Source organism: Bacteroides sp. D20, assembly GCF_003436255.1.
Taxonomy (GTDB): domain Bacteria; phylum Bacteroidota; class Bacteroidia; order Bacteroidales; family Bacteroidaceae; genus Bacteroides; species Bacteroides uniformis.
In genome coordinates, this window is the sequence record NZ_QSOO01000012.1 from 57,672 (window position 1) to 115,342 (window position 57,671).

Genomic DNA, 57,671 nt, shown 5'->3' on the forward strand with positions numbered 1-57,671 from the left:
AGTTCTGCGGTACACCGTTAGGCAACTCTCCCAACAATGCTGTGGGGTGTGCACCTATCGGGTTGAAGTAACGCAACAAGATGGCGTTTATCGGAGCACCGGAAGCAACCGTATCACGTACAATCTCTTCATTGATTTGCTTCGTGTTTCCATACGGAGACTCAGCTTTCTTAATAGGTGCCTTTTCCGTTACCGGAAGTTCGTCCGGCTGGCCGTAAACTGTGCAGGAAGAAGAGAATACGATACCTTCCACTCCATGCTTCGGCATCAATTCCAGCAGGTTTATCAGTGAAACCAGGTTATTACGATAGTAAAGCAATGGTTTCTGGACAGATTCACCCACAGCCTTGCTGGCCGCAAAGTGAATGATGGCTTTAATGCCTTTATATTTGGTAAACACAGCGTCAAGACCGGCATAATCCAAGCAATCCAATTCCTCGAATGCAGGGCGGATGCCCGATACCTTCTCTATGTTATCTACAACATCTGCGCTGGAGTTTGACAAATTATCAATAATAACAACTTCATAACCTGCGTTTTGAAGTTCCACCACCGTGTGAGAACCAATATAACCGGTTCCACCCGTAACTAAGATTTTCCCTTTCATATTAAATATAGATAATTTAGCTTTTAGGTTATCAATACGCCACAAATGTAAGGAAATAAATTAATAAAAACAGAAAAAGGGGGATAAATTTTAGTTTATCCCCCTTCCACTTTATTTCCGTTTTTTCTTCTTTAAATCTTCACAACCCCCGAAAAGCCCATGAATGCCATTGCCAGCAGTCCGGCAGTAATCAAAGCTATCGGAGTACCCTGCATACCTTTCGGTACACTAACCAGGCTCATTTGCTCGCGCAGGCCTGCAAACAGTGTCAGTGCCAAGCCGAAACCAAGTGCCGTGGAGAATGCATAAACCACTCCCGTCAGCAAATCATAATCTTTTTGGATAACAAGGATAGCCACACCGAGAATACAGCAGTTGGTAGTAATCAACGGCAGGAACACGCCCAAGGCCTGATACAGAGAAGGAGAAACTTTCTTCAGGATAATCTCTACCATCTGCACCAATGCGGCAATCACCAGGATAAAGGTAATAGTCTGCAAATAGCCCAAATCAAAAGCGTCGAGCACATACTTCTGAATAAGGAATGTCACGATAGTGGCGATGGTGAGCACGAATGCCACCGCTGCCGACATGCCCAATGCAGTCTCCACTTTCTTGGAAACTCCCAAGAACGGGCAAATTCCCAAGAATTGTGACAATACGATGTTGTTTACAAAGATTGCCGAGATAAATATCAATATATATTCCATAATCATTAAATTAAGAATTAAAAACTAAAAATTAAAAGCCCGGCAGCTTACCGCCGATACGTTCTCAATTTTTTCATTTTTAATTTTTCATTATTAATTCTTCTTCATACTGTTGATTAAAGCAATGAGATAGCCCAATGCAATGAATGCACCCGGAGCAAGGACAAATACCAACATGCCGTATTCTTCGGGAAGGATACTCAAGTTGAATATCTTGCCGGTTCCCAGGAACTCACGCACGGCACCCAGTAATGTCAGTGCAATGGTAAAGCCCAAGCCCATGCCCAGACCGTCGAACAAGGAAGCCACCGGATTGTTTTTGGCAGCAAATGCCTCGGCACGTCCCAATACGATACAGTTTACAACAATCAGCGGAATGAACAGGCCCAGTGTGGCGTACAATGCAGGAACGTAAGCTTGCATTATCATCTGCAACAGTGTCACAAATGATGCTATGACTACAATGAATGAAGGGATACGCACCATATCGGGAATCAGATTCTTGATGGCAGAAATCACCACATTGGAACATATCAGCACGAACATTGTAGCCAGTCCCATACCCATACCGTTAATGGCAGAGGAAGTGGTACCCAGTGTAGGACACATACCCAGCAGGAGTACAAACGTAGGATTCTCTTTGATAATCCCGTTCATCATAACTTTAAAATTATTCATATCTTCTACTCCTTTCTTATTTAGCGCTGAGTGTATCCACAGCTTCGGGAGCTGCGGAATCAGCAGGTTGTTCAACATTCTTTTGAGTAGCGCCGGTAGTGCCGTCGGCAGTTTCCTGACCGGCATAGGCAGCATAAGCCGCATTCACTGCATTCAAAAAAGCACGTGAGGTGATGGTAGACGCTGTAATGGCATCTACTTTACCACCGTCCTTGCTCACTGTCAATGCAGCTTCACCCGGATTCATGCCGGTGATGTCACCTTTATTGCCTTTCTTGAACCAGTCGGCAGCCTTGGAACCCAACCCCGGAGTTTCCACATGCGACAACAAGGAGTAGTCGATGATTTTGCCTTCAGCATCGAAACCGACCAACACTTTCAGCTCACCGCCAAAACCCATGGCAACAGCTTCCACAGCAGCTCCGATATATTCTCCACCTTTGGTGGCAGGATATACAGAATACTGTACTCCGTTTACTTCCTGCATCTTCTTCTCGGCAATGGGGTCATTGTCGAAGCCCGGAACCACCGCACTTACGGCATCGCTCAAGGTCTTTGCATTGGCCTGCGCAATGGGCTCCTTCGTCAATTCGTTTACATAAGCCAGCAACGCTACGGAGATTGCGGTAACGCCCGTAAGTACCAGCAACATATTCTTCAAGGATGATTCTAACTTTTTCATTTCTTCTTCGCTACCTCCCCAAAGCGTTTAGGTTTAACATAGGTGTTGATGAGCGGAGTGAACGCATTCATAATCAGAATGGCAAACGACATACCCTCCGGATATGCACCGAACAGACGGATGATGACAGTCAGTAGGCCGATGCAAACACCATAAATCAGCATACCTTTGTGGCTCATCGGAGAAGTCACGTAGTCCGTAGCCATAAAGACAGCACCCAGCATCAGACCACCGGACAACAACTGTACGACCGGGGATACATAAAGTTCCGGATTGACCAGATACATGATACCGGAGAACACGAATACCGTCACCAGAATAGATACCGGAATGTGCCAGGTGATGATTTTCTTCCACAACATGTAGAACAAACCAAGCAGCAGCGCCAAGGCACTCACCTCACCGAGACATCCTCCATTATTACCTATCAGAAGGTCGAAAGCTCCCGGAAGGTCGCTCAGGGACATGCCCGGAGCACCATTGATGACACCTTTCATAATAGCCAGCGGCGTAGCAGCCGTCGTGGCATCCGTATAGGCTGTCAACTGGCCTACAGCCGGCCATGTCGTCATCTGCACGGGGAATGAAAGCAACAGGAATACACGTCCTGCCAGTGCAGGGTTAAAGGGATTGCAACCCAAACCTCCGAAGGACATCTTGCCTACCCCGATGGCAAACAAGGCACCAAGGATGATAATCCAGATGGGCAGGTTGGAAGGCAGGTTAAAGGCCAGCAACACACCGGTAATGATGGCAGAGCCGTCGGTGATGGTTGTGGTCTCTTTTTTCATGAGGAATTTGCCGATGGCCCATTCAAAGAACAAGCAGGCTGCTACGGAAGTGGCCGTAACAATCAGCGCACCCAGTCCGAAAAAGTAAAGCGAAACGAGGAATGCCGGAATCAATGCGATAAGCACACCGTACATATTCTTCTTCACGCTGTCACCGCCGTGAACGTGGGGCGAAAGGGATACGATTAATTTATTCATACTTCGTTATTTTTTAGCTTGACGTGCACGGATCATCGCTCCTACCTTACCCTTACCCAAGCGGATATAATCCAGCATCGGACGGTTGGAAGGACAAGTGAACTGGCATGAACCGCATTCTATACACGACATAATGTCTTCTTTCTCTACTCTTTCAAAATCTCCGTGGGCCGAAACGGTAGCCAGCAGATACGGCTCCAACCCCATCGGGCAGGCTCCCACGCACTTGGCACAACGGATACAAGGCTGTACTTCGCCGCGCTTGGCTTCCTTCTCGTTCATAATCAGAATACCGGAGCTTCCTTTGGCTGTCGGTACATCCGTATTTACCAGAGCTTTACCCATCATCGGGCCACCGCCGATAATCTTACCCGTATCTTCGGGCAGACCGCCGCAAGCTTCAATCAGCTGCTTCATCGGCGTACCGATACGTGCCAGGAAATTGGACGGCTTTGCCAACGACTTACCAGTCACGGTAATGACACGCTCAAACAGAGGTTTGTTCTTCTGTACGGCCTGGTAAACGGCAAATGCGGTACCCACATTCTGCACCACAGCTCCCGTGGAGATAGGCAGCGCACCGGCTGCAACCTGGCGACTGATGACAGCATCAATCAACTGTTTTTCACCACCCTGCGGATATTGCACCTTCAAGGGTACCACCTCGATACCTGCATAGCTGGAAGCGACTTTCGTCATCAGCTGGATGGCATCGGGCTTGTTGTTCTCAATGCCGATGAACGCCTTGTTCACCTTTACCGCTTTCATCAGAATGGATACACCTACCATAATTTCTTCCGCATGTTCCAGCATCAGCTGATGGTCGGCAGTCAGATACGGTTCGCACTCTACGGCGTTGATGATGACACACTCTGCCTTGAATGCAGGAGGAGGACACAACTTGACCTGCGTAGGGAAGCATGCACCGCCCAGACCTACGATACCGGCATCGGCAATTTTCTTCACGATTTCCTCGGAAGTCAGACTGCATTCCTTCACCAACGTTTCGGAACGGTCAATGGATTCTTCCCATTCATCCCCTTCTACGTCAATGAATATAGCAGGCTTGGCGTAACCGCTGGCATCGACAATCGTGTCAATCTTAGCGACTTTCCCGCTGACAGACGAATGAATGGCTGCTGATACAAAACCGCCGGGCTCGGCAATCTTTGTACCCACTTTCACAACATCACCTTTGGCAACGATAGGCTTGGCAGGAGCACCGATGTGCTGTCCCAGCAAGATAGCGGCCTTGGCCGGAATCTCTGCCTTGATGATAGGCTGATGTGCTGAAAGTTTATTTTCGTGTGGATGGACTCCACCAATTGAAAATGTCTTCAACATACAATTCTGTATTTTTAGTCGTTTATTTACTTTATTAATTCATACCTCAACTTGGGAAGTCTAAACCTCTGCTTTGGGAGTCTCAACCTCAGCATTAGGAGCTGCAACCTTTACTTGGGGAGCTACATCGTCAGCCTTCGGTTTGCGCGGCGGGAAGTTGAGGGCAATGATTGTGTTTTGCGGACAAGCTTCCTCGCACTTGCGACAGGATTTACACTTATTGGGGTCAATGTAAGCCAGATTGTTTTCCAGCGTGATAGCCTCGAACGGACAAACCTTCACACACTTGCCGCAACCGATACATGCCACGGTACAAGCCTTGCGTGCTACGGCCCCCTTGTCCTTGTTTACACACTGTACGTAAATACGACGTGATTTCTTGCCTTGAGGACGGATTTCAATAATAGATTTCGGACAAGCCTTGGCACAAGCTCCACAAGCCGTACACTTTTCCTCATCCACTTCGGGAAGTCCGGTCTCCGGATTCATGTGGATAGCATCGAACTGGCAGGCAGCCACACAGTCGCCGCATCCCAGACAGCCATAACTACAACCCGTTTCACCACCATAGAGAGAAGCCGCAATGGCACAACTCTTGGCGCCATCGTATTGGTTCACACGAGGACGGTTGGCACAAGTTCCATTACATCTCACCACCGCAACCATAGGTTCGGCAGCAGCGGCATCCAAGCCCAGAATCTCGGCAATCTTTGTCATGACGGGCTGTCCACCCACCGGACAAAGTTTACCATCCAGCGAACCTGCCTTTACGCAAGCATCTGCAAATCCGCTACAACCGGGGTAACCACATCCACCGCAATTTGCCTGGGGAAGCACCTCTGCTACCTGGGCAATCCGCGGATCTTCATACACGGCGAATTTCTTGGAAGCCACGTAAAGAATAGCGGCCGATACCAGCGCTATAACTCCCAATGAAATCACTGCAATCAGAATTACATTCATAAATTAGTTGTTTATTAATTATTTGTTTTATTATTAGTTAGTTCATCGGTCGTACGGAGAATGAGAACTTCTTACCCATCCGCGACTTGTTCAGCCACAATATATAATAATAAGGTATAAGAAGTGCCAGCGAACAAAGTGCAGAACGCAGCTCGTCATTCCAGATAGCCATAAAGACAAACAGTGAAATTATCAGAATAAGGAAAGGAAATATAAAGGCAAACAGAACTGCCATCACTCCCATTGAAAGTTCGCCCGTCACCCATACACGGTCACCGGGCTGGTAGGATGCGGCATTGGCATCGGCCACATCGACAAGTTTCTCTTTCGTATCCGCAGAGGTACAATGCCCCTTGACACTACACGAAGCGCACGCTGAAGTCTGGATGATTCTCACTTGGAGATGAGAACCGTTTATGTTTTCCACAATACCTTGATGTTTTATAGTATTCGCCATTTTGCAAAGTGTGCATTACAAATCGCGGCAAATTTACGCATTATTTGTGAACTGCAAACCTTTCCTATGCATTTTCTGTGTTCGTAAACGTGCTTTTTCTATGTTTTTATGTTTTTTCACCTGCCACAGACTACAAAAAGACAAAAAACAGACGGTCTGTCAAGGAAAAACAGACCGTCTGACTAACCAAAACAGATAATCTGTTCACTCCGAACAGACCATTTGTTTATTTACCATTTATAATTGATACCGAAACTGAGCAATTCTTTTACCTGAAAATAGCTGTCCCCTTCCGTCGGCTTGGCACTGTCGTCATAGCGGGCGTGCACATAGAGCTTGGTGGAAAGATAGCGGTTCAGCACAAAGTTCACCGTGTTTTCCCATTCAATACGTGTCCACTCATAACTGGTCTGGAAGTCCAAGCGGGAATCCAGCGTGATGGAAGGAATGATGGTCCATGAAAGTGTAGGCTGTATCTGCGAACCGAAGTTATGCTTCACGCATTTGCCCTCATCAAGACCGAAACTCACTTCATTCACCCCCTTATTTCCTACATAGCGCAGCATGTACGTCAGCGGAGCCATGAAAACGGACAAGCTGAATTTCTGCTTCTTCAACTTGTAGTCCATACCGATACTGCTCGACCAGTCCGCCGGAGCAAAGAAAGCCGAAACCAGCTCTTCACTGTTGGCCTTGTAGCCATTGCAGAACTGGGTCTTAAACTCAGTCGTGATGGTATAATACCACTTGGACGCAGCCTGAATACCCAGTTTACTGTACAGCCGGAGTTGGTCGGTACTTACCAGATAGTTATGAAACTCGTCGGAAGGTGCGGAGCTGAAGCCCAGCTTGGCATCGAGCAGATTTTCCCACTGCACCTTTTCACGGTCATTATAGTTGGCAAACAGTTGCAGGTTGGCAAGCACGGCGTTAGTGCTCTCACCTCCCTTGTACCAGTTGTCGGAGATATAGTTCTGGGTAATCTGCAATGAACCGTTTCCACCCGTCACCCACCAGTTGGGCTTGTGGATAATCACGTCGGCTTCCTCCTTCACTCCCACCATATTCTCTTGTGCAAACAGTTTCACGACGGACGGCTTGGAAGAAGCCTCCTTCTCTATATTATCCTTGAATATCTTCCCTTTCATCACCTCCTTCTCGGTCATTACAACCAGATTGGGACAATTCACATACGTGTTCAGCAACGTACGGTCCACCAGTTTGTTGGCTCGGTCCTTTGAGGTGAAACTCAGTGTGTCGAACGGCAACATCTCGCGCGTCAGGGCAGGCACCGTATCAGGCACCTGGAAATGCCAGTCCACCTTGGAAAGGCGTCTCATGGGGGCATAATAATAGGTAAGGGGAAGGAACAACCTATAGTAGTTCGGATTGGAAGGTATATAACGCTCCGGAGTCGTGGGGTCATTCAAATAATCCAGCACTCCGATATACCTTTCATATAATATGGAAACAGTATCCAGCCTGTACCCCATACCTTCCGGTTTCAATTTCAGAATCATGTATTCTTTCATTATATCCGGCAAGGTGTCGGCTTTGGCAGTTGTTTCCTGTCCACTGTTCTTCGAGGCGGTATCCAGCGTATTCTGTGCCATCACCGACGAAGAAATCATCGTAGCAATTAACCAAAATGCAATGTGTCTATTCTTCATAATGCCCTAAAGTCTATGTTTCGAGCGCAAATTTAGCTTAAAATGTTTAGAAAACATAGAAAAGCCATAAGAAAAAGGCAAGAAGGACTTTCTTCGATGAAATCGTATTTTTTAATAATTGTTTCATCGAAACTTTCTCTACTTCCTCTTTTTTTTATAATTTTGCGCTTTTTAAGTTCTACGTGTACTGACGGGAGCAGTGCGCACCCTGAACGACAAGCCGTATAGGCTCTTGGCATTAGATTAAACAATTAATAAAATAATATAGTTGTGGGAGAAACAAAGTATATTTTCGTCACCGGTGGTGTTGCCTCTTCATTAGGTAAAGGTATCATCTCATCCTCCATCGGTAAATTGCTGCAAGCAAGAGGTTACAAGGTAACCATCCAGAAGTTTGACCCGTATATCAACATCGACCCGGGTACACTGAACCCTTATGAACACGGCGAATGCTACGTTACCGTGGATGGCCACGAAGCCGACCTCGATTTGGGCCATTACGAACGCTTCCTGGGCATCCAGACCACCAAGGCCAACAATATCACGACCGGACGCATCTACAAAAGCGTCATCGACAAAGAGCGCCGGGGTGACTATCTGGGAAAGACCATCCAGGTTATTCCCCATATTACAGACGAAATCAAGCGTAATGTAAAACTGCTGGGAAACAAATACAAATTCGACTTTGTTATTACCGAGATTGGCGGTACAGTGGGTGACATCGAGTCTCTGCCCTATCTGGAAAGCATCCGTCAGCTGAAGTGGGAACTGGGAAAAGACGCCTTGTGCGTACACCTTACTTATGTCCCCTACCTGGCAGCTGCCGGTGAGCTGAAGACCAAGCCCACCCAGCACTCCGTAAAGGAACTGCAAAGTGCCGGTATCCAACCCGATGTCCTCGTACTGCGTACGGAACATGAGTTGAGTACCACCCTGCGCAAGAAAGTGGCTCTGTTCTGCAATGTGGACGAAAATGCCGTGGTGCAGAGCATCGACGCGCCTACCATCTACGAGGTGCCCATCTTGATGCAGCGCCAGGGACTGGACGTTACCATTTTGAAGAAAATGGGACTTCCCGTCGGCGACACTCCGGGACTGGGACCGTGGCGCGCTTTCCTCGAACGCCGTCACAAAGCCGAAGAGACTGCCCCGCTGCACATCGCATTGGTGGGCAAATATGACTTGCAGGATGCCTACAAGTCCATCCGCGAGGCCCTTTCACAAGCAGGAACCTACAATGACCGCAAGGTATCGGTAGACTTCGTGAACAGTGAAAAGCTGACTGACGAGAATGTGGCAGAAGCCCTGAAAGGCATGGCAGGCGTACTTATCGGTCCGGGATTCGGCGAACGCGGCGTTGCCGGCAAGTTCGTAGCCATCAAATATGCGCGTACGCACGACATCCCCACCTTCGGTATCTGTCTGGGTATGCAGTGTATCGCCATCGAATTTGCCCGTAACGTACTGGGTTATGCCGATGCCAACTCACGCGAGATGGACGAAAAGACACCACACAATGTCATCGACATCATGGAAGAGCAGAAGTCCATCACCAATATGGGTGGAACCATGCGTCTGGGTGCCTACGAATGTGTTCTGCAGAAAGGCAGCAAGGCATACGAGGCATATGGTACCGAGCATATCCAGGAACGTCACCGTCACCGCTACGAGTTCAACAACAGCTTCAAGGATGCCTACGAAGCAGCAGGCATGAAGTGTGTGGGTATAAACCCCGAATCGGACCTGGTGGAAATTGTTGAGATTCCCGCATTGAAGTGGTTTGTCGGTACCCAGTTCCATCCCGAATACAGCAGTACGGTATTGCATCCGCACCCACTGTTCGTAGCATTCGTGAAGGCCGCCATCGAAAATGAAAACGAAAAGAAATAATTTGTAATAAGTAATTTGTAATCAACAAAGAATGGATAAAAATACCATCACAGGTCTTGTTCTGATAGCGATATTGTTAGTAGGTTTCAGCTTTCTGAGCCGTCCCAGCCAGGAGCAGTTGGAAGCACAGCAACGTTACTACGACTCCATAGCCCAGGTGCAACAGCGCGAAGCCGACTTGAAAGCCAAGGCGGAAGCAGCCCTGGCCAACGAAAGCGGAGCGGAAGCAAGCGTTGACTCCACTGCCCTCTTCTTCGACGCCCGTCAAGGAACCAACTCGCAGGTAACCATCCAGAACAACCTGGCAGAAATAACCGTAGATACAAAAGGCGGGCGCATAGCTTCGGCCACGCTGAAGGAATACATGGGACAAGACAAGACGACCCCCGTCACACTGTTCAGCGGCAATGACGCTTCCATGAATTTCCTCTTTTACAACAAGAAAGAGACTATCCAGACGGAAGACTATTATTTCACCGCAGTAAACCGTACGGACAGTACCGTCACCATGCGTTTGTCGGCAGACAGCAACAGCTATATCGACTTTACCTACAGCATGCACAATGACACATACCTGATAGACTTTACTATCCAGGCTGTCAATATGGAAGGCAAGCTGGCCGCCACCAACAATTATGTGGACATCGAGTGGTCTCAGCGTGCCCGTCAGATAGAGAAGGGTTACACCTACGAGAACCGTCTGGCTGAGCTGACTTACAAAATCGCCGGAGAGGGTACCGATTATCTGTCTGCCAACAAGAACGATGAAAAGGAAGTTCCGGAACGCCTGGACTGGATTGCCTTCAAGAACCAGTTCTTCTCTTCAGTATTCCTGGCAGATGCCGACTTTGAAAAGACCAAGCTGAGTTCCAAGATGGAGACTCAAGGCAGCGGCTACATTAAGGACTATTCTGCGGAGATGAGCACGAAGTTCGACCCTGCTGGCAAGGAACCTACCCAGCTGTTCTTCTACTTCGGCCCCAATCACTACAAGACCCTGACCGCACTCGACAAGGGGCGTGACGAGAAGTGGGAGCTGAACCGTCTGGTCTATCTGGGCTGGCCGCTCATCCGCTGGATAAACAAATGGTTCACCATCAACATCTTCGACTGGTTGTCCAGTTGGGGGTTGAGCATGGGTATCGTACTGTTGTTCATGACGTTAATCGTAAAAGCTGTAGTATTCCCCGCAACGTGGAAAACCTACATGTCCTCTGCCAAGATGCGCGTACTGAAACCGAAAATCGACGAGATAAACAAGAAGTACCCCAAGCAGGAAGATGCCATGAAGAAGCAGCAGGAAGTGATGGGCCTCTACAGCCAGTACGGAGTCAGTCCGATGGGCGGATGTCTGCCGATGCTGATACAGTTCCCTATCTTGATGGCCTTGTTCATGTTCGTGCCGAGTGCCATTGAACTCCGCCAGCAGAGCTTCTTGTGGGCAGACGACCTTTCCACTTACGATGCGTTCATCAACTTCCCGTTCCATATCCCGTTCCTGGGAAGCCACCTCAGCTTGTTCTGCCTGCTGATGACGGTTACCAACATATTGAACACGAAGTACATGATGCAGCAACAGGATACGGGTGCCAATCCGCAGATGGCTGCCATGAAGTGGATGTCATACCTGATGCCTATCATGTTCCTCTTCATATTGAACGACTATCCTTCGGGATTGAACTATTACTACTTCATCTCTACGTTAGTCAGTGTGGTAACAACGCTCATCATGCGCAAGACAACCAATGAGGAAGCCCTTCTTGCTCAGTTGGAAGCCAACAAGAAAGACCCGAAGAAGATGAAGAAAACCGGTTTCGCCGCTCGTCTGGAAGCCATGCAGAAACAGCAGGAACAGATGATGAAAGAAAAACAGAACAAAAAGTAGTAAGACTACCGTTCAAGATATTCTTTTGCAGAAAGCCGGACAATGACATTTGCCCGGCTTTCTTATCCTTACACCAACGAAAAAATTCACAGACTCTAAATTATGCAGACTAAATACACCTACAAACAAATCTGGCTCATAGCCTACCCTATCCTAATCAGCCTCCTTATGGAGCAGATGATAGGTATGACGGACACCGCCTTCCTCGGACGTGTAGGCGAAGTCGAGTTGGGAGCATCTGCCATCGCCGGTGTCTTCTATATGGTCATCTTCATGGTTGCCTTCGGTTTCAGCATCGGGGCACAGATACTCATTGCCCGGCGCAACGGCGAACGGCAGTATAAGGAAATCGGTGACTTGTTCTATCAGGGCATCTATTTCCAAGTCGGGATGGCGACAGTCATGTTCCTGCTGTCCTATTGCTTTTCGCCGATTATCCTGAAACGCATCGTAGCCTCGGAACATATCTACGAAGCAGCCACCAGCTACCTGCACTGGCGTGTATTCGGTGCCTTCTTCTCGTTCAGCGCAGTCATGTTCCGTGCCTTTTTCTTGGGAACCACCCAGACCAAGACACTGACACTGAACTCTATCGTCATGGTGTTGAGCAATGTTGTATTCAACTATATCCTGATTTTCGGTAAATTCGGTTTTCCTGCACTCGGCATTGCCGGAGCCGCCATCGGCTCCTCATTGGCCGAGCTGGTTTCGCTGTTATTCTTCATCCTCTATACCCGTAGCCGTATTGACTGCCGCAAGTACGGGCTGGACCGTATTCCGAAGTTCCGGCTGGACGTATTGAAACGGATGCTGAACGTCTCTTTCTGGACCATGATACAGAATTTCTTCTCCCTCTCCACCTGGTTCTTGTTCTTCCTTTATGTGGAGCATCTGGGAGAGCGCTCGCTGGCAGTGACCAACATTGTCCGCAATGTGTCCGGCATACTGTTCATGGTACTCATGGCATTTGCCTCTACCTGCGGTTCATTGGTCAGCAACCTCATCGGTGCAGGCCACTCCGATTGCGTGGCAGGCACTATCCGGCAACATGTACGCATAGCCTACGTTTTCGTACTTCCGCTGGCATTGCTTTTCGCGCTGTTCCCCAAGCTGATTCTGGGAATTTATACCGACATACCCGACCTGCAGGATGCTGCCGTGCATTCGCTTTGGGTGATGTGCTCCACCTATCTGTTCCTGGTTCCTGCCAATGTCTATTTCCAGGCAGTTTCCGGAACCGGCAATACGCGTACTGCATTGGGCATGGAGCTGGCAACGCTGGTCATCTACACAGCCTATATCACCTACATTATTCTGATTCTGCAACTCGACGTGGCCATCTGCTGGACCTCGGAAATGGTTTATTCCAGCTTTATTCTCATTTTCTGCTGGCTATATATCAAACGTGGGAATTGGCAAGGAAGGAAAATTTAGTATCTTTGCATTGAAATAACCGAAACAAAAAACATATATGAAACAAGTAAATCTACTACTTATGTCAGCAGCCATGACATTGGCCTCTTGCGGAGGCACAAAAGATGCCGGACAGCAGCAGGACGCAGCAACGCTCATCCAGCGGTCGGACATCAAGATTGAAGGAAAGCGTATGACACCCGAGGCACTCTGGGCGATGGGACGCATCGGCAGTGTGGCCGTATCCCCCGACGAAAAGCAGATTGCCTACACGGTATCTTATTACAGCGTGCCCCAGAACAAGAGTAACAGCGAAGTCTTCGTCATGAATGCCGACGGTAGTGACAATACCCAGATAACGCATGACGCCTGGCAAGAAGGACAGCCCACGTGGTTTAAGGACGGCAAGAAGCTTGCCTTCCTTTGCAACGAAAGCGGCAGCAGCCAGGTATGGGAAATGAATCCCGACGGCAGCGGACGCAAGCAGCTGACCCAATACGAGGGAGACATCGAAGGGTTCTCTTTCTCGCCCGACGGCAAGAAACTCCTTTTCATTGCCCAGGTAAAGACCGTAAAGAGTACGGCAGACAAACATCCGGACCTTCCTAAAGCCACCGGCATTATCGTTACCGACCTGATGTACAAGCATTGGGACGAATGGGTGACTACTGCTCCCCATCCGTTTGTTGCTGATTTCGACGGCAATGCCATCAGCAATGTCACCGATATTCTTGAGGGAGAGCCATACGAAAGCCCGATGAAGCCCTGGGGCGGTATCGAGCAGCTGGCATGGAGCCCGTCTTCTGATAAAGTGGCCTATACATGCCGTAAGAAAACCGGACTGGCGTATGCCATTTCCACCAACTCCGACATTTATATCTACGACCTTGCCTCCAAGGAAACCAAAAACATCACGGAAGAAAACAAGGGATATGATACGAATCCCCAATACTCTCCCGACGGCAAATACATCGCCTGGCAGAGCATGGAGCGTGACGGCTACGAAGCCGACTTGAACCGCTTGTTTATCATGAACCTCGAGACCGGTGAGAAACGTTTTGTAAGCAAAGCTTTCGAATCGAACGTGGACGCCTTCTTGTGGAACAAAGATTCCCAGAGCATCTACTTCATCGGTGTATGGCATGGCGAGACACAGATTTACAACATCGACCTTGCCGGAAACGACAAGCTTACCCAGCTCACCGACGGCATGTACGACTATGCTTCGCTTGCCCTTTGCGGAGACAAGATTATCGCCAAACGCCACTCCATGAGCATGGGCGACGAAATCTATGCCGTAAACAGTGCACGCAACGGCGACGCTTTTGCAGAAGCAGTGCAACTGACCACAGAAAACAAGCAGATTTACGACCAGCTGGAGATGGGTAAGGTGGAAGCCCGCTGGATGAAGACCACCGACGGCAAGCAGATGCTGACCTGGGTGATTTATCCTCCACAGTTCGACCCTAACAAGAAGTACCCCACCCTCCTCTTCTGTGAAGGTGGTCCTCAGAGTCCCGTCAGCCAGTTCTGGAGCTACCGTTGGAATTTCCAGATTATGGCGGCAAACGACTATATCATCGTAGCTCCCAACCGTCGTGGTCTTCCGGGCTTCGGTGTAGAGTGGAACGAAGCCATCAGCGGTGATTATGGCGGCCAGTGCATGAAGGACTACTTCACTGCCATTGACGAAATGGCGAAAGAACCTTTCGTCGACAAAGACCGCCTGGGTTGCGTAGGTGCCAGCTTCGGAGGTTTCTCCGTATATTGGCTTGCCGGACACCATGACAAACGCTTCAAGGCATTCATCGCACACGACGGTATCTTCAACATGGAAATGCAATATCTGGAAACGGAAGAGAAATGGTTTGCCAACTGGGATATGGGCGGCGCTTATTGGGAAAAGAACAACGCTACGGCACAACGCACTTTTGCCAACTCCCCGCATCTCTTCGTCGACAAATGGGACACCCCTATCCTCTGCATCCACGGAGAGAAGGACTTCCGCATTCTTGCCAACCAGGCAATGGCCGCCTTCGATGCAGCCGTGATGCGTGGCGTTCCTGCCGAACTGCTTATCTATCCGGACGAAAACCACTGGGTACTGAAACCTCAGAATGGCGTGCTGTGGCAACGTACCTTCTTTGAATGGCTGGACAAATGGTTGAAGCCGGCTAAGTAAAGCCCCTCAAAAACGATAAAAACAAATAGTCCCGGATTCTTGACAAAGAATCCGGGACTATTTGTTTTTATTGTACACCGCCCGATTCATTTTTTATGACTATAATTTGAAAGTATTAGGTGTAATACGTACCTTGATAGAAGTCCAAGAAAAAATCAAATCTCATCCCGATTTAAAGAAACGTTACTTTCTTAAGCCTGATGAAGTTATTTTATTGGCAGACGGAACAAAAATTGTTGTCAACAACCAGTGGGGAACATTATTTCCAAGATTTCTTGAAGCAGCAAAGAAACTGTACCAAGTAACCAATGATTCGGAAAGCAATACTCCAATATCCCGATTAAAGATTACTTTTGGTAATGGGAAAGTAATTCAAGAGATATGTCTTGAAAAATACTTTTTCATGAAGAGTACGTATATTACGCTCAATAGTAAGATACACCCTATCAAGAAGATATAGCCATACTGTTGGTAATAAATATATCCTACTATTATAAAAGTCTGTATTGTCATATAGGCCAGAGAGACTATGACATGAGGAATCTTCAGCTCATTCGCCATAATCTGATACAGATGTTTGCGATGCGGCAGCCCGATATTCTCATGAAGCATCAGGCGGTGAATGATAGTCAGTACACTATCCACACCATAAACGGATAAAAGGACTATCCAACTGAAATCTTCCGTTTCAATGATGAGCCTGCCTATCAGGAAAAGAAGGATAAAGGCAATGCTCACCGACCCCACATCACCGGCAAAGCATTTAGCACGCTTGCGGAAATTGAAGAAACAGAAGACTAGAACGGAACAGATAACGGTATAGATGAAATCCGCTTCCACAAAAGTAACCACCTCCTTATTGATATAGGCCAACGCAGCAAGAATAACCAGAGAATAACCACCGGTTATGCCGTTAATGCCATCCATAAAGTTGTAGGCATTGATGATGCCCGTACAGACTATCAAGGCTATGACTATCCACCACCAGGACAAGGAGAAAAGTCCCCACTGATAAAACATCATAGCCATAGCAGAGAAATGAAAAAGCAGCCTTGTCATCTGTCCGGTGGATTTTATATCGTCCACGAAGCTGATGAACGTCACCAGTGTCAAGGCAAGCAGGAACCAGGGATATTCAAAGCCACTCGTCAGGAAATAGGCAAACGCCCCGAAATAGAAAATAATCCCACCACCGCGTAAAGTCACTTTCGTATGGGAACTCCGCTCATTGGGCTTGTCGATGATATTGTACCTATCAGCCACTCTAAAATAAAAAAGTTCTGCCAAAAACAGCAGAACCAAAACCATTAAATAATACATCATCCGTTTTTGATTATCCAGTAAAACCAGAGCTGAATACATGTAAATCCTAAAGATACAATACCCAGCCCTATCAATAAGACACCTAAATATACATTCATTCTATATTGAAGTTTTCCAACACATTGGTCGGCTTCCATCCCAATTCACGTATCGCCTTTTCATTACTGAAAGTCAAGGATTTCGTAATCTTATCTAACTTCAAGGAATTGATTGGAGCTTTCCTTCCCAAGCAATCACCTGCCAAAGCCATGCATTTAGCCACCCAGTACGGTATTGATAAAGGCAATTTCTTATCCAGTTGCCTGCAAATAGTAGTCTCAAGTTCTCTGAAAGTCGGGTGATGACTGTCACATACATTGTAGATGCCTCCCTTTTCTGCCAACAGAGGAACTAATTTTGCAATATCCTGCACCATCAATACACTCTTTCGTGCCTGACTGCCAGCAATACTGAGGTATTTCCCACTGCGGATACCATAAATCATAGCCCCCAGATTTCCCGGAGGGTTGGGACCGGCAATCAAGGAAGGACGGATTATGCCTAAAATGACATTATGTTCGTAACACCACTTTTGCAGATATTCCTCCGCAAGACGCTTACTCATGGCGTATGGTGTGTCTCCATTCAAAGGATGGTCTTCCGTAATATTCTCGCCATAAGCACAACCGTAAACTGCCACCGTGGAAATAAAAATAAATACTCTCGGTACTCCAACTTTTTCCAATGCAGCACAGAGATTCTTTGTACCCTGTAAATTCACATCAAAAAACATCTGTTTCTCGGCTTCACTTCTGGGCACAGAATGGGCTTTTCCTGCAGCATGGAGTATAATATCATACCGTTCATGTAATTCAGGAATCTCATTGGCTATATTTACAGTATAGTCATTCTGCGATAGCAGTCCTACAGTTGCAACAGTATACATTCTATCCAAAAGGGAACGTATGCCATTACCCAAAAAACCTGAGGCTCCGGTAAATAAAAGCTTCATAAAATGAATAGGTTATCTTAGCTCAACAGTCTATAATACTTTTCCAGTATCCGTTCTTTTGCAAAAACAGTATCCGCCACCGTTTTCGCATTGTTTTGCATTGCGGACAGACATGTCCTATTAGAATAGATATGCTCTATCATACGGGCCAGCATTTTAGGATTATCCGGCTCTACAACCCAGCCCAACGAATATTCTTCAATGCATAAAGCAATCTCCGACTGTCTGTCACCGATAAATAGCATAGGCTTGCCGCTTGCCATTATATTATATGATTTGGAAGGAACCCCCAAACCGTACATCCCATCAGATAAAGTCACAATGCCAATATCACAAGCATTCAAGAAATCATTCTGATTCGCACGATCCTGGAAACCCAACAAGGATACATTCTTATGTGTCCCTTTTTTCATATATGACACTATGTCACCAGCCTTGGCACCATCACCTATGAATAGGAAATGAATGTTATCATTTTTAATGAGTCCTATAGCTTCCAGCAGATTATCTATACCTTGGGCATAGCCCAAATTCCCTGCAAACTGAAATACAAATCTGTCCTGCAACCTCAAGGATGAACAAATCCGGGTACCTGCTTTATCCATAGGAAAGACCACTCCATTCTCAGCCCAAATAGGTATAAAACAGATTTTGGAAGCATCCCCTATTTTTTTTTTCAACACCTCACTCATATCCCTGCCTATCGAAATACAAAGTACAGCTTTAGAATAAGCGGCATCAAATACCCTTTTCAGACTTTTGTAAATGAAGGAGGAAGAAGACAGACGCTTTATGGCCACCAAATTTTCAGGAAATATATCATGTACGAGAATCTTATATGAAACGCCTTTTATCCATGCAACAAGTGGCATCATCAGTATTAGAAAAGCAGGATTGGTTACCACCAGGACCTCATCTCCATTCCTTACCAGCTTTAGTATTTTGCCGAACAGCAACAAACTGGACAACGACAACCTAAGAGTTCTTTTTACGAAGTTGTTCTTATCAATATTGGGTACATATACCCTATGAACCTTTACTCCATTGCGTGATTCCTCATTCAAGCGTGACCGCTTTTCGCCATTATTATATACAGACCCAGTACATAACACATGCACGTCCATAGCTCTAGCTGCCAGATATTCGGCTATTTCAGTCATGTAATATCCCGTAGAAGTTTTTACTGGATAATATATTTCAGAAACAACCCACACTCTTTTAGAAGACATTGCGTTTTCAGAATTTTCTCCAAACCATCTTGTTCACCACCCCCGTATAGCTCTGAATTATCTTCACGACCTTGGCCGATACATTCTCATCCGTATAATTGGGCACCGGCAGACCGTGATCCCCATTCCTATTCATCTCCACGGCAGTATCTACAGCCTGAAGCAAGGATTTGCCATCAATGCCGGCAAGGACAAAGATACCCTTGTCAAGAGCCTCGGGACGCTCCGTACTGGTACGGATGCATACAGCAGGGAAAGGATGCCCCACAGAAGTGAAGAAACTGCTCTCCTCAGGCAGGGTACCGCTGTCACTCACAACGGCATAGGCGTTCATCTGCAGGCAGTTGTAGTCGTGGAAACCGAGAGGTTCATGCTGAATCACACGTCTGTCAAGTGCAAAGCCGCTTGATTCCAGACGTTTCCTGCTACGAGGATGACAACTGTAAAGTATGGGCATGTCATATTTCTCGGCCATAGCGTTAACCGCGCTGAAAAGAGACAGGAAGTTCTTCTCCGTGTCAATGTTCTCTTCCCGATGCGCGGAAAGCAGGATGTATTTACCTTTCTGGAGATGCAATCTCTGATGAATATCGCTGGACTCTATTTCGGATAAATTCTCATGCAGGACTTCCGCCATGGGCGAACCGGTTACGTATGTACGTTCTTTCGCCACGCCCGAAGCGTTCAGGTATCTGCGGGCATGCTCCGAATAGCAGAGGTTCACATCGGAAATGACGTCCACAATACGGCGGTTGGTCTCCTCAGGCAGGCACTCGTCAAAGCAGCGGTTGCCTGCCTCCATATGGAAGATGGGGATATGCAGACGTTTCGCACCTATCACGCTCAGGCAGGAGTTCGTGTCTCCCAACACCAGCACGGCATCAGGTTTCACCTGCACCATCAGCTTGTAGCCGGCGTTGATAATATTCCCCATCGTGGCACCGAGGTCATCGCCGACGGCATCCATATACACATCGGGGTCTTTCAGCTTCAGGTCACGGAAGAAGACACCGTTCAGGTTATAGTCGTAATTCTGGCCGGTGTGGGCCAGAAGACAGTCAAAATAACTGCGGCATTTGTTGATGACAGCCGCCAGGCGGATGATTTCCGGACGGGTGCCCACTATAATCAGAAGTTTCAGTCTGCCGTTCTCCTGAAACCTGACTTGCGAATAATCCAATTTTATATCCATCTGTTCCTATATTCTTTAACTCGTTTCAGACTTTTTCAAAATAAGTGTCCGGACGTGCCGGGTCGAAACACTCGTTGCACCACATGAAGGTCACCAGGTCTTCCGTTTCCGAAAGGTTGACAATGTTGTGCGTATAGCCGGGAATCATCTCCACGACCTCCATCCTCCCGCCGTTTACCTCGAAGCTGACAATTTCCTCCGTACCTATCTTGCGGAGCTGTATCAGACCATGTCCGCTCACCACCACAAACTTCTCGTTCTTGGTATGGTGCCAGTGCTGGCCTTTCGTAACGCCCGGCTTGGAGATGTTCACCGAGAACTGCCCGCGGTCGGAAGTACGGATAATCTCTGTAAAACTGCCGCGGTCGTCCACATTCATCTTCAGGGGATAGCTGAACCGTTCTTCAGGCAGGTATGAGAGGTATGTGGAATAGAGTTTCTTTGTAAAGGCATCGCTCAAATCCGGGACGGACAAGGTACCGGGCATTTGCCTGAAAGACCTTATCAGTTCCACAATGCCGCCCAAGGTAATGGTATGCACCACGGGCACTTCGCAATAATCACCGTTGCGGTGTTCCCTGCCGCTCAGGGCAGAGATAAGCTCGTCCACCACATCGTCTATGTAAACCAGATGCATCACCACCGAAGGGTCGTTTACCCGGATGGGCAAGTCATGGGCGATGTTATTGCAGAAAGTGGCCACCGCGCTGTTATAGTTGGGGCGACACCATTTGCCGAAAACATTCGGGAAGCGGTACACCAGTACCTTTGCACCCGTTTCCCTGGAGTACTCGAACAACAGTTGCTCCCCTGCCCGCTTCGATTCACCGTAAGGGTTGTCGAGTGCGGCCTGCGTGGAAGAGGAAATCATTACCGGACAGGTATTGCCGTGCTTCTTCAATGTATCAAGCAGCGTGGAGGCGAAGCCGAAGTTCCCTTTCATAAACTCAGACGCATCCTGGGGACGGTTCACGCCCGCCAGATTGAAGACAAAGTCAGCCTGTCTGCAATAGACATCCAGTTCGGCAGAGTCACTGTCCATGTCATATTCGTAGATGGTAAGTTCCTCACCCGCAATGCCGTAATTACGGGCTTTCCCGTCACGGATGTTGTGCAGCTGGGATACAAGGTTCCGGCCGACAAACCCTCGGGCGCCGGTTACTAAGATTTTCATAAACTAATGGGATTGGATAGGATGGAAAAGTTAACAATGGCTATACTATTCACTCTTGATTTCCGCGCTCTTCGCCTTTTCCTCCATCCCGAGGTCTTCGCGGATGAAACGGAGTTTCAAAAGAAGCTTTTTCATGCCCTCCACATCCAGGCGGGCGGTGTTATGGCTGTGATAGTCCTCTATACGGGCAATATCCTCATTGCCTTCCGTGAAGAACTTGTCATAGTTCAGGTCACGGGTGTCGCAGGGAATGCGGTAGTAGTCGCCCATGTCGACAGCCTTTGCCATCTCTTCGCGGGTTACCAGTGTCTCATACAGTTTCTCGCCGTGGCGCGTGCCGATGGTCTTCACCTCCGTCTCACCGTATTTCGGATCAACCTGCGCGTATGTTTCCTTCAAGGCCTGCGCCAGTATATCCAAGGTGGCGGCAGGAGCCTTCTGCACGAACAGGTCACCGTTATGCCCGTGCTCAAACGCATAGATTACCAGATCCACGGCATCGTCCAGCGTCATCATGAAGCGGGTCATGTTGGGGTCCGTTACCGTAATGGGCCTGCCGTTCTTTATCTGCTCCACCCACAACGGTATTACAGAACCGCGGCTTGCCATCACATTGCCGTAACGGGTACAGCAGATGGTCGTACCGGCTTCCTCACCCAACGCACGGCCCTTGGCTATGGCAACCTTCTCCATCATGGCCTTGCTGATGCCCATGGCATTGATGGGATAGGCGGCCTTGTCGGTAGAAAGCACCACCACATTCTTTACACCATGCGCTATGGCGGATTCCAGTACATTGTCCGTACCGATCACATTGGTCTGCACAGCCTGCAACGGGAAGAACTCGCAGCTGGGAACCTGCTTCAAGGCGGCGGCGGAAAACACATAATCCACTCCCATCATGGCACCGTCCACAGACTGGCGGTCACGGACATTACCAATGTAAAATTTTACTTTGGAATTTTGCAGGTGATGACGCATGTCATCCTGCTTTTTCTCGTCACGGCTAAAAATACGGATCTCTTTGATGTCACTATCAAGAAAACGACGCAATACGGCATTACCAAAAGATCCGGTGCCTCCGGTGATAAGGAGGACTTTATCTTTGAAGATGGACATATAAAAATACTATTATTTATTCAATAATTGAGAATATAATTGCACGACCTGATTATTAAATGATTGCCTATATGAATCTATCCTTTCTTTTTTAATAGAAGTTTCCTTATGTAACTCTTTATAAAAAGAACACATTTTTTCAAATAAAGAGTTACTATTGCCACATTCAAAATAAGATTCTTTGCCAATCAATGGATTATTTTTAAACATAGGAATATCAGATACTATCAAGTCAGACCCTAATGAATATACAGATGAAGGTATTCCGCTATTAGTTCCTCTTAAATACGGAAGTATTACACATTTCGCCGATGCTATATATTGTGCATAAACAGCATCATCTACATAATGAAGAACAAACTTTATATTATACTTCTTATACTTAGTAACATCAATACCTGAATTTGGTGGATTATTCCCTACAACATATAAATTAGCTTCAGGATATAAACTGCTAAATTTTTCCCACGATTCCAATAATATATTTATCCCTTTTTCACATCTTAAATGGCCAATAAAAAGGAAATCTATTGTTTTTGTTATATCTGCCTTTATCCACGGATTTAAATCCATAATAGGAAAAGGATGGCAAATTATTTTTGAAGGCTTTATCTGATAATATTGCATCAAATCTACTATTGAATTTTCATTATGTACCAACAAGAAATCAGCCATATTCAACAAATAAGCACGCCGACTATTTTCCTTTGAAATATTTAAATATGAGTTTGCAAAAGGCACCACATCGTGACAAGTTATTATGAGTTTTATTTTCAACATTTTTTTTATTAAAACCAAAAAAGCATATTCTGGAAGGTATGAAGAATTAAGAGAGTAATTTATATATCGAGGACGTTTAAATAGAGCTTCAAAAAAAATGATAAGTAAGCCACAAATTAATTCTACATATCTAATATACGGCCTATACTTAGTTTTCTTCTTTCCTGCTGCTAAATCCGTAAAACGATAAAAAATTTTTTTTCCATTTTTAAACGGATAATAATAGCTGACAAATGCATTTTGCTTTATATTAGCTAAATCAAGAGCTTTAATTATCTCATTAATATATAGACCTGCAGAACCTTGTGTACCAGCATAAATATGAAAAAGGCTATTACTCATCTGTTTAAAAATAAATTAAGAATTACTCTTATATATTCTTTGAATAATACTTTTGAACGTGAAATGCGCCCATTAATTAAGCGTAATAAGATAGTAAACGCACACATCGGCAATACAGATATCAAACACAAAGGATAAAATCTTTTCGTAAAAAGAATACGATTTTTTAACTGACAGATATCTGCAAATTCACTAATCATTATCCCTTTTTCTTTTGTACTCCCCCCTTCTTTATGGAAAACTATGGCTTCTGGAATATATCCTATATTCCAACCACAAGCTTTACCTCGAAGAATCCAATCCAATTCTTCAAAATATAAAAAATAGTCTTCTGACATATATCCAACCTCCTCAATAAATGTTTTTCTAACAAACATGGACGCTCCTACCACATAGTCCATTACTGGTATTGGATTATCGTATTGACCTCTATCCGTTTCATAAGCCCCAATATGTTTACAACGTGCAAACCATTTATTATATACACCTCCAATTGCTTGAATTTTTGTAGGATCATCTAAAAACAATAGTTTATTTCCTAAAATACCTAATTGAACATCTGCATTACTCATGTAATTAACTAAACAATATAATGTATTCGGTTTAACAGTTGTATCATTATTTAATAACCAAATGTATTTTAATTGTTTCAGAGTATCGACAGCATATTTGACACCTATATTATTTCCGCCCGCAAAACCACAATTTCTACTAGAAAGAATAAGAGTAACAAATCCATTAAAATAAACTATTTTTCCATTTTTTGATTCAAAACTCCCATACTTTTCTAATCCCATTCTAAGAATATTCAATGAATCAGGAGTTGAAGCATTATCAACGACTATTATGCGATAATCTGTATAACTCGATTTTAGCAAGGACTCAATACAAGTTAATGTATCAACACTGCCATTATAATTCACTATAACAATTGCTACCATCTAATCTTTCGTAAAAAATAACTAATAGGTCCCCAAATTATAGGAAATGAAATCGCAGAAAAAGTCCACATATTAGCAAATGCATTTAATATTACGACCGAACAAGATAAACTTACAGTCGTTGTATAATATGGATTTTTTTTAGCACTAAAAGCCAAGAGTACAGTATACAATACAAATGTTTGCATAACAAATAATATCCCCATACCCAAGTATCCAAGTTGTGCATAAGCATCAGTATACATAGTAGACACATTAAAAACTGGGGAAATCAAAGGAGGTGATTCTAATTCAGACTTATAAAAATGTTTTGAAATAAAATCAGGACATATACACTTCCAAAAAAAAGTAGAAAATGATCCCGTAGGCTGATATATATCAATACAATTTTGAAGATTACCAATAGGAGAAGCTATATACATGTATGGCCAAAGAAACATATTAGATATGCCTAATGATTCGAAATCATCAGTTGGCTGTGTAAAAGCGACAAATACTGTACTATTCTCATCGTCATTAATACGTACACTACCTATGATACTGAAAAGGTATAATGCCAAGGATATACTAATAATACAATAAATCAATATTTTTCGTTTAAATGCTTTTAATGAAAAAAGATACACAAATAAACATGCAAAAAAAATCGTGAAAAGCATACCTCTATTTACCATCAGTAAAGGAGGGAAAAAAGCTATTATAAGGAAATTATACAAAAGTTTTCGACTAAAATTGCAAATTAGTCTATGAAATATAAAAGTACTGAAGAACACTGTATAAGTAACAAGAAGTACATGAATTGTCGGAATTCCTCCAAAATGAACAAATCCTTCCGTGCCCAATAAAATCTCTAATAAAGGTAACCGTTTAGCATATAAAAACTCTAATACATATAATATTCCCAATAACACAACTCTCCTGTTAACATTTATCGAAACATCAAATGGATTTGAAAAAAAAGACTTCCTACATTTTTGAATATGCAGACCATAAATTAGAGATAGAATAAATGTTATCAACAAAAAGACTATTAACTCTATTGACAAATCAGGTAAAAGAATAGACCAATGCAATGAATATAACATCAAAATAATTACAAAAACATAAATATATAAATAAAAAGGATTAATTATTTTTTTCATTACACATCTTGTCTATCAATGTTCTACAACTCTTATACTGATATCTATACCATTTAATATAGACGAGACGAAATCTAAGCTCATAGATAGGGCACAATAGCATAAGAGAAAGATTTATAAATAGCTTATTTGAAATATTCATTTTATTTTTTATCCATGCTATTAAAACCAACTTAAATCGAACAAAAGGATGTTTTAAGTAGAACGAACAAGAAAGAAGTTTTTTAATATTACTATAATTCATATTAAAAGAGAATATTTTAAACAGTAAATCTGAAAATACTAAAAAATCATTTTCATATAGATTACCATTATGTAACCGATTAAATTGCTTCTCAAAAAAATAAATATGCGAATCAACATGAACTGAAGTAATAATTTTTTTAGATATAGAGTGCTCATTACCAGAAATCCTATAATAATAATCAGGCTTTAAGTTTGAATAACAATATTTGCCTCCAACAGCAATAACTGATAAATTAAAATCAGAATCTTGGAACGATTTTAACTTTATATCCCACTCAATGCTATTTTCTCTTATAAAATCTAATCTATATATATTCGTAACAACAACAAAAGGTAATGTGCGTCTAACCAAATTAGAAATGTCATTACCATTTTCTCTATAACCATACAAAATAGTATCTACATCCATCAATTGTTTTTTAAATCCTATCATAGGAAATACTGCAAAATCTAATTCGGGATGATTTTCAAGGTAATCAACACGTTGTTCAAAGCAATAAGAAGCTATCAAATCATCAGCATCTAAATAAATAAGATATGTACCATTCACAAAATTTATAGCATAATTTCTACAAGACTGAGCACCTTTTATTAATAAATTTGGACGAACAAACAAATGGAAACGAGAATCATAAGAAACCATTTTTTTTACCACCTCTACACTATTATCTGTTGATTGATCATCCACTATTATGACTTCAAAATTCGTATAACTTTGATTTTGTATTGCTTTTATCATACTAGCAATAAACTTTTCAGCATTATACATAGGTATGATTACTGATAACAACCTTCTTTCCATTAATCCCAATTTTTTTAATCCTCTAAAAAAGCATTACAATAGTCTATATCAACTAAAACATTTCCTTTTTATAATCTTCCATCAATCATCTCCCTATCCAAAATACCTTTCACATCATACACAACACCATTTTCATTCTTCAAGAATGAACGTATATCAAGAGAAACAAACTCTTTATGTGCAACAGCAAGTATTACCGCATTGAATTTGCCTTTCAGGCTTTCTAATGAAGATGAAGTGAGTTGCACACCATATTCATGCTCAACTTTATCTGCATTTGCCCAAGGATCATAAACCGTTATGTTCTTGGTATATTCCTCCAATGTGTGATATATGTCAACAATCTTAGTATTTCTTACATCCGGACAATTTTCTTTAAACGTAAAACCAAGGATCAATACATTACTATCTTTCACCAAGACACCCTTTTTATTCATCAGTTTTATCACCTGGTTGCCCACATAATCACCCATACCGTCATTCAGGCGACGGGCAGAAAACATCACACGAGGCAACACACCATATACTTGCGCTTTTTGAATCAGATAATAAGGGTCCACACTGATACAATGACCACCAACCAAACCCGGCTTCAACTTAATGAAATTCCACTTTGATGAAGCAGCCTCTATCACATCGTTGGTATCAATCCCCATCGCATTGAAAATTTTCGCCAACTCATTCATAAAAGCAATATTCACATCACGCTGGGAGTTTTCTATAATCTTTGATGCCTCTGCTACTTTTATGGAAGGGGCTTTATGAGTACCGTTTACCAATACCGAATTATAAACATTATCCACAATATCAGCAATTTCAGGCGTAGAACCGGAAGTCACTTTCTTAATCTTCTCAACCGTATGTTCTTTATCGCCCGGATTAATACGTTCAGGCGAATAACCAGCAAAAAAATCCTTATTAAATTTCAGACCTGACACACGTTCTACTACAGGCAAACATTCCTCCTCAGTAACACCTGGATAAACCGTTGACTCATAGACCACGATATCTCCTTTTGATATGACTTTACCAACTGTTTCACTTGCTCTCCATAAAGGTGTCAAATCCGGACGATTATTCGCATCTACCGGAGTGGGCACTGCAACCACATAAAAATTACATCCACGAATTCTATTGATGTCTGAAGTACACACAAAATCATAATTGCTAATAGCATCTTGCAATAATTCATCAGAGACTTCAAAAGTTGAATCGTGCCCAGCCATCAATTCATCCACACGCTTTCGATTCATATCAAACCCAACAGTGAAATATTTTGTTGAAAAAAGACGAGCTAAAGGAAGCCCTACATAACCGAGACCGATTACGCAAATCTTAATTGAATTCATATACTCTATTTTATTGATTTATAATAACATACAATCATACAGACTCATTAAAACTCATCACTCCAAATCGGTATATTTACATATTCTTTTATTACCGAATCTGCTATAGGATAATTATTGTCAGAGTCAATAAGATATGGCCAATTATATAGAGCAACTTCTACATTCTCTTTATTTATAGTTGGCCCATCATGAAGAATTCCACGTTTTGCTAAGGAGCATTCTATCAAAGAATTGCACATATATAAAGGTAAATGCAAATGATTTTTTCTGCAATAAGCAATCAAATTTTTATTGTTATTATTGAATCTGTCAATCATATGTAATACATATTGCTTTTGCAAATCAGACATGCGCTTTATTTTATATTCATGTTTAACAACCAAATGGAGTTTACAAAAAACTCTTCCCACAATAGAATAAAGCAATGCCCTTAATAAAAGAAGGGGGCATGATAAAGGATAATATCCTAATAATACTTCATTCCACAAAGAATTATTACGAAAATCATATTTATAATACTGAGGTTCCAACAAGTAACTCATCCAAAATAATTTCCGTAATAACAACTTTCCACGACTATCAGATTCTTTCTCTAAAGCATTATAAACATCAAAAGCTTTTGTATATAAATCATCTGACAACTTTAACATCCCCCCAGAAGTAGCTGAAATTGGCTTGTCATAAAAGAAACTATAAAAATAATTATCTGACAAATCCTCTAAAAAATATCCACCTATTTTAGCATGAAAAGTCTGACATAAATCATCTATCAAGACTACTCCTCTTAATTGACAGAGTTGTTTTATACGCAAATAATCCGGGTTGGGAATGCCAAAAAGATGAGAAAGAATAAGAATATCTATCGAATCAATATGTTTCTCTACAATGTCATAAGTTGTAGTAAAATAGTCTTTATCAATATCCATTAATACAACCCTATCCTCGGCCATTTGTATTACATCAAGAACAGTAGAACATGTAAAAACTTGCAACCCTACACGCTTTTTAGTTCCAAATAAATTCAAAAAGAAAAGCAAGGAAGAAGCTCCACTATTAAAAAAAAAACTATTAGATATAGTATTATCAATTTGTTGTCCTTTTCCACAAATACACTCCCACAAAAAATTATAATCTACATTGGGTTTAGAACGTGCTATCATATTCTTCCAAGCATTTTATTTATCAAATTTTTCGCATATTGCCAAGTAGTATCATAACCATATTGTAATTTAAAATATTGACGAGGCTTAGAACTGAAATTTCTAAAGTTTCGTTCTACATGCTCTATCATTGAACCTCCAAAATTAAAAAAGTGTACTTTTGACGAAAAATAACGTATTGCATACCATGTAAGATAAGTATGTCCCCCACTATCACGTAGTTTTTCATCGCTGGCTCCCAGCCAATAATATACTTCTTTTTGGTTATGAAGATAAAATGTTATTGCATGTATCTGATTTTGAGAATCCACTATTTTCAATATCGTCCCCATACCTCTTTTCATAACTTCCTTATATAATTTCCGGACTGTATCATTAAAATAAGGTTTCTTTAGTCCCTGACGCAAATAAGTTTTATCAGACTCTACAAGATACTCTTCCACATCATCAGTCTTTACAACCTGCAAATCAGACTTCTTCTCGACTTTATTCAAGATCCATTTATGTCCTTTACTAAACCGTTTAAATTCCTCTTCAAGCACATAGTTAGAATAGTCTATCACATAAGTATACAAAGTAGTTTGAGTAAATTTTTTCCAATACAAAGGCAACCAATAATCATAATTGTAGTTGAAATGCATAGAAAATCGTTTTATATCCTTCATAACGAATTCTATGATTTGATTAGAATATTCTTTTTGATTAGTAAGCTGCTTTTGTAAACGCATATTATTACGTTTACTCATATCTTCATACAACATACCTAATGATTGCGTCAATGGGGGCTGATGAATATTCCCCGATGAAAAATACGGAAGAGCTAAACCTGCAACAATAAGATTATCTTCATCAAAAAGCGCACAAATTTTAAAATCCGAATCTGTTATTGCATCAAGCCACCAAGAATAATCCCACAAAAAACCTTGAGGCGATTGGTCGACAAAATGGTTCCATACTTCATAATCATCCTCGGATAAATAACGTACAATCATATATACTTATTCTTATTTAATATTTGATTTTTGAATAAACGCAAACTATGCCTATAAATATAAGAGACACACCCTAACACACTTAGCATGAAAGCAATTTTCAGTATCAATCTATACCACAAATCATCTACTAACTGAAAGAAAAAAATTGAAATACACAATAGAAAAAAAATGAAACAAAAAAAATACATTTTTTTCCAATAATATCTAAGATAAGGAACTAACTTCATTGACAAAAGCAATGAGATAACTGAACTTACAAATTGAGATAGCAAAAATGCAACACCTGCCCCTAGATAGCCATAATTAGGAATAAGAATCATATTAAATACAAAATTCAATAAGACTGTGGAGAGGCTTATAATCATTACATATTTAGTATAGGAGAAAAATAGAGATTTGGAAAAAAAGAAATATAGTCCATTTAAAACATACCCAAATGTAATAAATACAATCGGTTGCCAAGATGAATAAAATTCGTCTGTGGTCATGAGCCGTATGAATTCAGGCGAAAAGAAAGTGATAACCAAAGCAACAAAACAACACAGTACATTGGAAATTTCGGCAAATTTATATATTGATTTATAATTTGATGATTCATTTTCTTTCTCCAACTTTTGGTAAAGCCAAGGAGTAAAAGCTTGATTAATACTCGAAGTAAATAAGTTAAGAATATTGCCAAATTGATTAGCTACGCCATACAAGCCCACTTGCTGAATACCAATAAGCTTATTCAATAATATGCGATCTAACATGACAGATAAATATCCTGAAACAGAATGGGGAATCAATGGCAGCGAGTATTTAAAAGCAGCAACTGATATTTCTTTATTAATACACAATGTAATATGAGGTAAAAAACTAATCATAGAATATATAAAGAAAATCATTGATACTATGAATGAGGATATAATTATACCTAATACACCTTGATGAAATACCATCAACATGAGTAAATTTAAAAAGACTTGCAATAGAAAATTACACATCAAATTTAATGTATATCTTAAGCCATCTTGTGTACATTGAAGCCATTGCTGATAAAACAAATACAAAGGACTAAGCATTGTCCCTAATATGGCAAGAAGCAACAAAGGATAAAAAGGTATTCCTTCTGCCAAAGGAACCAGAAGGGCATCATGGAAAATGATACAAATCAATCCCCAGAATGCGGAATTAAAAAGTACCATTAGCAAAATAGTTCCCCACACTATAGCTTGACCTTTAGATGTAACATATTTAAAATGAAAACGGGCAGCAGCAGCATGAAGAGAAACAAGAAATAAAATAGAAAGGAAACCCGTTATAGATGTTATCAAATTCATTATACCATAATCTTCCGGCTTTAAATAAGTTGTGTAAATTGGCAATAGCAAAAAACCAGTGCCTTTTTGCAATAGTGCACAAAAAGTATATAAAGATGAATTTTTCAGTATTTTATTTACAGTCATGTTATTTGGTATACCCCTTTAACCTTTGCTTCACTTTCTCTTCAAATCCATCAGCCCATAATTGACTTGAATCTATGGTATTCCAATTATCTCTATCCAACATCTCTAATTCTATCGCAGACTTCACCCAAACACCTACATCTGCAGGAAAATATTTGCGCACGATGGGAATGTCTATAATGATAATCTTTTTATGAAAAGCCATAGCTTCAAATAAACACGTAGAATAGCCACCCACAATGTAATGCGACTGCGAAATATCCTTATAAAGATTTATTTCTGAAAATGATAACGAAAGATTGGAATATTCATCTATAATCTCTTGATAGAACTGGATGACATCACGAGGATGTAATCTAAGCACAATCTTCTTTTCCGGATAAAAAGACGCCAAATCTTTTGCGAAAGACAACACATGTTCTCGAATGGAAGGTTGTGAAATTATTAAAAAATCATTAATCACTTCCTCACTGGCATATTGCTTAATATACCGATTCAGATGAGGACTGCCAACCGAAATAATCTCATACTTCCAATCTATATATTGTTTCCAATAGTCACCAAAGCTATATAAAATATCAGGAAGATAAGTTGCATATTCATCATGATTTACAATAAAATCATCTGCATGATAGCCTAAATGAGATTGCAAAATAGCACCATGTTGCATTTCTATTACTTTAATACCTAAATCGTGAGCAGCCTTGATTAGAGGAGCATAAGTTTCACCGTACGAACCACAGTTTACAGCAATCAAATTGCATTGTGTCTTTTTTAAGACCCATTTTATCAAAGAATAATATATGCGATGAAAATAATCCAAACGCCCTAACTCTTCAATTGTATAAAGTTCAGGATAATTTTTAATTATATAATCAAAGTCTATTCTCCTTATAGGTTTAATCTTATTAAAAACACGACTAAGTGTAAAAGACAAAAACAGCAAATAAGTTCTTATAAATGACATTGACTTATAAGAATTTTTGGCACGCCATTTAAATTCTTCATCAGCATCTTCAATCAATAGACTATCCTCAGGAAATAGATCATAATAGTAACCATCCATTGAATTATAATAAATCCCTTTTTCGCCTTCTACTTCTACATTAAAAAGAGTAGAAGAGAAAAATACAAGTTTTTTCTTCTTTACTCTTATTCGGATTAGATTACTAAATAATCTAAAAAAAATAGTAGGTTTAGACACTGGATTTCTACTAGAGGATGAAGTATTATCTTGATTCTTACTGCATAACAATTTATATCGCACAAATGGTAAGATCATCATTCCATTACTAAAACGTAACTCTAGCAGTTTTTTATCTTCCAAATAATCCATTCGAAAATGAAATTAAAAATTCACTCCTTTTTAAGAAAATCAATTATCTTTTCTGCAAATTCTCTCACACACCCTTCGCCTCCCTTTTTATTCATTAAAAGAATATCATCAATTTGCTTTACCTTTTCACAAGCATCAGCAGGACAAGCCTTTATACCTACAGCATTAAGTAATTTGCAACAATTTATATCATCGCCTATATAAGCCACTTCATCAAGCGATATACCTTCTTGTTCACAAATACCCATAGCAGCCTCTAACTTACCCTCCCCATGTTTACCTTGAATTAAATAATCTATTTTCAACTTGTTAGCTCTATCTTCTACCATCCGAGTATTTTCACTAGTTATGATACCAGTTTTAATACCTGCCTCACGCAAAAGCTGAAAGCCCATTCCATCACGAGTATTGAATTTTTTGAGTTCATATCCTGGTTCAGCATAATACATCCCTCCATCTGTCAACGTACCATCTACATCACTAATGAACAATTTGATTTTTCTTGGCCTTTCGATTCGTGAAAGTATATGCTTTTGCATCAATTTTTCTAAAATAATCCAATCGTCAGGTTCATCAACTTCAAAAGCTGTATATTCTGGCATTTCATATATACCAATATTTCCACTCAAACGATTACCTTTTTCTAAAATATTCTTTATGGTATTAATATAAAATGCACCATTTTCCATCAACATACCCGAGAAATTTTGACGGCGGGGACGTTTATGGTAATCATAATTTAAAGGGGTACCATCCTCATTCCAAAAAAAACGATAATTACGGACACAAGTCAACATAGAATCATATTTACCTTGCTTATATATAGAAAGAGCTTCTGTAAAATGGAGAGTTCCAGTTAAAGGTGAGGTCGCTTGAACTAGCATAAAAACGTCAAGTTCATTGAGCTTAGCCAATTTAATGTATTCAAGCATTACACTCTCTGTAGTAGCTGTATCAGAAGCATTTTCAGCTAAACGACGATAAATTACTGTTTTTTTATATGATTGTGCCACTACTGCGCATTCTATTTCATCACTATCAGTAGCTATTACTATTTCATCTACCAGAGAACAGTTCTCCAAGGCCTCAATATTCCAACAGACCAGAGGTTTACCACAAAAAAGTTTTATGTTTTTAAGAGGGATAGATTTACTCCCTCCTCTTACCGGTATAAATGCTATCGTTTTCATTTTTTATTCTAGAATTACCATTTTACTTGGTGCTTTTTCAATTTATCACGCTGAATCTTTTCAATATCCAAAATTTCCTCTTTTTTATAAGTCAGAGATTTAGCAACTGCCTTACAATCACGTACAAGTTTTCTTACGCCATCAGGTTCTAATGAAGCTGCATGGTCTGTTCCTTTCCAAGTACGGTCAAGCGTATAATGCCGTTCAATCCATTCTGCACCTAATGCAACAGCAGCCGAATCCACAGCAATTCCTAAATGATGTCCCGAAAATCCGATAGCTTTTATCCGGTCAGCATACAATTCACGTAAACGAGTTAATTCAAGTAAACATATATCTTCAAAAGGCACAGGATAACCAGATGTACAATCATAAATTACAAGATCTTTATTTCGTCCTTTCGATTCAAAAAAACGTATAATCTTTTCTTCTTCATCATGAGTAGTCATTCCAAAAGAAAGATGAATTTCTCCTTCAAAATGCTCACATAGATATTCAAGTAAATCTCTATTTAGATTACAAGCGGATGGAACTTTTATTAAATTAGGCTTTAAAGAACAGATTTCCTTCGCTGATGTAACATCCCATACTGAGGTAGAGTATTCAATACCATATTCATTACACCACTCTTGCAATTGGCGGTGTTGGTCAATCGTAAATTCAAGAAATTCACGATGTTTACCATAAGTATCGCCATAAGAATTCTCAGGATGAGGATGAGGGGAATTATATTCTTCAAAAGTGAGAAGTTCTCGATTACATCGCTTCTGAAATTTCACGACATCAGCGTTACAATAAGTTGCAGCTGTTTTGATTAACTCTTTTGCGATTAACATATCACCTTTGTGATTACAACCAATTTCTGCAATAATTTTAGGATTTTTCATTGGAATATCTATTTTATATGGAATAAATAACACCATTTATCAATATTCCATTTTTGACATTATAAGTCAACAATGCCCATTACTTCATGTCAAAAACAGATAAAATATATAAGCGTCCAATTTTGACGTATTGTATAGAAGAAAACACCATTTAATAATTTCCCTTTAAATAAAAAAATAACACTTGATTTTAATATATTAGTACTGATTCCTATCATTATGGACAGAAGATTCAAGTAGTCGAATATTGATATCCTGTTTATCCTTCAGTGATATCAATGTGTGGTGTACAATGACCACATTAATCGCTCCTCTTCGGGAGCGATTTTTTTTCTATACAAGAGGTCGGATTTTACTCATGCAGACATCTATTATGATTCTTACCGAAATTATTGCTATTAGAAGCAAAAATACATTATATGGGAATATTTACATATTGCAAAACATGATGCTAGAAAACAGTTTACGTAAACGAATTACATCTATTTATTTTAAGTAGAGCTTCGCTTTCCTTTACATATTGTCGAAATTTCTATCTAAAAAAACAAAAATAAGGATCCCAATACGAGCTATAACAAGTATTATCTTTATTCTTAACAAAAAATCATTACTCCAATGGATATTATTCTTCAACAAAAAAAAGAAAAAACTCAAAAACACAATCTGTTTTCCCTTCTACCCTTCTCCTATCTCCTCCACCAGCGACGCATGCACAAACGTCGTCGCCACCGCCATCACCCCCTCGATGTTCACCACCACCCTCCTGTCATGGCGCACACGCACAAACACCCCTTCCACTCCTTCGAAGATGCCGCCGGTGATACGTACCCGGGTTCCTTGGGAGAGGTTCAGTTCGGTGGGTTCAAGATAGAGCACAGCCTGGTCGTAGGTGCCAGACACGGCGATGAAGCTGCGCATCTGCGAGTCCGGGATGACGATGGGCTGGCGGGTTTCGCGGTCCATGATATAGCGGATGGGGATGTTCATGCCCGGTTCGTTCTTTATTTCATCCATACGCTCGCGGGTGGAGCGGACGAAGACCAGGTTATGGACCGCAGGAACAAGCTTGCGCAGGCGGCGCTCTTTCCTCACGACATACTCATAGCGCATGGGTATATAGTTTTCAATGCCCGCTGCATCCAGGTATTCCTTGAAAAAAAGCTCTCGGCTATAGGTGACACGCACTGCATACCAGTGCATTTCTGCATTCTCGTTCACGAAAAAATATGATTGGGGGACACCGGAGTAGCGAAGTACCTCCCGGTCAAGTAATGTAATGCGGTTACTTTAAATAGGCTATATGCATTCATTTTATTTCAAAACCCTCCACCATCTCGGAAGGAAGGCGACGAAATAGTTATATTCAAGCTATCTTGCGATAAGCCGTTATCAACGAAACGTTTATGATGAAAGAAATGTTTTATAACACGTTCCGTTTAATGAACGCAAAGGTAACGTCAAGAAATGAAAGTACAAAATATTCTGATTGATAAAATGATAATCTTTTTTAATGCAGACATCATCACACTATATATCAAAGAATTACGCCTATTAGGTAAGATACACGCGCACGCGCGTCATTTCTTATCTTTTTAAAGAAAGGGTGTGTTACATATATAACCATAGGTTCCGGTACCTCACCCTATACATACAGACTACACACACGCTTCACTTGTTCACGGAGAGGGGCACCACAGATTACACAGATTGGCACAGAGGAGCACAGAGAAGAATTCTTCGCTACGTTCTGAGTGACGGATACTCACGGAAACAAAAGGATGATACGCACGGACATACACAAAAGTGATACGCACAGAAACTACAAAAATCCGTGCCAATCCGTGTAATACATAGTGCACAGACTTCTCTTTTTTATTAATTTTGCACCCGATTCGTTAACTTAATATAAAATTAGATTTTCAAATTGTAATTATGAGAACAAAAAAACGCCAATTAGCGTGATGCAAATCAAAGGGAGAGATTACCAAGTGCTGTACACCAAAGAGAGCAAAGAGGTGCAAGTGGCCATCGACCTGCTTTCTATGGTAGAACACAAGTCGTTAACCGTGGAATACAAGGAGCGGAAGGCTTTCCTGACACCCTTCATACCACTGCTGATAAATCCCCAAAAGGAACACGGACTGAAGGGCGTAAGCCCCTTCGCCAAGCTGCTGCATCTACTTGTAAACTTTATGGACGCGGACGGAAGCGGCAATACGCTGAACCCCGATTGCATTGAGGATGAGATATATAAGCTCTTCAATGAGCTATATCCCAAGGAGTAAAACGGACCAAGGAATTCAAATTGTAAAAAAACGGCTGTCCCACTGCGGATGGCCGTTTTTGCTTCCTAAGGAAATAAACGGCATCTTTGCGCCGCCAATAAGGCAAACTTAATACAAGTAGAATGGAAAACATTCCAGTGACCACCTACCGTGGTTTCAGCGCCGTCAGCGGGGAGACAACCTTCACGCAGGACATGGCTGACATAAAAAACGGCAAGCATGCCAAGTTAATCATCAAAATCGCCAGCCTCGTGGCGCAGGGAAAGGTGGAGGAAGCCAACCACGTCAAGAAGCAGCTTCCCTTCAGGACCCTCACGGCCAACTACCGGGAAAGAAGGCTCGCACCGAGCATCACCCGCTACAACCCCGTCATCACGCTCGACATCGACGACCTGGAAGAAGGACAGTTGGAGCAGACCCGGACCCTCATCAACGAAGACCCGCACACCCTGGGCAGTTTCCTCTCCCCCAAAAGGCACGGCTACAAGCTGTTCGTCTTCATGCAGACGGAATACACCCGGCGTCTGTATGACCGTCTCCGGCAGGGCGAGGTGACCTACGCCACGCTCGAGGAGATACACCTGAAGCTGTACAGCGCCGCCAAAGAGCACTACGAGGCCCTTCTCGGAGTAGAGGTGGACGGAAGCGGAAAGGACATCTCGCGAGGATACTTCATGTCCTTCGACCCGCATGCCTATATCAATGCCGCACTGCTGGAACAGATTTCCCCGTTGCCGGCACGCATCATCCCGCCTGCGAAGAAGGAGAACAGCCCAAAGAAGACGCCCGTCGAAACGGTACACCCCCTCCCCGCCTCCTCTGCCGCCACGCCGCAGGACGCAAAGCCTTGGGAGAAGCTGATATTCTCCCAAGCCGTGACCGCCGTGAAGCGCACCACCAGGTTCCGGGCAGGCAACCGCGACAACTTCCTCTTCGCCCTGGGCAACAAATGCTACAGCAAGGGCCTGGACGAGCAGACAGCCATCAGACTGGCGAAAAACGAGTTCGGACAAGAGTATCCCGACGTGGAATCTCCCCTGCACAATGCCTACATCTATACCGACAAGACCAGCGAAGCCGCTACAAAGAAGGAAGAGAAAAAGCCCGTCATCAACCAAGTGATGAGCTTTCTGGAAGAGCACTACGGCATCCGCAGGAACCTCATCCTGGACCGCCTCGAATTCATGCCCTATGCCCTGTCGGCAGATGCCGGAAAAGGTTACCGCCCCATGCGCGGAAAGGACTACAACACCATATTCGTAGACCTGCAGATGGCCGGCATCTCCTGCTACCAGAATTTCCTCAGAGCCGTGATAGACTCCAACTACGCCAAGGAGTTCAACCCCTACACCGACTATCTGTACGCGCTTCCCCCCTGGGACGGGACGGACTACATCGCCCAACTTGCCGACACCCTGACGACCGAGAACCGGGAACTGTGGCAGGAGGGCTTCAAACGGTGGATAGTGGGCCTGGTGGACTGCGCGCTGAGCGACGAGGACATGAACCAGCTCGTCATCATCCTCTACAGCGAGCAGGGAAAGGGAAAGAGCAGCTGGATTCGGCGCCTGCTGCCGCCCGAGTGGAAAGAGTACTTCTACAACGGCATAATAGACCCGAGCAACAAGGACGATGCCCGCCTGCTCGCCACGCGAATCATCATCAACATGGAGGAGTTCGAAGGCGTGAAGCCCGGCGAGCTGGCAGCATTGAAGCGAATCATCGCGCAGGACAACGTGACGCAGCGCAAGGCCTACGACATCGAAGCCTTCACCCTGCCCCGCCACTGCTCCTTCATCGCGAGCACCAACAACCGGCAGTGCCTGCAGGACATCGGCGGAAACCGGCGTTTCCTCCCCATCACCGTCACCGGCATAGACTACCACACCCCGGTGAACCATCCCGGCATCTACGCCCAGGCGCTCGCCTTGCTGAAAGACGGTTTCAGATACTGGTACGAGGGCGAGGAGATAGAACAGCTGAACAAGCACAACGAACGGCACCGCATGAAAGACCCCGTGGAGGAGAACCTCTTCGTCTTCTTCCGCAAACCGCTGCCCGAGGACCTGCAGGTAAAATGGCTCCCTGCCAGCGTCATACTGACCAAGCTCAGCATATTCGGGAAGGTGCAGGTGAACCCGCACACCCAGCTGGTACTGGTGCAGGCACTGGAAAAGTACGGATTCGGCACACGGACCAACGAGCAGGAGACGACCGAATATGAGGTAGTGGACATCCAGCTATATCAGTAACCGGTATTCGAGGAGAAGAGAGAAGCCCCGTAACATATATTGTTGTGCATGACAACATATATTGTTACGGGGCTTTACATATATTGGCGTTTTCTTTACACGGCTTCCCTATTTCCGGCCGGCATCCTGTCAGGGTTCTCCCAGATACTTCACCAGCACTTTCACTTCCAGCGGAGTGAAGGTGCGCCGGTATTTGTTGTAGCCCACCTTCTCCAGCTCACCCTTCAGCGCCTTGTTGTGGCGTATCCATGCCGCCAGGGTATAGATGGCATTGCTGATGCAGTAAGTCGGGTTGTAGAGCATGGCAAGCTCCTCCTTCGAATAGGCGTGGATGCGGAACGGACGAAGGTCTTCCTCCTCCTCTTCCCTCTTTTCTTTTTCTGTTTTCATTCCTTATGTTATTGGTTGATTATTACACCATAAAGATACTGAATATCAGCGGTATGACCAAGCGTATACAGACATAAACGGGCATCGGACGAAGAACTTTTCCTGAACAGAAAGGAAACGGGAAAGAGACGGCGTAACCCGAAGAAAGCCATGAGCAGAAAAAGCCGGAGAAGTACTTTTGCAGCACCCCTCTTCCCCCCCTAAAGGAGAAAGAGAAGAGTATTGCAATACGGGACTTTAATTTCTAATTGTTAATTTTTAATTATTTAATTGTTTATGGGAGTACCATTCAAGAAGATTGCGAGGAAAGATCCTCGAAAGGCAGATGCGGTGGCAAAGTTCTACCCGCAGCTGGTGACACTGGGCGACAATGCGACGCTGGACGACATTGCGTATGTGATGAAAGAGAAGAGTTCGCTGACACTGGGAGACATCCAGAGTGTATTGACCAATTTTGTGGAGGCCATGATAACAACCCTCTACAGCGGCCAGTCAGTGAATATCAAGAACTTCGGCGTATTCAGCCTGTCGGCGCGTACGGCAGGCGTACTGGATGTAAAGGAGTGCACCGCCAAGAACATCAAAGCGGTGAAAATCAATTTCCGGCCTTCCAGCACCGTAAGACCGGACATCGCCGCCACGCGTGCCGGGCAGAAGATTGACTTCTACGACCTGGAGGCATTGGTGAACAAGGGAGACGGTGAAGGAGGAAGCTCCGGCGGCGGTTCCGGCTCGGGAGACGGAGGCGGTTCGGACGGAGACCAGGGCGAAAATCCGTTGGGATAAGTATGACTGATTTTACTACCGATTCGTATGTTCAACTTTTAAAACGTATATAGCATGAAAAAAAGTATCTGGGATAAAATTCTGAAAGTCGTAATTGCAGTAGCCTCTGCCATCTTAGGGGCATTGGGAGCCAATGCGATGAACGTGAACATTTAAGTCGCCGGAAAGAAAGGACGGCAGGAAGAGGAAACCCCGAAAAAGGTTTCCTCTTTCTCTTCCCTCTCTATACAGCGCAGGATACGCCAGTCGCAGCTACGCACCCAATAGCGGAAAGCCATGTTCGGGTGGAAATGCTCCGAGAAGTCCAGCAGACGTTCCAAATCAAACTCCTCGGAGATGACACCGGCACCGCTACGGAATGCATCGTAGGCGTTACAGTCCTGCTCGATATGCGCCGGAACCATCAGCAAAGGCTTGCCCAGATACATCGCCTCGCAGACCGACTCGAAGCCGGCAGTGGTGGCATAGGCCTTGCAGCCTGCCATGTAGCGCAGGAACTTGACGTCATCGAGCTGATGGAAACTCAAGGTGTCGTCCACACGGCACACCTCGGCTTCGTCCTGCTTGTCCCAGAAGAAGTGGAGGGGTATTTCCGGATGGGCACTGTGCCAGTGGAGGATATTCTCGCCAAAACCGGAGTTTACCATGTATCCGTGGAGATAATCCCCTTCCGTACCTTCGCACGACAGCACCTCCCTCCGCAGCAATGGCGGAACCACGCGGACATACGCTTCTTCGTCATCCTCCATCTCGCGGAAGGAAAGGGCGAGCTTTTCGCGGGCACCTATGCACGTGAGGCGGGTGAAAAGGCGGAGCAGCCACAGATGGAAGCCGTTCTTACCGGGAAACTCGAAATCGCGGTGCAGGAACAGGTACTGGTGCCCGACGCTTATTTGAGGAACGGAAGGACGGAAGAAGAGATAGGTCATCCCCGTGAGCAGTTCGTAGAAGTTGATGACCAGTTCGGCACCACTCTCCTCGATGCGGCGGTGTATATAGTGCATGCTTTTCAGATAGACGGGCAGACGGGTGAGATTATAGGCCACACTACGCGCAAGACTTGCCCGCTTGTTGGCAGGCGTAGGCAGGAAATTGGGACTGAGAAAACGTTTCACCGGAGCTTGGATGCTGCGGTTGAAGAAACCGGGCAGACAGCGCGAATTGCTTTTGCCCACCAACACTTCCACTACCTCGTGACCGTTGCGGCGCAGCAGCTCTTCCATTGTTATGGCTTGGGTCAGATGCCCGCGGCCTTCTCCTTGAACGATAAAAAGGACTTTCATTGGGACGACTTGATGATTTACAAATTAATGTTGAAACACATGCAGCACATGACGTTGCATTTAGTTGATGCAAATATCGCACCTCCGTGTTACGGCAGAATGTGAAGAATGTGACAATTCGGTTATAAATGACAAAAGTCACACCGGCATCGCGCAGACATGACTTCAAGAGAATTTATGGAATAAATACGTAAAAAGGATAATTCGGTCGGCATATGATGCCGGAATATCAGACAAATTCCTCGACCATATACATATCACTGACAAAGTCGTCAACAATCTGTTCCAGGTTTTCGCAGGCTTCGTCAGGCGTTTCACCGTAGGCGCTGCACAACACATTATTCATAAAATAAGCGTAAAAACCACCGCCGGCTGCCGCCTCTACGGTATAGTCATTTCTGTTCAGTTTCATATTCGGGCCTCCTTCTTTTTTTACGCTGCAAAAATGAGGGAAAGTTGTTACGAGGAGATGTGAAGGAGGTTACAATAGTATGTAGATTGGTTGGCTTTGATGCAGTAGAAAATAAATGGATTGAATATTAGGAGTTTTCATTTATTCAGTTTACCTTTGATTAAAAATAAAAGCAATGGGTAAAATTAAACCATATAAAGAGCAGGACTCTCCCAAACAAACGGCACAAGAACCGATGATGGCAACTTATCATCAATCAGCCATACCGATGGACGACTTTATCAACAGTATTCCCCGAGATGCTTTGGCTGAAGCCCTTCTATTTGCCTTAGAAGAGAATAAAGCAGGACACTGTATATCAAACTCCCAAATAGAGAGTATGATAAATGAACGCATGGGATGGAAATAGTCTGGTCTAAGTTGGCTTATGAGCACTTTTTAGAGATACTTATTTATGTAGAGAATAATTTTGGCATGTTGACGGCACAGAAAACACGTCAAAAGATACAAGACAAAGTAAATCTTTAAGCAAAACATCCGTATATAGGAATTATAGACAGTGATTTTTCTACTCTATTTAACAACATTACTGTCCGTCATTTAAAACTTTCCCCTAACGTGATATATTATTGATTGATGAGAATAGGATTGTCATTGCAGCAATGCTTCATTCAAAACAATCTCCGGAAACTGTACGTAAAACAATCTCAGAATTTCTGAAGCAATATAAATAGCTGTTCATCAATTCATGATGAGAGATAACTCTATAAATTTAAAACCGAGAGGACGTATCAAGATATACAATCACCCCGGATTACGCGGATTGACACAGATAAAAGTTTCTGATTATCAGAACTCCTAAAATCATCTGTGTTAATCCGCGTAATCCGGGGTGGGTATTATTAATAGGAACGTGCAAAAATCACGCGGCAGGCAGAAGGCTTGCCGGTAACCATACACTTGCCCGGTTCCTTGTCACCCGGAACAAATGAATCGAAAGGAATGCAACGGATGGTTGCTTTGGTCTCTTCCTTGATTTTCTCTTCGGTTTCGGTAGTCCCGTCCCAATGAGCCAGAATGAAGCCGCCTTCTTCAATTTTTTCTTTGAATTCCTCGTAGCTGTCCACGCTGGTGATGCGGCTGTTGCGGTAATCGAGCGCTTTCTTGTAGACATTTGCCTGAATGTCCTCGAGCAAATCCTTCACGTACTCTTCGATACCCTCGCAGGAACGCGTCTCCTTCTCCAGTGTATCGCGACGCATGATTTCCATTGTATTGTTCTCCAAGTCGCGGCCACCCATCACCAGACGAACGGGAACACCCTTCACCTCATAGTCGGCAAACTTGAAGCCCGGACGTTTGTTGTCGGCATTGTCGTACTTCACGGAAATACCCATTGACTTCAGCTTGGCAACAATGCCTGCCACTTTCTCGTCAATCTTAGCCAGCATCTCCGCATTCTTGTAGATAGGTACGATGACTACTTGTATCGGAGCCAGGTGCGGAGGAAGTACCAGACCGTTGTCATCGGAATGCGTCATGATAAGCGCTCCCATCAGACGGGTGGAAACACCCCAGGAAGTAGCCCAAACATACTCCAGCTTGTTCTCCTTATTGACGAACTGTACATCGAACGCCTTGGCGAAGTTCTGTCCCAAGAAGTGGGAAGTACCGCTCTGCAAAGCCTTTCCGTCCTGCATCATCGCTTCGATGGTGTAGGTGTTGAGGGCACCGGCAAAACGCTCGTTGGCAGACTTCACGCCCTTTACCACGGGCACCGCCATGTATTTTTCGGCAAACTCGGCATATACATTCAGCATCTTTACCGCTTCTTCTTCGGCTTCCTCGCGGGTGGCATGTGCCGTGTGTCCTTCCTGCCAGAGGAATTCGGCGGTACGGAGGAACAGACGGGTACGCATTTCCCAACGGAACACGTTTGCCCACTGGTTGCACAAGATAGGCAGGTCGCGGTATGAATTGATCCAGTTCTTGTAGGTGTTCCAGATGATGGTTTCGGAAGTGGGGCGGATAATCAGCTCTTCTTCCAGTTTTGCAGCAGGGTCCACCACCACACCGCCGCCATTCGGATCGTTCTTCAAACGATAGTGCGTCACGACGGCACACTCTTTGGCAAAGCCTTCCACATGTTCCGCTTCACGGCTGAGGAATGATTTCGGAATAAGCAAGGGGAAATAAGCGTTGACGTGTCCCGTTTCCTTGAACATATCGTCCAACTGACGTTGCATCTTCTCCCAGATAGCGTATCCGTAGGGCTTGATCACCATACAGCCGCGTACAGCCGATTGTTCTGCCAAATCGGCTTTTACCACCAACTCGTTGTACCACTGAGAATAGTTCTCACTACGTTTGGTAAGGTCTTTCAATTCTACTGCCATTCTATTTCGTTTTTTAAAGTTTTCGTTGATTTCTCTAAACAGTCGGCAAAAGTACAAATTTTAAAGGAAATTTATTTGAAAAACAAATAGTATTTTTAATAGAACCGAAAACACACTAATCTACATATTCTATTTTAATCACAATCTTCCTGCTTTTAACAAGTTCCCCCTTTCCCCGAACAGAAGGCTGGTGAATGTCCGAAGGGAAAAACAAGAAGAAACTGCCGGCATCGGCAGAGTAGTGTTTTATCCGGGAAGAGGTATAAAAAGCAACATCCTTTTTTGAATTATACGCCTGACGTACTTCGACGTCACTTGCCAGCCCCATCTTTTCATTTCCCCAGAGTACATACTGAAGGTCGACAAAACGGAGGTGACTTTCAATATTCCCTTTCTCCACCTCTTTGGGAATGTATTCACTGACCGTAGCCCAGCATTTCCCCTCCAGAATGACATGGTTGCCAATGGACAGCGCTTCCAAATCATGTTCGGCAAGAAAGCGGAATGCAGCATCCCAGACATCCTTGTTCTTATGATATTGGCAGGCAAATTCAACAGCATTGACTGATTTATGGGGAGAGACAGTCCAGCCATTGGACCAAACGGCACTTTTCATCCATTTCTTCGCATTTCCGGAAGTCCACTCCGGACTTGTCTGTGCTGATAAATACATACAAAAGAGTATTAATGAATAAATAATTGATATACGCTTCATATTTTTTATTTTATCGTGAATTGAAACTGGTCATAAGATTCCGTACGCCATGCCTTGTCCTTGGTTTGAGGAGAAAAGCCGAAAAGCGGAGAATAGGTCCTGACCTGCACCGTATGTCCGTCGGGCAGGAATTCGAGCAGACGCAGCCAGCCGTCTCCCCCGTTTCCACTCATGCCGCCACCCAACGCCTGGCAGTTGAACATCATCTGGTGCACATCGTGTCCGGCTGCATTCTTGTCGGTACGGAATCCCGTGGTATAGTCCAACCGTTCATTCGGAGTGGCATAGTGTCCGCACAGCACAAGACGGATGTTGGCGGAAGGTTGCACCAGCTTCTGCCAGATGCCTTCGCCCGTATTGGACGGGGTTATCTTATAGCCTTCTTTGGTGATGCGCTTGCTGTCGAAGCCGGTAAGATAGGAATGGGTGATGAGAATCACTGTGTGGTCTTTGAAGCGTGGGGTAGCCACCAGCTCCCTTGCCCATGACAAGACCTCATCACGTGGGGCAAATTCAACGGCAATAATCAAAATCCTCCCCCAATGCTCGTCCGTTATCTCCATAGCGGCATTTTCCAGCGTAGGCAGGCCGTTTCTGTTATTGGTTGCAGCCACGATGGTCTTTTTCCATTGGCTGTTGCGCTCTATCGGGAAATATTCCGGGAAACGGGTCATCGAGTTCTCCGAACGGGTGTAGCCATAATCATGGTTTCCGGTAGAAATGAGATAAGGGACCTTGTTGTCCAACCGCCCGAAAGCCCGCGACACAAATGTCCACTGCTCCCGGCTCGTAAGATTCCCGAAACGCGGGAAGGGAGGTAGAATACATTCATTCTGGTCTACCAAGTCGCCCGTACAAAGCACCGCCTTTACACGGAGGGAGTCTATATGATGAGCGGTCCACGCCGTCATCAGCTCAAAAACCGGCTGGTTATAGTCATACTTCACGTAGTTTTGCGGGTCGCCCAGCAGGACGATGGAAAAAGAATTAGGATTGCACAAATGCTGCTGGTTGGTATTGACTTGTGCCCGGAGCTGGAGGAATGCCAGCAGGCATCCCAAACAAAGAATGATTCTGTTTTTCATGGTTGCGTACTGAATTGATAAATACATGTCTGTTTATAAAGGTCTCCTTCACGTAATACGATGGAGGGGAAATGCGGATTGTTCGGTGTATCGGGAAAGCACTGGGTTTCAAAGCAGACGGCGCTACGACGCGGATACACAGTGCCATGCATGCCCGTGAAGCCCGGCAAATAATTGCCGGTGTACATGATAAGCCCCGGCTCTGTGGTATAGATATCCATTCTGCGCCCACTGGACGGACTGATGCAGGTGGCGGCGAAAGAGAGCTCATGCAGCGCGGGTTTCTTCAAGACAAAACAGTGGTCATAACCGTGGCCGTTGAGCAACTGCAAGTCTTTCCGGTTGATGCGTTCGCCTATGGAATGGTAGTCGCGGAAATCAAAAGGCGTATCGCCCACTGCCCTGACTTCACCGGTATTGTTCGTATTCATGTCGATAGGCAGGTAGAAATCCGCGTTTATCCTCACCAGATGGTCTTCAATGGAGGTAGTGGGAGTTTCCATGCCCGCCAGGTTAAAATAGGCATGATTGGTGGGACAGAACAAGGTGTCGCGGTCTGTCTCCGCCTCATAATCTATACGGAACCCATTGTCGTCCGTCAAGGTATACATCATCCTTACCGTAACATTGCCCGGAAAACCGGCTTCTCCATCGGCATGGAAATGCCGGAGGAGAAGTTGGTTTTCACACGGTTGCTGTGCTTCCCACACCACCGTGTGAAAACCGTTATCACCACTGTGCAGAGTATTAGAAACAGAGTTAAGCTGTAAGTGATAATCTTTTTCTCCTACACGGAAAGCGCCGTGCAATATGCGTCCGGCTACGGGGCCTATAGTAGCTCCTATATAATAGTCCTTGCTTTGCCTGCGGGCCTCTTCCAGCGTATCGAAGCCTATGACGACATTTTCAAACTTACCATGACTATCAGGAGCCATGATGGATAAGACGATGGCCCCGTAGTTCGTGACGCACATCTCCATACCGCTGCCATTGCGCAGTATATAAAGGCCGGTATCCTTTCCGTTGATTACGGACCGGAAATTATCAGGATTCAATCCCGTCAGGTTGGTCTTATCTTTCATACTTTCTAAACTTCGGGATATTCGTTGCACAACAGATGTTCGGCCGGAACATCCTCTTCTATCTGCGGGAAACGCCCCTTGGGGGTGAGGAAACGGTTGTCTCTCATGTCATCGTTCACTGTAGAGACTTCGCCTACCAGACAATGGTCGTCCTCGGCCCAGAAAGTATGGTAGAGATAAGGCTCATAACAAATGCTTTGTCCGGGAGCAAGACGCACCGTTTCTCCGGGAGCTACCCGTGTACTGACTCCGTCGATGGAAACGACAAGCGGTTCTTCAGTCAGCATTTCAGTTTCCTTGTCGGCCTTCCACAGACGCATGCAGAGGATTCCTCCGCCCCGGTTGATGATGTCTTCCGTTTTCAGCCAATGGAAATGGGTAGGAGTAACTTGTCCGCAGCGGACAAACATAATCTTTTCACAATAGGGTTTGTCTTTCTTCTGCAGACTTCCATTACGGAGGGTTACCAGAGTCAGGCCGATTTTCAGGAAATCGCCCCAGCCGAAGTCGGTCAAGTCCCAGCCCATGGCTCTTTCCCGGATATCATTACATTCCAGTCCTTTGCTTTTCCAGTCGTCCGGAGTCCAGTCCGCCCATGGCGGCAGCATGAAGTGATACTTTGTCATAAATGCTTTGGCTTCGCGGATATATTGATTGATTTCACTGCGTTTCATATTTGTCTATTTTTTAAGGTGTTATACTTTTATTTCTTCAATAATTCTTTCAGCGGGATAGCCTGGAACTGAATGTCGGCTTGACTCCCCTCATAAAAGATACCTATGGTATGCTCGTCAATGGAAGTCATGCAAGAGTACCCCGCCCCCCTACCTTCATCCAACAACATCCAATACTCCTCGGGCCAAGTTTGCCCGTCATCGAAACTCACCTTAATGGTAATGTTGTTACGGCGCTCTTTTGAATTAGGATTGGCAAAGAGTAATACATGACGTTCTTCTCCGTCTTCAATATAATCATGGCGCAGCAAGGATGCCTGGCAAGCCGGTTCAATGAGAGCTCTGCGCGACGTGGGATGTTCCGTCCACGTTTTCCCCAAATCGGCAGTGACGGCAATAGCCCGCCCATTACCTTCCTGACGTCCCCGGTTGCTGCGCTCACGCATGTTCAACATCAAGGAATGGTCTGAAAGTTCTACCACCTGACATTCGTTGGTATTGTAGTAGGCCGGTTCGCCTACGGTCCAGTTTTCGCCCTTGTCTTTACTCCACATGATTGTAGAGAACTGAAGCCCGTCTTCGTTTCGCCCCTCTACCGGAAATACCAATGTACCGTCTTCCATTGTGATGCCACGACCCGGTCCGGGAGCAAGCAGCCACCATTTTTCCTTTTTTACTTGGCGGGTAATGTTACGCGGCTCACTCCAGGTAAGTCCGTCGTCAGTACTCTTACTAATCAGGAATTGGGAACTCTGTTTAACGTCATATCCCGGCTGAGAACCGTGCGCACGCCACTGGTGGTTCCATACGGTCGAGGTATCGGTAAGATTCTCTATCCATTTGCCCGTCTTGGGGTCCAAGACTCCGTGCATCCATAACCCTATGACATAGAGGTCTCCGGTGAAATCATCCGACAAGATGCAACCATCACTCACTCCATTATATTTCTGAGGTAACCCGCCCCATTCTTTCATATCCAGAACAGTCTGCATGGGTTGCCAAGTCCGCCCTCCATCTTCACTGCGATTGATGGCAATATCAATGTCACCCTGCAAATCGTCATCTCTTTCATTGCGTGCATCATACAAGGCCAGCAAGGTACCTTTCGTCGAAGTCACCAATCCGGGAATGCGGGAAGTGTGTACCCCGTCCTGACCCGGCTGCCGCAGGGCCACTCCTATACGGAGCGGCTTTACTGCGGGCAACTGGCGGATGCCCACCAGCCCCAAGTCTGTCTGGACACTGCTGCATGAGATTTCAATCTTGCTTGTAGCCTGCGCCGCATCATCCCTCAGTCGGAGTGCCACCCAGCATGTCAGTGTATCTTCCTCTATCTGCCGGCCTACCTTAAAACTCAATTGTTTGTTCACCGGTTTGGCACTTGCACAAACCTGCCCACAATTCTCATCCAAGAACAGCGAAGCGGAAACGACATCACCGGAACGGACAGTTCCATCCAAAGTGAAATTTATCTTTTCCAACTGATATGCCACGCCGCTGTTCCTAATCAGACGCAGACACAATACCGGATTATGCTCCTTCAATGTCAACACCGGATATACCGGTTGCCGAATCTCCACCGCTATCTTATCCGTATAATTTTGGCATGCCATGATGCCCCAAGCAGACAAGACCAGTAAAAGTATAGTCTTATATCTCATATCATCCCAATATTTATTTGTAACCTTCCGTTTGTGTTATATTCGGATTAGTATTGAGACAAGCAGGAGCAATAGGCCACAAGGTAACATTCTTCTCCCCTTCACGCCCCTTCAAGGTCTCAATAAGCTCGAATTCCTTATTAAAGCGAAGGTATGCCCACCATGCTTTTGATTCTGCGACAAACTCTTTCAGTATTTCGCTGATAATGGCATTGTCTATGGCATCCTGAGTCCTTGCCGTGTAGTAGTTGTCTACCCCATAAGCACGCTTGGCCACTACATTCAGATTCTGCAAAGCGGCATCCGTATTTCCCAAGGCATTTTCCACTTCAGCTTTCAAAAGATAGGCTTCGGCCAAACGATAGACGGGGACATCACTGTCAAAACTACGCGTATCATTGGCAAAGGAGCCTTTGAACTTCACAACCATCCTTTTAATCTGTACTTCTTCCGTCAGGAACTTATCCTCGAATACCCGTACTGAAACATCCGTACGCGTGTCACGTGCATCCTCAGCCAGGAAATCGCAATAGGCTTGCGTGGGCACAACATACTGGGCATGGGAACCGGCAGGAACCTCATCCTCGGTATATCCGGCTTCCCTCAGCCGGGTTCTGTCACCGTTAGGTGCCAGATAATAGGCGAAAAAGTTGGGGGATGTTCCCGGAGTCACATTTTCATTGACGATATAGGGCAATGTCCAGATAAGCTCAGAATTGGCTTCGTTGTTTAAATTGAAAATATCGGCAAACGTGGGAAGAAGTGTATATCCGGCTTTCAATACCGCATCAACAGAAGACTGCGCCGTACTCAGAGCCGCATTCCCTCCTCCCAGACGCTTTGCCTTCCATAAGTAATATTCAGTACGCAACATGTTGATGGCTGCCGGAGATGCCTTATGGAGAAGCTTGGAAGAAGCGGGCATCAACCTTAAAGCTTCTTCTATATCGGTTTCGACCTGAGCATATACTTCAGAGGCCGCCGTACGGCTGGGATACATGTCCTCCTGCTTTTCTGACTCAAAGCCGGAAGTCAGTAACGGACAGTCACCGAATACCCGCACCAGAGTAAAGTAACAATATGCCCGTAGGAAATAGGCATTGGCCATCACTTCACTGCGTGTAGCTTCATTGGTGAAAGAGATTTCCGGAGTATGCTTCAGAATCAAATTTGCACTGTTAATGGTAGTATATATGCTACTCCAATTTGTACCTGCATCACCGCTCAGCAATACGTTTGTACCCACTCTATTAAAAAACGCATCATTTACCGCCCCACTCTCATACCAGTTTGAGCGCATCTCTCCATAGATGTTGAGCAAATCGGAAAAGGCGGAACGGAATTGAGTATATGCTCCATTTACCGCACTCGTAGCATCGCTCTCCTCTGTCCACATGGATAGGCTGGTGAACTGGCTGGGCTGTATCACATTCAGGTCTCCATGACATGATGTAAAAAACGAGACCCCACTTATAAGAAGAATGCCGGATAATATTTTTATTTTCATAATTCTTATTTTTCGTATTAAACTTCTTTTATCACAAAGTAACTTTACATCCGATAGAGAACTTACGGATAGGCGGATAGGTGTTGAAACTACCGGAATAGGTACTTGATGCACCTACTTCGGGAGAAAGGCCTATTACTTCCGTAAAATAATGCAGATTGTTTCCGGCCAGGGTCAATACCAGCCCTTTCAGACCAATCTTTGCCAGCAATGCCTGAGGCAGAGCATATTGCAGAGAGATTTCACGGATACAGAGATAATCGGCTTTCTGGGTGAAAACATCGGAGTTGTCCCGGAAATTCTTATTCAACTCATCGGAGTCATTGCCTGAGAAACGGGCATACTTGGCCTTACTCGGGTCATCCCCCACATTCCAGCATTTTAGGATTTCAGCAGGCAGGCTGGTGTTTCCATTCATGAAATTACACATCTGGCGTTGCAGATAACCATTGGAAATGGAGTGCCCCAAAGCAAAATCAAGATAGACATTCAAAGTGAAGCCCTTGTAAGTGAAAGTATTGTTCAAACCTCCGGTGGTATGGGGAATCGTATTTCCCAGCAGGAACATATCATTGCTGTTGATGATATTGTCTCCGTTCAGGTCTTTCCACTCATAGTCTCCAATAGTCTTTTTTCCGACACCCAGTTTCTGTTTCGTGGTCCAGTCCCAACCTTTGGATGAGGTGTCATAACGGGCATTGGCAGCCTGCTCGGGAGTTGTAATGATAAAGTCTTTCTTATATCCATAGAAACGCCCCAACGGTTCACCCTCGGCAACACCTCCGAATTCTTTGGTCGTGCCATCCTGCATTTTTACAGAGTATCCTCCCTGGCGGTTCTTGTCCCGTCCGTTTTCGGGCAGTTTAAGCACCTTGTTCTTTACGTAAGTAATGGTGAATTTAGATTCCCACGTGAAATCCTTCTTGACAATGTTACGTGTTGTTATTTCAGCATCGAAACCACGGAAACGTACTTTTCCAAGATTGGTAAGGATGGAACCGTATCCCGACGTATTGGGCAATACTTTGGAAGTAATCAGGTTATCCGTAATCTTATTAAAGTAATCGATACCCAGAATGATGCGGTTCTTGAACAAGCCTAAATCAAAACCTAAATCCAATTGTGTGGAAGTCTCCCATTCAAGAGCCTTGTTAGGCATGGCCGAAGAAACGGTCGCAGCACTTTGATCGTAACTGGTGGTAATGGCATACAATCCTAATGCATCGTAATAGCCGATGGAGTTGTTACCGGTCTGCCCATAACTGCCACGCCACTTCAAATTACTTATAAAACCGATATTCTGCATAAAAGGCTCATCACTCATAACCCATCCGACAGACAATCCGGGGAAGAATCCCCATTGGTTGCCTTTGGCAAAACGGGAAGAGCCGTCCTCACGGAAAGTAGCAGTCAACATATATCTTTTCAGATAATCATAGTTCAATCGGCCGAAATAACCGATATTCACATCTTCCTGCTTGGTCGACGTTGCATCGGAATAAACAGAACCTCCGTTCAATGTCGGTATCTTGTCGGAGCTGTGTCCGGTAGTGGCAGCATACACATACTTGTACAAATATTGCTGATAGGAATATCCTACCATCGCACTGATGCTGTGTTTATCGGCAAACGTTCTTGTATAGCTGGTGTAGAATTCCAGTTTCTTCCGTTGCTCATCCGTCATGTTGGTAGTCGCCTTCCGCGTTCCATTCATCGGGTTGGCACGCATGAATGTATCTCCATGGCTGTTTTGCGTAAACAAAGAAGCGGTGCCCACAGCATGCCATCCTTTCAAAACTTCCCAATCAAGAGAGCCGACTAACCCCAAACGGTTGGTACGCTGATTGTTATCATTAAAATACGAGTAGAAGCTCGGATTCGGAGACGAAGAGTTTGGACCTGGCGTCGGGGTTCCGTACCATTCATTGTCAGACACCCAATATTTACGTTGAACAGCCGGGGTCATCAGTCCACGGGAAATCACCTGATACTGACTGGCATACTCTTCGCTATTCGTCTGGCTGTAATCTATGTTGCTACTGAAAGTCAGGTTCTCTCTGATTTTGGCAGTTACATTAGTACGGGCATTGAAACGGTCGAATGCCGTGCCTACACCTACACCGGAATCTTTCATATAGCCAATACTGCCCACATAGCTCAATTTCTCCGTACCTCCTTCTATCCCCACATAATAATTTTGCCAAAGAGCATTCTTGAAACAAGTACTGGCCCAATCATTATCTTCAAAAATCAAAGTCTTACTGGGATCCAACGGATCAGCCACAGACTTCCATCCTGCCGGAATGCTCTCTCCATCCCTCAGGTAACGGGTAGAAAACTTGGAAGCATCCGTATTGCCGGAACTATAAGCATATCCGTCAAGGTATAACTTTTCCGGACTGGGTCCGGAAGCCCAACGATCGCGCATGATAGTAACAGCTTGGGTAGCATCCAGATACTCAATCATCCGCTCCACATTCTCGTTTGCAAAGGAAGCCTCAAACGTCACTCGAGGAGCACCGCTTTTTCCTTTTCTTGTCGTAATCAGGACAACTCCATTCGATGCACGCGAACCATAAATAGCAGAAGAAGCGGCATCCTTCAAGACTTCGATAGATTCGATGTCATTGGGATTGATACCCGCTGTACTGCGCTCTACGCCATCAACTAATATAAGAGGAGAATTACTCTGACTGATAGATGAACCACCACGAATCAAGAACGTAGCCTCTGCACCCGGAGTATTGTTCTCATTGTACACGCGTACACCCGCAATTTTACCCTTCAGCCCTTCTCCCACAGTATTGATAGGAGTTGCCTTCAATGTTTCTCCATCCACCTTACTGATAGCGGATGTTACGGTACGCTTGGATTGGGTACCATAACCTACAACCACCACTTCATCCAGCCCCATGGTGGTCGGTTCCATCCGGATGTTAAGAATCTTTTGATTAGTAATCAGGATTTGCTGTTCATCATAGCCCACATAGGAAAATACAAGAGTTTCCCCCTTGCTTACTTTCAGCTGGAAAGCGCCATTCATATCCGTAATAACTCCTCGAGTCGTACCCTTCACAGCGATGGAAACTCCTGGAAGAGTTTCACCAGTATTGTCCACTACTACACCTGATAGGTTAAATTCTTGTGCCCAAAGCAAAAATGGGCAAAATAGTAGAAAAGTTATGAGGTGAAAATGAAATATTTTTCTCATCTTTGTTACGATTTTAATAATAAATTGTTTCAGTAATTTATTTAAGGGGAAACGAGAAGTGCCAATACTCGTTTCCCCTCCCTTTTCGGGGGTCAAACTTAAGTTGGCCAATGAGTTTTTTCATTGGATGTATTGTTGCAATATCTCCATAGGCAATCGTTTTTAGTTAATTAATGTATTTGAAGAATTCCGTATTTTTCAATTCGTTTCTTGTCTCCTCCAGCTCTTCTTCAGAACAAGGAGCTATCGGCAATCGACATGGTCCACAGTCTATTCCTGCCAGTTTCATGAATATCTTACCAGCTCTGACTCCTCCCCCATGCTTTATCAGCACATCAATGATTTCAACAGATTTCCATTGCATTTCACGGGCTGTTTCAAGGTCTCCCTTTTCCATGGCTTCCATCACAGCTTTGTATATACCCGGAACATAGTTGTAGGTACTGCCTACGGCAGCCTTAGCTCCAACCGACAATCCGGTAATCAGTATCTCATCAAAACCGTGCAAGACTTCGAACGCCCCACCGTCCGCATGAATGCACTGCTGCATCTCCATCAGGTTGTTATGAGTAAACTTGACTCCCACCAGATTGGGAATTTGCTTCTTGCCCTCTATAAGGAACTTGTGTACCGGCAAGGAAACCCCGGTTATGGACGGCATGTTATAGTAATAAAACGGCAAGCGGGAAGCCGATGCAGCTATCGGCTTGAAAAAACCTATCAGCTCATCTACAGAACCGGGCTTGAAAAAGCAGGGCGCCATGGCTGCTATCATATCAGCTCCAATAGCTTGCGCATGGGCTGCCAGCTCGGCACACTGAACCTGCGACATGCCACCTACATGCACTATCACTTTCAGTTTTCCCTTGGCTGCCTCCATCCATTTTTCCGCAACAGCCTTTCGTTCTTCTGTTGTCAGAGAAACGGATTCTCCCGTCGTGCCACAAATAAACACTCCCGTCACACATTTCTTTTGCATCAGAAACTCTGCATACGGCCCGATCACCTGCAAATTTAAGGAACCATCTTCGTGCATTGGCGTAAATGGTGCAGCGATTAATCCTGTTAAAAGTCGTTTGTTCATAAATAAAATTATATTATAATTAATGATAGGTTCAAACCTATTTTTTCTTAAAGAACAAGCTTGCCAGATAACCTATGACAAAACATGAGATAAAGCCGGATGCCGTGTACAAAAGCAAATGGAACGTCTGGAATCTGGCAACAAACAATTGTACGATGATACTTGCGACTATACCAATGATTGCTCCTCCGGAATTGGCGCGTTTGGTAAGCATGCCCAACATGAACAGTCCTCCCATACTGCCCAATATGAGCCCGAGTATCTTGTTAAATTCGTCCCACAATGAAGCGATATTCCATGTTGCCATAAGAAAAGCAAAAGATAGACTAATGATTCCTATCACACAAGTTGCCATACGTGCCGCATGCAATTCATTGCCACCCTCTCCCTTATGAAAGAAACGTGAATAAATGTCTACTATATAAGCTGTGGCTGCCGAATTCATACTGCCGCTCAAAGTGGACATTGCCGCAGCGAAGATGCCCGAAATCAACAACCCTACAATACCGACCGGTAATTGGGTAAAAATATACCACGGAAAAATAGCATCGCCGTTAGGAATACTGATACTCAGATTCTCAGGATACACCTTGTAATAGGCATAAAGCGCAGTGCCTATAAAGAAGAAAATCAGTGTGGCGGGAACAGTCAGTATCGCATTGGTCCATACACTCTTCCGTGCCTCTTTCATCGAAGAGGTAGTGAGATAGCGCTGCACCATACTTTGGTCCGTCCCATAGGTGGTAAGATGGGTAAAACATGCGGCAATAATGACAGTCCACATCGTAGCATCCTTCAAGTCAAAGTTCGTCGCTCCCAAATCGAACTTACCGTTTGCCACGGCAATATCAATCGTTTCACCCAATCCACCGGGAAGAGAACACGAGATGTATATCACTGCAAATATCGCTCCTCCCAACAGTACAATTACTTGAATGGCATCTGTCCATACAACCGCCTCTATTCCCCCTATCATTGTATATAGAATACTACAAACTCCCATAATACCGATACATAGGAATATATCCAATCCAGTCACCACATTCAAAGCAATGGAGGGCAGAAAAAGCACAACGCCCATACGCCCTACCTGGAAAATAATAAAGGCCAGACTGCAAATAACCCGGATAAAGACATTGAAACGTATCTCCAGATATTCATAGGCAGTCGTTATATTCAATCTCCGGAAAAAAGGAATAAAGACATAAACAATGACGGGGGCAACAAACACAATACCGGTATTGAACAACACATAACTCCAGTTAGTGGCATATGCCTTGGAGGGTATAGCCATGAAGGTGATGGCACTCAACGCGGTTCCGAAAAGACTCAGCCCGGCAGCCCACCACGGAATACGTCCTCCACCCTTGAAATAGTCATTCGTACTTTTCTGGCGCCGTGAAAAGTAAATTCCAATTCCGGCCAATACGGCAAAATAACCGATAATCACAAGGATATTGACAAGTCCCAACCCCTTTTCCAAAGGAACAATATCCCCTTGAAGGCTGTACAGTCTATTCGTTCCGGAACTGGCATTGCTACCGAGTATAACGAAGGAACGGTTTCTTTGCAAGACTTGCATAGTGTCATAGGTACCTGGAATACATTCAGACTTGACAAGAGTCTGCGTAATTGTATGGTATTTCCATAAAGCATTCTCTTTTTTAAGATGCTGTGTATCTTCCGGCTCTTTCTGAAAAAGAAGTATATGGTTGGCTCCGCTGGCGAC

49 protein-coding genes (2 of these 49 cut by a window edge) are annotated in these 57,671 nt (G+C 44.1%); 9 read left to right on the top strand and 40 right to left on the bottom strand.

The window, feature by feature from the left end; all coding sequences use genetic code 11:
* From galE to DXD78_RS13210, 9 genes are all read right to left on the bottom strand, one after another.
* A protein-coding gene (galE, locus tag DXD78_RS13170) for a UDP-glucose 4-epimerase GalE (RefSeq protein WP_005829134.1) crosses the window boundary here: on the bottom strand, positions 1–607 show its 5' portion. The gene continues 428 nt to the left of window position 1, outside the view; only the first 607 of its 1,035 coding nucleotides appear in the window; its start codon is at positions 605–607; its stop codon lies off the left edge, out of view.
* Positions 608–738: 131 nt separating this feature from the next.
* On the bottom strand, positions 739–1,317 hold the full coding sequence (gene rsxA, locus DXD78_RS13175) for an electron transport complex subunit RsxA (RefSeq protein WP_008663551.1): 579 nt from the start codon (positions 1,315–1,317) through the stop codon (positions 739–741).
* A gap of 93 nt (positions 1,318–1,410) precedes the next feature.
* Positions 1,411–1,995, bottom strand: coding sequence for an electron transport complex subunit RsxE (rsxE, locus tag DXD78_RS13180; protein WP_005829138.1), 585 nt, complete (start codon positions 1,993–1,995; stop codon positions 1,411–1,413).
* A 16-nt stretch (positions 1,996–2,011) separates the two neighbouring features.
* Complete coding sequence (locus tag DXD78_RS13185) at positions 2,012–2,677, bottom strand: RnfABCDGE type electron transport complex subunit G (protein WP_005829140.1); 666 nt, start codon at positions 2,675–2,677, stop codon at positions 2,012–2,014.
* Positions 2,674–3,666, bottom strand: a complete 993-nt coding sequence (locus DXD78_RS13190; protein ID WP_005829143.1) for an RnfABCDGE type electron transport complex subunit D — start codon at positions 3,664–3,666, stop codon at positions 2,674–2,676. Before DXD78_RS13190 ends, DXD78_RS13185 begins: the two co-directional genes overlap by 4 nt.
* Before the next feature lie 6 nt (positions 3,667–3,672).
* Positions 3,673–5,010 carry an electron transport complex subunit RsxC gene (rsxC, locus tag DXD78_RS13195; protein ID WP_005829145.1) on the bottom strand — a complete coding sequence of 446 codons (1,338 nt, stop codon included), beginning with the start codon at positions 5,008–5,010 and terminating at the stop codon, positions 3,673–3,675.
* A 60-nt stretch (positions 5,011–5,070) separates the two neighbouring features.
* Positions 5,071–5,973, bottom strand: a complete 903-nt coding sequence (locus DXD78_RS13200; RefSeq protein WP_009038494.1) for a Fe-S cluster domain-containing protein — start codon at positions 5,971–5,973, stop codon at positions 5,071–5,073.
* Between the two features lie 37 nt (positions 5,974–6,010).
* Positions 6,011–6,430 (bottom strand): SoxR reducing system RseC family protein, encoded by a 420-nt coding sequence (locus DXD78_RS13205; RefSeq protein WP_005836985.1) that lies wholly within the window; start codon positions 6,428–6,430, stop codon positions 6,011–6,013.
* Positions 6,431–6,660: 230 nt separating this feature from the next.
* The gene (locus tag DXD78_RS13210; RefSeq protein ID WP_009038495.1) at positions 6,661–8,100 is read right to left on the bottom strand and encodes a DUF3078 domain-containing protein; all 1,440 of its coding nucleotides are present in this window, start codon (positions 8,098–8,100) and stop codon (positions 6,661–6,663) included.
* 270 nt (positions 8,101–8,370) lie between these two features.
* Between DXD78_RS13210 and DXD78_RS13220 the strand changes: the two genes are divergently transcribed.
* From DXD78_RS13220 to DXD78_RS13235, 4 genes are all read left to right on the top strand, one after another.
* Positions 8,371–9,990 carry a CTP synthase gene (locus tag DXD78_RS13220; protein WP_008663543.1) on the top strand — a complete coding sequence of 540 codons (1,620 nt, stop codon included), beginning with the start codon at positions 8,371–8,373 and terminating at the stop codon, positions 9,988–9,990.
* 31 nt (positions 9,991–10,021) lie between these two features.
* Positions 10,022–11,875: a membrane protein insertase YidC gene (gene yidC / locus DXD78_RS13225; protein ID WP_005836982.1), complete on the top strand. Its 1,854-nt coding sequence runs from the start codon at positions 10,022–10,024 to the stop codon at positions 11,873–11,875.
* A gap of 102 nt (positions 11,876–11,977) precedes the next feature.
* Positions 11,978–13,309 carry an MATE family efflux transporter gene (locus DXD78_RS13230; RefSeq protein WP_005836981.1) on the top strand — a complete coding sequence of 444 codons (1,332 nt, stop codon included), beginning with the start codon at positions 11,978–11,980 and terminating at the stop codon, positions 13,307–13,309.
* A 37-nt stretch (positions 13,310–13,346) separates the two neighbouring features.
* Positions 13,347–15,470: a S9 family peptidase gene (locus DXD78_RS13235; protein ID WP_009038496.1), complete on the top strand. Its 2,124-nt coding sequence runs from the start codon at positions 13,347–13,349 to the stop codon at positions 15,468–15,470.
* A 372-nt stretch (positions 15,471–15,842) separates the two neighbouring features.
* Here DXD78_RS13235 and DXD78_RS13240 read toward each other — a convergent pair whose 3' ends face one another.
* The 18 genes from DXD78_RS13240 to DXD78_RS13325 form a co-directional block, all read right to left on the bottom strand.
* On the bottom strand, positions 15,843–16,790 hold the full coding sequence (locus tag DXD78_RS13240; protein ID WP_117652761.1) for a glycosyltransferase family 4 protein: 948 nt from the start codon (positions 16,788–16,790) through the stop codon (positions 15,843–15,845).
* Between the two features lie 97 nt (positions 16,791–16,887).
* On the bottom strand, positions 16,888–17,784 hold the full coding sequence (locus tag DXD78_RS13245; RefSeq protein ID WP_009038498.1) for an NAD(P)-dependent oxidoreductase: 897 nt from the start codon (positions 17,782–17,784) through the stop codon (positions 16,888–16,890).
* Positions 17,785–17,801: 17 nt separating this feature from the next.
* On the bottom strand, positions 17,802–19,013 hold the full coding sequence (locus DXD78_RS13250) for a glycosyltransferase family 4 protein (RefSeq protein ID WP_117652762.1): 1,212 nt from the start codon (positions 19,011–19,013) through the stop codon (positions 17,802–17,804).
* A gap of 7 nt (positions 19,014–19,020) precedes the next feature.
* Positions 19,021–20,205 (bottom strand): non-hydrolyzing UDP-N-acetylglucosamine 2-epimerase, encoded by a 1,185-nt coding sequence (gene wecB / locus DXD78_RS13255; protein ID WP_009038500.1) that lies wholly within the window; start codon positions 20,203–20,205, stop codon positions 19,021–19,023.
* 25 nt (positions 20,206–20,230) lie between these two features.
* On the bottom strand, positions 20,231–21,379 hold the full coding sequence (locus tag DXD78_RS13260; RefSeq protein ID WP_009038501.1) for a capsular polysaccharide biosynthesis protein CapF: 1,149 nt from the start codon (positions 21,377–21,379) through the stop codon (positions 20,231–20,233).
* Between the two features lie 45 nt (positions 21,380–21,424).
* Positions 21,425–22,498 carry a polysaccharide biosynthesis protein gene (locus DXD78_RS13265; protein WP_009038502.1) on the bottom strand — a complete coding sequence of 358 codons (1,074 nt, stop codon included), beginning with the start codon at positions 22,496–22,498 and terminating at the stop codon, positions 21,425–21,427.
* 12 nt (positions 22,499–22,510) lie between these two features.
* On the bottom strand, positions 22,511–23,620 hold the full coding sequence (locus DXD78_RS13270; protein ID WP_009038503.1) for a glycosyltransferase: 1,110 nt from the start codon (positions 23,618–23,620) through the stop codon (positions 22,511–22,513).
* Positions 23,617–24,561 (bottom strand): glycosyltransferase family 2 protein, encoded by a 945-nt coding sequence (locus tag DXD78_RS13275; protein ID WP_009038504.1) that lies wholly within the window; start codon positions 24,559–24,561, stop codon positions 23,617–23,619. Before DXD78_RS13275 ends, DXD78_RS13270 begins: the two co-directional genes overlap by 4 nt.
* A complete protein-coding gene (locus DXD78_RS13280; RefSeq protein ID WP_009038505.1) occupies positions 24,555–25,703 on the bottom strand; it encodes an oligosaccharide repeat unit polymerase in 1,149 nt (382 codons plus the stop codon). Before DXD78_RS13280 ends, DXD78_RS13275 begins: the two co-directional genes overlap by 7 nt.
* Positions 25,687–26,751 (bottom strand): glycosyltransferase family A protein, encoded by a 1,065-nt coding sequence (locus tag DXD78_RS13285; RefSeq protein ID WP_117652763.1) that lies wholly within the window; start codon positions 26,749–26,751, stop codon positions 25,687–25,689. The genes DXD78_RS13280 and DXD78_RS13285 overlap by 17 nt, the downstream gene beginning before the upstream one ends.
* Positions 26,752–26,819: 68 nt before the next feature.
* Entirely contained in the window at positions 26,820–28,100 is a 1,281-nt protein-coding gene (locus DXD78_RS13290; protein WP_009038507.1) for a nucleotide sugar dehydrogenase, read from the bottom strand.
* Positions 28,101–28,147: 47 nt separating this feature from the next.
* Positions 28,148–29,263 (bottom strand): DegT/DnrJ/EryC1/StrS family aminotransferase, encoded by a 1,116-nt coding sequence (locus DXD78_RS13295; protein ID WP_009038508.1) that lies wholly within the window; start codon positions 29,261–29,263, stop codon positions 28,148–28,150.
* A complete protein-coding gene (locus DXD78_RS13300; protein WP_009038509.1) occupies positions 29,260–30,255 on the bottom strand; it encodes a GNAT family N-acetyltransferase in 996 nt (331 codons plus the stop codon). The genes DXD78_RS13295 and DXD78_RS13300 overlap by 4 nt, the downstream gene beginning before the upstream one ends.
* Positions 30,252–31,706 carry a lipopolysaccharide biosynthesis protein gene (locus DXD78_RS13305; protein ID WP_009038510.1) on the bottom strand — a complete coding sequence of 485 codons (1,455 nt, stop codon included), beginning with the start codon at positions 31,704–31,706 and terminating at the stop codon, positions 30,252–30,254. The genes DXD78_RS13300 and DXD78_RS13305 overlap by 4 nt, the downstream gene beginning before the upstream one ends.
* A gap of 1 nt (position 31,707) precedes the next feature.
* On the bottom strand, positions 31,708–33,042 hold the full coding sequence (locus DXD78_RS13310; protein WP_009038511.1) for a hypothetical protein: 1,335 nt from the start codon (positions 33,040–33,042) through the stop codon (positions 31,708–31,710).
* A gap of 20 nt (positions 33,043–33,062) precedes the next feature.
* The gene (locus DXD78_RS13315) at positions 33,063–34,232 is read right to left on the bottom strand and encodes an acylneuraminate cytidylyltransferase (protein ID WP_009038512.1); all 1,170 of its coding nucleotides are present in this window, start codon (positions 34,230–34,232) and stop codon (positions 33,063–33,065) included.
* 14 nt (positions 34,233–34,246) lie between these two features.
* The gene (locus DXD78_RS13320) at positions 34,247–35,119 is read right to left on the bottom strand and encodes an N-acetylneuraminate synthase family protein (RefSeq protein WP_009038513.1); all 873 of its coding nucleotides are present in this window, start codon (positions 35,117–35,119) and stop codon (positions 34,247–34,249) included.
* Between the two features lie 675 nt (positions 35,120–35,794).
* Positions 35,795–36,319, bottom strand: a complete 525-nt coding sequence (locus DXD78_RS13325) for a UpxY family transcription antiterminator (protein ID WP_034529848.1) — start codon at positions 36,317–36,319, stop codon at positions 35,795–35,797.
* 761 nt (positions 36,320–37,080) lie between these two features.
* Between DXD78_RS13325 and DXD78_RS13335 the strand changes: the two genes are divergently transcribed.
* Together DXD78_RS13335 and DXD78_RS13340 are read left to right on the top strand one after the other, a co-directional pair.
* Positions 37,081–37,404, top strand: a complete 324-nt coding sequence (locus DXD78_RS13335; RefSeq protein WP_005829213.1) for a hypothetical protein — start codon at positions 37,081–37,083, stop codon at positions 37,402–37,404.
* 122 nt (positions 37,405–37,526) lie between these two features.
* Positions 37,527–39,656: a VapE domain-containing protein gene (locus DXD78_RS13340; protein ID WP_009038515.1), complete on the top strand. Its 2,130-nt coding sequence runs from the start codon at positions 37,527–37,529 to the stop codon at positions 39,654–39,656.
* A 129-nt stretch (positions 39,657–39,785) separates the two neighbouring features.
* On the opposite strand, the gene DXD78_RS13345 is transcribed toward DXD78_RS13340, so the two are convergent.
* Positions 39,786–40,046, bottom strand: a complete 261-nt coding sequence (locus tag DXD78_RS13345) for a DUF4248 domain-containing protein (RefSeq protein ID WP_005829216.1) — start codon at positions 40,044–40,046, stop codon at positions 39,786–39,788.
* Positions 40,047–40,322: 276 nt separating this feature from the next.
* Here DXD78_RS13345 and DXD78_RS13350 point away from each other — a divergent pair, with 276 nt between their 5' ends.
* A complete protein-coding gene (locus DXD78_RS13350; RefSeq protein WP_005829218.1) occupies positions 40,323–40,832 on the top strand; it encodes an HU family DNA-binding protein in 510 nt (169 codons plus the stop codon).
* Between the two features lie 54 nt (positions 40,833–40,886).
* Positions 40,887–40,988: a smalltalk protein gene (locus DXD78_RS21065; protein WP_005836960.1), complete on the top strand. Its 102-nt coding sequence runs from the start codon at positions 40,887–40,889 to the stop codon at positions 40,986–40,988.
* On the opposite strand, the gene DXD78_RS13355 is transcribed toward DXD78_RS21065, so the two are convergent.
* Positions 40,985–42,115 carry a glycosyltransferase family protein gene (locus DXD78_RS13355; RefSeq protein ID WP_005836959.1) on the bottom strand — a complete coding sequence of 377 codons (1,131 nt, stop codon included), beginning with the start codon at positions 42,113–42,115 and terminating at the stop codon, positions 40,985–40,987. The genes DXD78_RS21065 and DXD78_RS13355 overlap by 4 nt on opposite strands.
* Positions 42,116–42,344: 229 nt before the next feature.
* Positions 42,345–42,527, bottom strand: coding sequence for a hypothetical protein (locus DXD78_RS13360; protein WP_005829223.1), 183 nt, complete (start codon positions 42,525–42,527; stop codon positions 42,345–42,347).
* Positions 42,528–42,702: 175 nt separating this feature from the next.
* On the opposite strand from DXD78_RS13360, the gene DXD78_RS13365 reads away from it, so the two are divergent.
* A complete protein-coding gene (locus tag DXD78_RS13365; protein ID WP_008663499.1) occupies positions 42,703–42,936 on the top strand; it encodes a hypothetical protein in 234 nt (77 codons plus the stop codon).
* 493 nt (positions 42,937–43,429) lie between these two features.
* On the opposite strand, the gene proS is transcribed toward DXD78_RS13365, so the two are convergent.
* The 10 genes from proS to DXD78_RS13420 form a co-directional block, all read right to left on the bottom strand.
* Positions 43,430–44,923, bottom strand: a complete 1,494-nt coding sequence (gene proS / locus DXD78_RS13375) for a proline--tRNA ligase (RefSeq protein WP_005829226.1) — start codon at positions 44,921–44,923, stop codon at positions 43,430–43,432.
* Positions 44,924–45,038: 115 nt separating this feature from the next.
* Positions 45,039–45,596 carry a YhcH/YjgK/YiaL family protein gene (locus tag DXD78_RS13380; RefSeq protein WP_005829228.1) on the bottom strand — a complete coding sequence of 186 codons (558 nt, stop codon included), beginning with the start codon at positions 45,594–45,596 and terminating at the stop codon, positions 45,039–45,041.
* Positions 45,597–45,643: 47 nt separating this feature from the next.
* Positions 45,644–46,723, bottom strand: coding sequence for a metallophosphoesterase (locus DXD78_RS13385; protein WP_005836957.1), 1,080 nt, complete (start codon positions 46,721–46,723; stop codon positions 45,644–45,646).
* Positions 46,720–47,805 (bottom strand): aldose epimerase family protein, encoded by a 1,086-nt coding sequence (locus tag DXD78_RS13390; RefSeq protein WP_009038518.1) that lies wholly within the window; start codon positions 47,803–47,805, stop codon positions 46,720–46,722. The genes DXD78_RS13385 and DXD78_RS13390 overlap by 4 nt, the downstream gene beginning before the upstream one ends.
* A 5-nt stretch (positions 47,806–47,810) precedes the next feature.
* Positions 47,811–48,479, bottom strand: coding sequence for a D-lyxose/D-mannose family sugar isomerase (locus DXD78_RS13395; RefSeq protein ID WP_009038519.1), 669 nt, complete (start codon positions 48,477–48,479; stop codon positions 47,811–47,813).
* Positions 48,480–48,508: 29 nt separating this feature from the next.
* On the bottom strand, positions 48,509–50,140 hold the full coding sequence (locus DXD78_RS13400) for a sialidase family protein (RefSeq protein ID WP_009038520.1): 1,632 nt from the start codon (positions 50,138–50,140) through the stop codon (positions 48,509–48,511).
* A 13-nt stretch (positions 50,141–50,153) separates the two neighbouring features.
* Positions 50,154–51,647, bottom strand: a complete 1,494-nt coding sequence (locus DXD78_RS13405; protein ID WP_009038521.1) for a RagB/SusD family nutrient uptake outer membrane protein — start codon at positions 51,645–51,647, stop codon at positions 50,154–50,156.
* A 31-nt stretch (positions 51,648–51,678) separates the two neighbouring features.
* A complete protein-coding gene (locus tag DXD78_RS13410) occupies positions 51,679–54,858 on the bottom strand; it encodes a TonB-dependent receptor (RefSeq protein ID WP_016273669.1) in 3,180 nt (1,059 codons plus the stop codon).
* Between the two features lie 166 nt (positions 54,859–55,024).
* Entirely contained in the window at positions 55,025–55,942 is a 918-nt protein-coding gene (locus DXD78_RS13415; protein ID WP_005829247.1) for a dihydrodipicolinate synthase family protein, read from the bottom strand.
* Between the two features lie 37 nt (positions 55,943–55,979).
* On the bottom strand, positions 55,980–57,671 hold the 3' portion of the coding sequence (locus tag DXD78_RS13420) for a sodium/solute symporter (RefSeq protein ID WP_009038523.1). It continues 777 nt past the right edge of the window; only the last 1,692 of its 2,469 coding nucleotides appear in the window; its start codon lies off the right edge, out of view; its stop codon occupies positions 55,980–55,982.

Coding starts and splice junctions, on each gene's coding strand:
- rsxA (WP_008663551.1), bottom strand. CDS start 1,317: ATGGAATATATATTGATATTTATCTCGGCAATCTTTGTAAACAACATC.
- rsxE (WP_005829138.1), bottom strand. CDS start 1,995: ATGAATAATTTTAAAGTTATGATGAACGGGATTATCAAAGAGAATCCT.
- DXD78_RS13185 (WP_005829140.1), bottom strand. CDS start 2,677: ATGAAAAAGTTAGAATCATCCTTGAAGAATATGTTGCTGGTACTTACG.
- DXD78_RS13190 (WP_005829143.1), bottom strand. CDS start 3,666: ATGAATAAATTAATCGTATCCCTTTCGCCCCACGTTCACGGCGGTGAC.
- rsxC (WP_005829145.1), bottom strand. CDS start 5,010: ATGTTGAAGACATTTTCAATTGGTGGAGTCCATCCACACGAAAATAAA.
- DXD78_RS13200 (WP_009038494.1), bottom strand. CDS start 5,973: ATGAATGTAATTCTGATTGCAGTGATTTCATTGGGAGTTATAGCGCTG.
- DXD78_RS13205 (WP_005836985.1), bottom strand. CDS start 6,430: ATGGCGAATACTATAAAACATCAAGGTATTGTGGAAAACATAAACGGT.
- DXD78_RS13210 (WP_009038495.1), bottom strand. CDS start 8,100: ATGAAGAATAGACACATTGCATTTTGGTTAATTGCTACGATGATTTCT.
- yidC (WP_005836982.1), top strand. CDS start 10,022: ATGGATAAAAATACCATCACAGGTCTTGTTCTGATAGCGATATTGTTA.
- DXD78_RS13230 (WP_005836981.1), top strand. CDS start 11,978: ATGCAGACTAAATACACCTACAAACAAATCTGGCTCATAGCCTACCCT.
- DXD78_RS13235 (WP_009038496.1), top strand. CDS start 13,347: ATGAAACAAGTAAATCTACTACTTATGTCAGCAGCCATGACATTGGCC.
- DXD78_RS13240 (WP_117652761.1), bottom strand. CDS start 16,790: ATGTATTATTTAATGGTTTTGGTTCTGCTGTTTTTGGCAGAACTTTTT.
- DXD78_RS13245 (WP_009038498.1), bottom strand. CDS start 17,784: ATGAAGCTTTTATTTACCGGAGCCTCAGGTTTTTTGGGTAATGGCATA.
- DXD78_RS13250 (WP_117652762.1), bottom strand. CDS start 19,013: ATGTCTTCTAAAAGAGTGTGGGTTGTTTCTGAAATATATTATCCAGTA.
- wecB (WP_009038500.1), bottom strand. CDS start 20,205: ATGGATATAAAATTGGATTATTCGCAAGTCAGGTTTCAGGAGAACGGC.
- DXD78_RS13260 (WP_009038501.1), bottom strand. CDS start 21,379: ATGAAAATCTTAGTAACCGGCGCCCGAGGGTTTGTCGGCCGGAACCTT.
- DXD78_RS13265 (WP_009038502.1), bottom strand. CDS start 22,498: ATGTCCATCTTCAAAGATAAAGTCCTCCTTATCACCGGAGGCACCGGA.
- DXD78_RS13270 (WP_009038503.1), bottom strand. CDS start 23,620: ATGAGTAATAGCCTTTTTCATATTTATGCTGGTACACAAGGTTCTGCA.
- DXD78_RS13275 (WP_009038504.1), bottom strand. CDS start 24,561: ATGGTAGCAATTGTTATAGTGAATTATAATGGCAGTGTTGATACATTA.
- DXD78_RS13280 (WP_009038505.1), bottom strand. CDS start 25,703: ATGAAAAAAATAATTAATCCTTTTTATTTATATATTTATGTTTTTGTA.
- DXD78_RS13285 (WP_117652763.1), bottom strand. CDS start 26,751: ATGGAAAGAAGGTTGTTATCAGTAATCATACCTATGTATAATGCTGAA.
- DXD78_RS13290 (WP_009038507.1), bottom strand. CDS start 28,100: ATGAATTCAATTAAGATTTGCGTAATCGGTCTCGGTTATGTAGGGCTT.
- DXD78_RS13295 (WP_009038508.1), bottom strand. CDS start 29,263: ATGATAGCACGTTCTAAACCCAATGTAGATTATAATTTTTTGTGGGAG.
- DXD78_RS13300 (WP_009038509.1), bottom strand. CDS start 30,255: ATGATTGTACGTTATTTATCCGAGGATGATTATGAAGTATGGAACCAT.
- DXD78_RS13305 (WP_009038510.1), bottom strand. CDS start 31,706: ATGACTGTAAATAAAATACTGAAAAATTCATCTTTATATACTTTTTGT.
- DXD78_RS13310 (WP_009038511.1), bottom strand. CDS start 33,042: ATGGATTATTTGGAAGATAAAAAACTGCTAGAGTTACGTTTTAGTAAT.
- DXD78_RS13315 (WP_009038512.1), bottom strand. CDS start 34,232: ATGAAAACGATAGCATTTATACCGGTAAGAGGAGGGAGTAAATCTATC.
- DXD78_RS13320 (WP_009038513.1), bottom strand. CDS start 35,119: ATGAAAAATCCTAAAATTATTGCAGAAATTGGTTGTAATCACAAAGGT.
- DXD78_RS13325 (WP_034529848.1), bottom strand. CDS start 36,319: ATGCACTGGTATGCAGTGCGTGTCACCTATAGCCGAGAGCTTTTTTTC.
- DXD78_RS13335 (WP_005829213.1), top strand. CDS start 37,081: ATGCAAATCAAAGGGAGAGATTACCAAGTGCTGTACACCAAAGAGAGC.
- DXD78_RS13340 (WP_009038515.1), top strand. CDS start 37,527: ATGGAAAACATTCCAGTGACCACCTACCGTGGTTTCAGCGCCGTCAGC.
- DXD78_RS13345 (WP_005829216.1), bottom strand. CDS start 40,046: ATGAAAACAGAAAAAGAAAAGAGGGAAGAGGAGGAGGAAGACCTTCGT.
- DXD78_RS13350 (WP_005829218.1), top strand. CDS start 40,323: ATGGGAGTACCATTCAAGAAGATTGCGAGGAAAGATCCTCGAAAGGCA.
- DXD78_RS21065 (WP_005836960.1), top strand. CDS start 40,887: ATGAAAAAAAGTATCTGGGATAAAATTCTGAAAGTCGTAATTGCAGTA.
- DXD78_RS13355 (WP_005836959.1), bottom strand. CDS start 42,115: ATGAAAGTCCTTTTTATCGTTCAAGGAGAAGGCCGCGGGCATCTGACC.
- DXD78_RS13360 (WP_005829223.1), bottom strand. CDS start 42,527: ATGAAACTGAACAGAAATGACTATACCGTAGAGGCGGCAGCCGGCGGT.
- DXD78_RS13365 (WP_008663499.1), top strand. CDS start 42,703: ATGGGTAAAATTAAACCATATAAAGAGCAGGACTCTCCCAAACAAACG.
- proS (WP_005829226.1), bottom strand. CDS start 44,923: ATGGCAGTAGAATTGAAAGACCTTACCAAACGTAGTGAGAACTATTCT.
- DXD78_RS13380 (WP_005829228.1), bottom strand. CDS start 45,596: ATGTATTTATCAGCACAGACAAGTCCGGAGTGGACTTCCGGAAATGCG.
- DXD78_RS13385 (WP_005836957.1), bottom strand. CDS start 46,723: ATGAAAAACAGAATCATTCTTTGTTTGGGATGCCTGCTGGCATTCCTC.
- DXD78_RS13390 (WP_009038518.1), bottom strand. CDS start 47,805: ATGAAAGATAAGACCAACCTGACGGGATTGAATCCTGATAATTTCCGG.
- DXD78_RS13395 (WP_009038519.1), bottom strand. CDS start 48,479: ATGAAACGCAGTGAAATCAATCAATATATCCGCGAAGCCAAAGCATTT.
- DXD78_RS13400 (WP_009038520.1), bottom strand. CDS start 50,140: ATGAGATATAAGACTATACTTTTACTGGTCTTGTCTGCTTGGGGCATC.
- DXD78_RS13405 (WP_009038521.1), bottom strand. CDS start 51,647: ATGAAAATAAAAATATTATCCGGCATTCTTCTTATAAGTGGGGTCTCG.
- DXD78_RS13410 (WP_016273669.1), bottom strand. CDS start 54,858: ATGAGAAAAATATTTCATTTTCACCTCATAACTTTTCTACTATTTTGC.
- DXD78_RS13415 (WP_005829247.1), bottom strand. CDS start 55,942: ATGAACAAACGACTTTTAACAGGATTAATCGCTGCACCATTTACGCCA.